Genomic DNA, 57671 nt, shown 5'->3' on the forward strand with positions numbered 1-57671 from the left:
CTTAAAAGTGCTTCGGGAATAAATTCTAAAACATCTTTAAGTGATATTTTGTGATCTTTAAAAACTGACATAAACAATTGATTATCAGCAATAAAGATACAAAAAATGAAATAATAAAACAAATTAAATGGCTGATAATCAATTAATTAAAATAATAATATTGAATATCTAAAAACAAAAAGTCGGAAGAAAAAATCTTCCGACCATGACTAGGAAATTTCCCCGCTTTTCTTATTATTTTTTACCAGTAAGCCACTGGGTCTGTAGTTTCAGTTCTTCCGGAGTAGGATTCGCCTTAAATGAAAGGGTTTCCATGGTCATTTTATCCAGAATAGCTTTTCCTTTCAGAGTCATTTTTTCTTTCTTACCGGCATTATCTCTTAAAATAGTTACCGTAACGTCTTGTCCATCTTTGATGGTTCTGGTATAGCCAATAAAATCCTGTACTTTTTTGATGTCTACTGTTCTGCCATCTAAAGCAAGTACCTGGTCAGTGATTTTGAATCCGATACTTTTTGCAAATGGAGACAACGCAGAATGATCGTCAAAAGTAAAAGCATTGGTCTTTTGATCAAAATCTGTTTCATTCGGGTTTTTGATAAACCAGAAAAGAGGCTGGCTTTCCTGCTTTTTGATATCTACACCTACCATGCTCAGATATTGTGCATAAGGGGTTGGCTGGTTTCCTGCAATATATTTGTTATAGAAATCTTTTACCTGAGGATATCCGGTTACTGTTACCAGTTCGTCAATCAGTTTATCATCTTTGAAAGGTTTGTTTTCACCAAATCTCTGTGACAGTTTTCTGATCATATCACGATATCCCATTTCACCGTTGGAAAGTTTTCTAAGTTCGATGTCTAAACACATTGCCAGAAGAGCTCCTTTCTCATACACATTTCTGTATTGATCTTTATACGGTTCTACCAATACATTTTTACTCATTACTGTGAATGGCATTGTATCATCATAGCTTTTGGAATTGGCAATTTTCTCACCCATTCTTTCAAGAAACTGATCTTTATTAATCAAACCTTCCTGGATCTGGAAAAGATTGGCAAAATATTCTGTTCCACCTTCGTACATCCATAAGTGCTGAGACATTTTAGGATCCGCATAATCGAAATAGTGAATCTCTTCTGAATGGGTCTTCAAAGGATTTACAGTATGGAAAAATTCGTGGGAAACCACATCTGTAATTGTATTATCAATAGCGTCTTTTGGCATTCCTTCCGGAAGAACTACACTGGTAGATTCGTGGTGTTCCAATGCTCCGAAACCTTTCACTTTAGGTCCGTCCCCACCAGAAAGATAAAGCATGATTGCATACTTTTTATTGGTATTCATATCACCCAAAAATTTCTTCTGAGCAACCACCATTTTTCCAGATTTTCTTTGAAATCTGCAGCTTTGTATTTTCCCGTCGGAGAATATACACCCAGTACAAGATCCATTCCCCCAGCATTGAAGGTGATATAATCCGGTTTTGTATACATCAACGGAGAATCTGTTACCTTAGCATAGTTGGCAAGAGTATAAGTGTCTGTAGACTCAGATTTGTCCTGATCTACCAAAGCTGTTGTTCCGTAGAAATCCGTTGGTTTCTGTACAATCAGCTGGTAAGGAACATCCTGCATGTTATCAATATATCCAATGAACCCGTGGGTATTAATCATATATACTTTTCCTTCCTCAATATCTGTTCCTGACGGAGAAAATACTGCTTTATGCTTTGAAGTATCCAATTCATCATCAAAACTGTCATTCACAAGATAAGAGATTTTGGAAAGACCTTGAGCATTCTTCAATGAATAGGTATTGTCATTTACTTTAGTGAAAGTAAGCTCCTTGCCTTTATTATCGTAAAATTTGATCCCTTCGATGAATCTTCCATAATCGTCTACAGAATAAGTACCAGGAACCGTTTTGGGGAAATGGAATTTAACATCTCCGGATTTCATTTTCGGAAATTCCATGGTAACGGCTACTTTATCATCTTTTACATTGATAAGATCAATGGTTGTTTTTATAGACTGAGCATTTGCTAAAAAAGAAGCAAAAATACCAAGACTAAGTACTGTTTTTCTCATTAGGTTTACTTTAATAGTTAAATAGTTGCTCTTTTTGTCATTTTGTTACGGAATAAGTATTAAACTTTTCTTAAAATTTTAAAGTAAAAAGTAAAAAGACAAATCTACGGGTCTGCAAATTTGCCTTTTTCTTTTATTTATTATTGTAATAATTGACGTAATAGTTGGGATTAAACTCTACCGGACTATTCTTTTTAAGCTTTACCGTCTGCCATTCTTCAGTAGGATTGATCGTTTGATCTCCATTAATGATGATAGGTAATTTCAGGTTTTTTACCACATCAGTATAACGGAATTTTAAACTATCCCCATTCTGATTGTATTCAAGAGTAGGGATCTTTATCGTTCTCAGATACTGATCAAAAACAGTTGAAAAATCGATCCCTGATTTTGATGAAATATAATTTTCAATCTGCTGGGTGGTAACAGTCTGATGATAAAAATCTTTATTCAAACCTCTTAAAATCTGTCGGAATTTTTCATCATTATTGATCACCTGTCTTATCGTATGAATCATGTTGGCTCCTTTCGGGTACATATCTCCACTTCCTTCATTTCTTACACCATACTGGCCAATAATAGGAACGTCATTGTCTATCAATTTCCTGATTCCCTGAACATAGATTTCAGACGATTTTTTGTCCATATATTTTTCCGTGAAAAGAGTTTCGGAATAGTTGGTGAAACTTTCATGGATCCACATATCAGCCTGATCTTTTGCCGTAATATTGTTGGCAAACCATTCATGGCCGCTTTCATGAATAATAATGAAATCCCATTTTAATCCAACTCCCGTTCCTGAAAGATCTCTTCCAAGGTAGCCGTTCTGATATTTGTTTCCATAGGCCACATTACTCTGATGTTCCATACCAAGGTGAGGAGATTCTACAAGTTTGTATGAATCTTCATAAAACGGATACGGACCAAACCAGTATTCAAATGCTGATAACATAGGCTTTACCTGCTCAAACTGTTTCTTTGCCTTGTCCAGATTATAATCGATTACCCAATAATCAAGGTCCAGTTTTCCTTTTTCACCCTCAAATATATCTTTAAAATTGACATATTTTCCTATACTTGGGATAATAGAGTAAGCGTTGATAGGATTTTTCACTTCCCATGTATAAGTTGTCTTATTACCCTCTGTCTTTTTGTTGGTAAGCCGTCCATTTCCTACTCCTACAAGATCTTTGGGTGTAGTAATATTCATGACAATACCATTGTCAGGTTCGTCGCTCCAGATATCTTTGGTAGGAAGCCATATGGAAGCTCCTATTCCTTCGTCAGCAGCAGTCATCCATGGATTTCCCTTTTCATCTTTGGTGAAAACCCAGCCTCCATCCCATGGGGCATTTTTAGCAATCGTAGGTTTTCCGGAATAGACAACATTGATGGTATATTTTTCTCCTTTTTTGAATTTTTTATTGGCTGTAATCCAAATAAAATCTCCATCCTGTTTGTAGTTTGCAATAGGAAAGCTGCCTTCCACTTTATCTGCTTTCATAGGCTGCTGAAGATCAATCTGGAAAACAGGATTGGTAACATCTTTTATAATCTCGAAGCTGATTGTATTATTTCCTTTAATACTTCTCTGTTCAAAGTCCGGTTCTACAGACAGATCATATTTTTTGACATCCCAAAAATTTCGGAATTCTGTATTAGAACCTTTTAAAGTATCCTGTTTGGTGAAAACCTTATCCTTTTCAAAGAACTGTCCGAAAACCAGCCCTGATGCAAATAAGATTGTATATGACAATTTTTTCATTTAAACTTATATTAAATCTTTTCAAAAGTATAAAATTAAATTAATAGCCACATGCTGGAAATCAAATTAAATACAGATTTTAAGAAGGCATAAAAAAAGCCCGGTCATTGCCGGGCTGTAAAAACGGGTTAGGTTTTATTTTTTGATGAATTTCAGATTTGAAGTTGTTCCTTTATCTTCAATTGAAATAATATATGCTCCTGTACTTAAGTTTGATACAGAGATTTTATTATCGTTAATCTGACCATTCATTACTTTCTGACCAGCCATATTCGTAATGATATACTGAGCTTTAGATGAAATCTGAGTTACATTCAATACATCACTTGCCGGGTTAGGGTAGATCTGAATTGAATTTTTGTCTTTCACTGTCTCGCTGGTAGAAAGCTGTTGCTGAATCAATACCGGATAATCTTCCACTTCACCATACTGCTGGTTGCTGCATCCGCTACTTGGCTGACTTTCATATCCTAATACCACTCTCATAATGACGTTTCCTCCGGTATAAGCGTCTGCCGGTACGGAGAATGTTCCGGAAACAGGTGATACGATACTAGCTGCGCTGGTGTAGATGACTTCAGAAGAAGAGAATACTCCGTCTTTGTTAAAATCTATCCATGCTGTTACTCCGTCATTATATTGAGAACCTGTCCATCCTTTGGTAATGCTTACATTGTTTCCTGTAGATCCGGACATAAGGGTAATCAGTTTTGAAGGATCTGTAGTATAGTCTGTGTAAGGAGTATTACTGCTGCTGTTTGAAACAGGGCTCATTCCGGCACCAGTTACTGTAACATTGGAAATATACTCGTCAGCAGCATTCGTTCCTGTGATTGAACACTTAGCAAATGGAGATGTTGTAAAATTCGTTGACGCTGAATAAGAACCAACTGAAGCACTACAAACATTAGCTACCTGTACTTCATATTGAGTAGCTTCGGTAAGCCCTGAAATGTTATAAGCATTTGTTGAAACAGGTACTGTAGTCCATGTTGCTGTTCCTACTTTTCTATACATTACAGAATACGTTGCTCCTACTAATGCGGTCCAGTTTACAGAAGCAGAAGTTCTTGTAATACCTGTTACTGTAATACCTGTAGGAGCAGACGTTGTACATGCACTTGCAGAAGCAGAAACAGTAGCATTTCCAACAGCGTAGAATACATTATCAATAGCACTTACTCTAATTTTTACACTGGCACCGGTTGCCAAAGAAGAGAAAGAAAACGGTTCAGATCCGTCATTCACTGTAGATGGACTAATAACAGTCCATGTAGTTCCGTTGTCTGTAGTATAATCTATTTTAACATTTTGAACATTATATGGAGCGTTATTTGTATTTACCACATCCCAGGTAACGGCTCCAGGTGTATTATTGTAAACCGTAGTTGAAGTTACTTTAAAAGGTCCTTCATTCCCTATATCCACTTTCATCAGACTGCTTTGGGTCTGCTGCTGTGCAACATCCGGATTGTTGTCTCTTACCGTTACCTTAAAATTCATTGTTCTTGGGATATTGGAAACCGTTTCCCAATCTGCAGCACTGGTAAGAGTACCATTAATAACATTTGAAAATTTAGGGAAATAACGGGTAGGAGAATTGGTAGGCATTAGAGATCTGAAATTCGCCCCATTATTTCTGGTTGCGCTTACAGGTCCAAAGGTAGAAGTAGCCAGATCATACTGTTCCCAGGTATAAGTCATTGGATCATTTTGTGTATCTGTTGCTGAAGCTGTTAACACAAAAGCTGTTCCTTTAGGGATCATTTTATTAACCAATGGCTGTATAGCAGGAGGTGTATTGGCTACATTCGTAATAATTCCACAGTCCTGAGCATTGACATATGCTCCTACTTCTTCAATATTTTTAGTATGAAAATAAGCATCAGAGTGCATCTGAACATTATAGTTGGTAATACCTGCGTATCCCATAATTGAAGATCCGGATCCCGGCTCCATGTGGGCTCCATGTAAAGCTATAGACATAGTGTGTGCTGCACCGAACTGGTGGCCAATCTCATGCGCAACAAAATCGATGTCATAATTATCTCCGAAAGGCTGATCCGGAGTAGAAGGTGAAGTGATTCCCGCTCCTTTAGAAGTAGCATCATTGTTGTTTGCAGGATTTCTACAGACGTTTCCTACATCTCCGGCACTTCCACCGCCACCTCTGTGGCCAAAGAAATGTCCTATATCATAAGCAGTATTACCTACACCGGCAGTATTGGTAAGCGTTTGCTGAAGCTGAAGATTCCATGCACCAGGAGCACTGTATGATCCATTTGGGTTGGTTATTACATTTGAATAAGGGTCCGTAGCGGGATCTGCAAATATAAGTTGGGGAAGATCCTGTACAATCATATGGATTCCAAAATCTTTTTCAAAAACACCATTCACACGGTTCATTGTAGCGTTAATACGGGCTGCAGCCGCTGGAACACCTCCTGCAAGTTGTGTATATTCACCGTTTACGGAGATGGCAATTCTATAGGTTCTGTATTTTTGTTCATTACTTTTATTAGCATTCCCTAAACCCTTTAAAACATTTTTTGTTTTAAGCAGTTTATTCATTTCTTTCTTTACCTTCTCAGGTTCAGAAGTTCTACATTCGAAAGGATCTTCATGAGATTTATTAGATTTGAAAAAGACTCCAAATACATCCTTTTCTTTATTGATCGGTTCTATGAATTCATATTTTCCTGTATCAGTATTGAATGTCATAGACTGAAAATCGTTTGGAGCTGTACTGAATCGGATTTGTTTATGTGGATTATCCAGCCCGATACCTGCATATGCTCCCAATTCATATCTGTCTGCCATAGACTTTTCTACTACTGGCGAACTGTATACTGAAAATCTTTCAATTCTTCCATCTGCTGTAGGAAGAGAAACGATTACAGCGTTTCCTCCTTTTCCTGCTTCAGGAGCATTCTTTAGTTGATCTCTTAATGCAGAAAGATCAAATTTGTAGGCATATTCTACTTTTACTTCTTTTCTTACTGGCGTAACTTTTTCTGAGACGGGTTCCCAGCGTTGTGCCTGCAAACCACTTAAACTTAGAGCCAATGCACAGACGAAAATAATTTTCTTTTTCATATTTTTTATTGATTGTTATTAAAGTTTTAAATATAGTGTATTTTTTTAATCTTTACTTATTGATACATTGTTAATTACTCCCAACTTTATAATTTTAGTTGAATTTTGTCGTTGTTTTTAATTATATTAAGAATAGATATAGTTAAGGTTAATTTTTTTAAATAAAAAAAGTGCCACTATTTAATTAAATAGTAGCACTTAAGCTTTTACTAGTAAAAAATACTTTTATTTCTGTACTGCCGGAAGATTTCCGTTATTTTTCTGTGCTTTTTTATAGGTATAACTACACATCATAATGCTGAATTCATAAAGAACAAGCAGTGGTAATGCTGCCATTATCATACTTAAAACATCAGCTGGAGTAATGATTGCAGCTACAACCATAATCAATACAATAGCATGACGACGGTAGGTTTTCATAAAGGTAGGAGTAAGAATTCCGATGCTGGTAAGGAAGTAGATCAAAATCGGGAAAAGGAAAATAACGCCCATACCCAAAACCACCTGTAAAAATAAAGTGGTATAATCACTTAAATCATAAAGCGGAACGATAATGTCTGAAATTTTAAAGATAACCCCAAAATTAACCGCAAACGGAAGGATTAAAAAATAACCACACAATACTCCGGTCATGAAAAGCATCCATACCGCATTGATAATATAAATTGAATTCTTTCTTTCTTTCGGATGCAAAGCAGGACCAATAAAGCGCCATAGTTCCCATACAATATAAGGAAACGCAGCTACCATCCCTCCAAAAATGGAAACAGCCATCATCACATTGAACTGCTGATACAATCTCTGTACACGAACAGGGAAGTCCTTTGGAAGATGAATACTGTCTTCTCCCAAAATCATTCTTGAAAAATGATTAACCACTCTGAATGTCGGGAAATCATTTCTGGTAGGTCCAAAAAAGATATGGTCCATAATCCAGTTGATATTAAAGCCCACTACAAAAGCCGCAATTATGATAGCAATAATCGAACGGATCAGGTGCCCTCTTAATTCTCCTATATGTCCAAGAAAGGACATGTCTTTACTATCACTCACAGAATAAAATTTTTACAGCGCAAATTTATAAAAAAAATGACAGAAGTACGAGTTTGCAGGGTATTAGTTAAATATTACTTTTAATCTGCAAATTATCTCCTTAATCTCTATCTTCCGGATTTCTATCTTTTAGTTGATTCCTTCGTCCAGAAGTTTATGCAGGTCTATAATCCCAAAGTATTTTCCGTTTTCCGTTACTACCAGCTGACCAATATTATTTTCTTTCAGGATTTTCATAGCTTCTTTGGCCAAAGCATCCTTCTCAATTGTTCTAGGATGGGCAGACATGATATCTTTAGCCAATACCTTACTGGTATCTTCACCTTTCATTAGCATTCTTCTCAGATCTCCGTCTGTAATGACACCGATGATCTGATTTTCATTGGTTACTACCGTAATTCCATGGCTTGAACCACTGATCGAGATAATAACATCTCTTATGGATGCATCTTCTATAACCTGAGGTTTTTGTGAAGAAAGAAACTGTTCTACTTTAGACGTCAGATTTTTTCCTAAGCTTCCTCCCGGATGAAATTTAGCAAAATCATTAGCTTTAAAATCGTTCAGTTCCATTAAAGCAATTGCTAAAGCATCTCCCAACGCCATTTGAATCGTAGTAGAGCTGGTAGGAGCCAGTTTATTCGGGCACGCTTCAACCTCCACATGAGTATCTAAAATAACTTCTGAAAACTCAGCCAGTTTACTGCTCTTATTTCCCGTCATTCCGATCAGTGCGGAAGAATAATCTTTCAGATAAGGAACCAGATTGGCAATTTCAGGAGAATTTCCGGAATTGGAAATACATAAAACCACATCCTGCTTCTGAATCACTCCAAGATCTCCATGGATAGCCTCTGAAGCATGCAGGAATTGTGAAGGAGTACCCGTTGAGTTTAAGGTGGCTACAATTTTATTACCTACATGAGCAGATTTCCCTATTCCTACTACAATGAGCTTTCCTTTTGCTGAGTGAATAATCTCTACTGCCTGTGCAAATTGGTCATCAAGTCTGTTTTTTAATTTTTCGAGTTCAGAAATCTCTATTTCTAAAGTGGTTTTTGCAATTGATATAATGTTGGTTCTATCCATTTTATGATGATAAGGTATACAAAAAAGTTCTTAAAAAACGTTATATTTTAAAAAGAATATTTAATATAAATTTTATTTTTTATAAATTCGTTCGCTTTTATTTTAAGCAGAATTTTTATAACTTTGGGTGAGATGCAAATTTAGCAATAGAAAATTAGATGAGCGCAAAAAAAGCCAATTTATCAGGAGAATTGAAAAAGTATTTTGGGTTTTCTACATTTAAGGGCCAGCAGGAACAAATTATAGACAACCTATTGAACGGGAAGGATATATTTGTTTTAATGCCTACAGGTGGTGGAAAATCATTATGTTATCAGCTTCCGGCACTTATTTCGGAAGGTACGGCAATAGTCGTTTCGCCCCTAATAGCGTTGATGAAAAATCAGGTGGATGCGGTGAACGGTCTTTCATCTGAGGATGGAGTAGCACACGTATTGAATTCATCATTAAACAAAACACAGACCAAACAGGTTTTTGATGATATCAAAAGCGGTAAAACCAAACTTCTGTATGTCGCTCCTGAATCATTAATTAAAGATGATTATCTGGAGTTTTTGAAAGAGGTGAAAATTTCTTTCTTTGCTATTGATGAGGCGCACTGTATTTCAGAATGGGGACATGATTTCAGACCGGAATACAGGAATCTGAAACAGATTATAGACAAAATCGCCAGTGTACCGGTGATTGCTTTGACAGCTACTGCTACTCCTAAGGTTCAGGATGATATCCAGAAAACTTTAGGAATGACGAATGCATTGGTATTCAAGGAAAGTTTCAACCGTCCTAACCTATACTATGAAGTATGTCCTAAAATCAATATAGATAAGGAAATCGTTAAATTTATCAATCAGCATAAAGGAAAATCAGGAATTGTATATTGCCTGAGCCGAAGAAAAGTTGAAGAATTTGCCCAGCTTCTGCAGGTTAACGGAATCAATGCACTTCCTTATCATGCCGGTCTTGACCAGAAAGTGAGAGTGGCAAACCAGGATAAATTCCTGATGGAAGAAGTAGATGTGATTGTGGCAACTATTGCCTTCGGGATGGGAATTGATAAACCTGATGTACGTTTTGTCATCCATTACGACTTTCCGAAATCACTGGAAAGTTATTATCAGGAGACCGGAAGAGCAGGGAGAGATGGAGGAGAAGGCCATTGTCTGGCATTCTACGATCCGAAAGATATTGAAAAACTGGAAAAATTCCTGGCACAAAAACCCGTTTCAGAAAGAGAAATCGGATTACAGCTTTTAAATGAAGTAGTAGGTTATGCTGAAACTTCAATGAGCAGAAGACAATATATCCTTTATTATTTTGGTGAAAGTTTCGATCCTGTAAACGGTGATGGGGCAAAAATGTGTGACAACTCATCCAATCCTCCAAAATTAAAGGATGCCACTGCAGACATGGAAAAGGCACTTGAACTGATCAGTGATACAGGAGAAAAATTCAAGTCCAAAGACCTGATCTCTGTCATTGTAGGAAAAGAAAATGCAGTGACAAAATCTTACAAGCTTGAACAAAGTTCTTATTTTGGCTTTGGAAAAGAAGAAAAAGATAATTACTGGAAAACAATTCTGAGACAGGCAACTGTTCAGAACTTTTTACAAAAAGATATTGAAACTTACGGTGTTTTAAAGATTACGGAAAAAGGAAGAAATGTCCTGAATGGTAAATCCAAAGACGTATTTTTAATTGCTGAAGACAGAGAATTTGATCTTACTCAGGCAAAAGCCGAAAGCGATCAGGTACAGCAGCAAGCTGGTGGAGGTTTGGACCAGAAGCTTTTTACCCTGTTGAAAGATCTGAGAAAGAAAGTAGCCAAAAAACATGGAATTCGCCCTATACGGTGTTTATGGATCCAAGTTTGGAGGATATGACAGTTCAATATCCGATCACAGTAGATGAAATTACCAAAATCTATGGAGTAGGCGAAGGAAAAGCCAAAAAATACGGTAAAGAATTCGCAGACTATATCAAAACATACGTAGAAGATAACAATATCGAACGTACTCAAGATATGGTGTTGAAGCAGGTGGCCAATAAATCAAGCCATAAAGTTTTCATTATTCAGAGCACTGATAAAAAGATTGATCTTGAAGATATTGCAAGAGCTAAAAACCTTTCTATGGACGAACTTCTGAAAGAAATGGAAAGGATTGTATATCAAGGTACAAAACTGAATATCGACTACTATATTGAAGATAATTTTGATGAAGACATTGTAGACGGATTCATGGAATTCATGAACGAATCTGAAAGCGACAGTATGAAAGTATTATTGGATGAATTTGGGGATGAACTGTCTGATGAAGAAGTAAGAATGCTGAGAATTAAATTCATTAGTGATGTAGCTAACTAACGAAATCAATATATTTTTAGAATATAAATTAAATAAAGTAAGCTTTTCTACTGAAAAGCTTACTTTATTTTTGTCTAATATCAAATCAATAGATCGTGTTGAAATAAAATCCAATTTTAAAGCATAGTTAATTTCTGTTAATAAGCATTAAAACGGCTATTTTCACATTCTCAATATTAGAAAGATAACCAAACTTTTTAGTAACTTTGATATGATGAAAAAAATATCTGTCATATTTATTCTGCCGGACCTGGAGACCGGAGGAGCAGAAAGGATTGTTACTACTATAGCGAATCACCTCTCAAGAGATCGGTTTGAGCCCAAGATTTTGCTGTTACGTAAACAAGGCGGATACCTGGATTTTCTGAAAAAAGATGTCGAAATCATCGATATCAATACCGAAAGAATAAGACATTCATTACGACCTATTTTAGGAGAAATCTACAGAAGAAAACCAGATATTGTTTTCTCAGGTTTTGGAGAGGTAAATGCTTATTTATCCCTATTCATAAAGCTTTTTCCAAGAACAAAATTCATCGCAAGGGAAACCAACGTTGTTACCGAACATGTAACCCGAAAAGAGATTAAATTTTTCTATAATTTTTACAATAACTATCAGAGAATCATTGCTCAAAGTGATGATATGATGAAAGATCTTGTCGATAATTTTAATATTAAAAAGAAAAAATTGTCAAGATCAACAACCCTGTAGACTTTGATTTTATTGAAGATAAAATGGCTTTATCTTTAAAGCCTGAATGTTTTAAATACAATTATAAAAATGTAGTGGCTATTGGTAATTTGTCTTCCAGAAAAGGATTTGATAACCTTTTGAAAGTTTTTTCACGATTGAAGAACGAAAATATCATTCTTCATATTCTAGGAGACGGGAAAGATAAAGACCTTTTACTTCAGACAAAAGAGCTTTTAGGATTAAAAAAAGTCATTTTTCATGGCAGACAGGAAAATCCCTACCAATATCTGAAATATGCAGATTTATTCGTGCTTTCTTCAAGATATGAAGGATTTCCCAATGTACTTTTGGAAGCAGGTGCCTGTGGAACTTATTCTCTGGCCAACAATTGCCCCGGTGGTATCAATGAAATCATCCAGCATAATGTAAATGGTGAAATTGCCAATATTGAAAACTATGATGGTTTTGCACAGCAAATTGTAACGGTTCTTCAAAGTAACTATAATAGAGATGCCATAAAAAACTCTATTAAATCTAGGTTTTCGAAGAATATTATTCTGGATAAATATGAAAAGGTTTTGCTGGATTTGATACAACCTTGATGACTCCATTTGCTTTATGGGGTGTTAATTTCTTACTTTTGGACTTATAAATTTTATCTGAAAACCAATTTTTTCATTCATGAATAAGATCCAGAAATTAGGATGTGCCTGTGAGAAGCCCACTTCAAGTTATACAGAATATAGAAGCTCAGCATTAGGAATAGATCATACCAACGGAAGATATGGAGAAGTAACGATTCAACAGTGTAAGCTGTGCCAGAGAATATGGATTCATTATTTTGTGGAATATGAAAGTTTTTCCAAATCAGGAAGATGGTACAAAGGAATTGTTTCAAAAAAAGACCGTCCAAATATAACACCGGAAAATGCAGTAGAGTTTTTGGAAAGCCTTGAATGGTATGTGTATGGTGGTTCTTTTTTTGAAAGTACAGGTGAATTCGGACAAGGAAAATTGAATGTGAGTTTGTAATATTGTATGCTGATATAAGAAATTAGTACAATTAAATATCAAATTTATGAAACCATTTATCATTGTTATTTTAATGCTGAATACTGTTGGAATGATGGCTCAGCAGAAGGCCATCTCCAGAAAAGAATTGTTAAAAACTGCTCTTAATCAGAAAGTGAAATCCACAGAGATTCAGGAAATAACAATGGCTGCAGGACAAGGTGCGCCAGAGCACCTGCATCCATGCCCCGTTTTGGGAATAATCAATTCCGGTGAAGCTGTTTTTCAAATAGAAGGAAAGGAGAAAGTGGTCCTTCATGAAGGTGATGCTTTTTACGAACCTAAAAATGTGAAAATTCTTCATTTTGATAATGCATCCACCGAAAAACCACTTGTATTTACTGCAATTTACCTGAAGAAGGGGAATGAGGAAAATATAAAGTTCATAAAATAACATTTTTCATAAAACTAAAGCATATAATTATCATTTTTAAAATTGATAAAACTCACTTTGGTGCTTGGTAATTTATATGTAAATTTGTGAGAATTAAGATAGATAATAATAAACAAATTCATACAATAACATGAGTCAATTCGATGTTACCGTAATAGGTTCTGGTCCCGGTGGTTATGTTGCTGCTATCCGTGCAGCACAATTAGGTTTCAAAACAGCAATTATTGAAAAATACTCAACTTTAGGCGGAACTTGTCTTAACGTTGGATGTATTCCGTCAAAAGCGCTTCTTGACAGCTCTGAACATTTCGAAAATGCAAAACACAATTTTGCAGGTCACGGAATCATCATCAATGAGCCGCAGGCAGATATCGCAAGAATGATCGAGCGTAAAAACGAAGTGATCAAACAAAATACAGACGGAATCAGCTACCTGATGAACAAAAACCAGATTACTGTTTTTGAAGGAGTAGGAAGCTTCGAATCTGCTACTCAGATTAAAGTTACAAAAAACGATGGTTCTTCTGAAACGATCGAATCTAAATACACAATCATTGCAACTGGTTCTAAACCATCTGCATTACCTTTCATCTCTTTAGATAAAGAAAGAGTGATTACTTCTACGGAAGCTTTAAACCTTAAAGAAATTCCTAAGCATTTAGTGGTAATCGGAGGTGGAGTTATTGGTCTTGAACTAGGTTCTGTATACCTAAGATTAGGAGCTCAGGTAACTGTTGTTGAATTTATGGATAAAATCATCCCTGGAATGGATGGAGCTTTAAGCAAAGAATTGACTAAAGTTCTTAAAAAACAAGGAATGAAGTTTATGCTTTCTACTGCAGTTTCTGCGGTTGAAAGAAACGGAGATACTGTAAAGATCACAGCTAAAGATAAAAAAGGAGAAGAAGTAGTAGTAGAAGGAGATTACTGTTTAGTTTCTGTAGGGAGAAAACCTTATACAGATGGTCTTGGTCTTGAAAAAGCAGGAGTAGAGCTTGATGAAAGAGGAAGAGTGAAAGTAAACGACCACCTACAGACTAATGTTGCTAATATCTATGCTATCGGTGATGTTATCAAAGGTGCGATGTTGGCTCACAAAGCTGAAGAAGAAGGAGTATTTGTTGCTGAAACTTTAGCTGGACAAAAGCCTCACATCAACTATAACCTTATCCCTGGAGTTGTTTATACATGGCCGGAAGTTGCTGGAGTGGGTAAAACTGAAGAGCAGTTAAAAGAAGAAGGAGTAGCTTACAAAGTAGGATCTTTCCCAATGAGAGCATTAGGTAGAAGCCGTGCGAGTGGTGATATAGATGGTCTTGTTAAGATTATTGCAGACGAAAAAACAGATGAAGTTTTAGGAATGCACATCATTGGAGCAAGAGCTGCTGACCTTATTGCTGAAGGGGTAATTGCTATGGAATTCCGTGCAAGTGCTGAAGACATTGCAAGAAGTTCTCACGCTCACCCAACCTATGCAGAAGCTATTAAAGAAGCTGCATTGGATGCTACAGCAAAAAGACCTATTCATATGTAATACCTGATTAAAAAAATTAATCATTTAAATATAAAAAGGAGAAATCAATTTGGTTTCTCCTTTTTTGGCATAAAAATGGAGATGATTTCTGAAAATTTCATACATGAAAAAGATTTTTATAAGTTGGATGCTTTTAGCAGGAATCAGCGCATTTGCGCAGGAAGCAGGTAAGGCAGGAGAATTATTGAAGAATGAGGCTTCAACTACAGAAATGAGAGCTTCTAAAAGCCCGGATGAAAGAAATAAAATTGTTGATCAGCCCAGATCTGGAAATACTACCATTCCGCAAAGAAACGGCAATGGATTAGGAAATAGAATCAAAACGCCAAACTATCAATGGGACAGAAACTACGGCTATGCAGAAGTCTTTCTGAGAATTCCTGAACAGGGCTTTTTTACTGTAGAAGTAGGTGATCAGATGATCGCAAACGGTTCCGGAAAATACAGGTTCTTTGACCTTTCCTCAGGAAGATTGCTCATTTCAATCTACGAGAATGGGTTTCTGATTTACAGAACAACACTCATGCTTCGTAATAACAACAGAACGGTATTGGATTTTTTTACCAACGAAGGTTTGTATCTTCTGGATTCTTACCCTTTACAAAATCAGTATGGATTTAATGACTGGAATGATATCTGGAACAACCCTTACGGAAATCAGTCCGGAGGGAGGAGCAATCAGGGAAATGCAATGGATACTCATTCTTTCCGCCACTTTTTTGATATGATGATGCAAAATGAAAGTTTTGATGACGGTAAAATTACCATGATTAATCAACAGATGCGTGTTTCAATGTTTACTGCTGCACAAATAAGAGATTTGGTGAAATCAATAAGTTTTGATAATAATAAATTGGCTTTAGCTAAATCTATGTATCGTACCTGTGTAGATAAAGAACATTACTTTATGGTGACTGATGCTTTTGATTTTGAAAGCAGCAAACGTGAACTGATGGAGTATATTTCGAAATTATAGTATTGAATAGAAACGGGCTGTTATCCTGAGCGAAGTCGAAGGAAGCCCGTTTATTTTTTTATTACAAATCTACTGGTTTCAGTCAAAACTTAAAATATATTATTGTTACTTCAAACTCTTATAAAATGTTCAAAAGAATTATACCCTTATTGACTAGGTTGGCATCTTCAAATTTCCGTACCTTTGTCAGCTAATTTTATCATCAATGCAACTCGGAAAAACTCAAACTTTAACAATTTCAGAAAAAATTAATTCAGGATGGATCGTTGTGGATGAATCCGGTGAGAAAGCTTTTCTGCCTAAAATATTTATGCAGGACGAAAAAGAAATAGGAGAGGAAGTTGATGTTTTTGTCTATCAGGATGATGATAAATTAAAAGCAACTACTGAAATTCCATTGGCTGAAGTAGGTGAGTTTGCAGTAATGAGCTGTGTACAAAGCCTTCCAAGTGGAGCTTTTATGGATTGGGGAATCATTAAAGATCTATTCATCCCTTACAAACAGCAGAAAACTAAAATTATTGAAGGAAAAAGATATCTGGTCTATATTTATGTGGATGAAGATATGGGATTGATTACAGGAACCACAAAGTTCAAGAGAAATCCTCAGTATACTGACCTTCCGTTTCAAAAAAGGGATAAAGTAGATTTGCTCATGATGAACGAAAGTGAACTGGGCTGGAATGTGATCATCAATAAGCAATACATAGGTTTAATCTATGTTTCTGATGTTTTCAAAAAACTATATCCGCTATCAGAAGAAAAAGGATACATCAAAGCAATACGTGAAGATGGGAAAATAGATATTTCTTTACAACCGGACGGCTTTGAAAATATTGATGAGTTCAAAAAGAAGATTCTGGATAAACTGGAAGAAAATTATGGACTTCTATATGTATCTGATAAGTCTTCTCCTGAAGAGATCAAGGATGAGCTGGGAATGAGCAAGAAGAACTTTAAAAAAGCAATCGGAGGACTTTATAAAGATAAGATTATTGATATTTTAGAGGATAAAATCAAATTATTATAAAATCAAAAACGGGCAGAAATTTCTGCCCGTTTTTTTGTTACTCTCTGTTCTTGATCAGAAGCCATCCGTTGTAGATTCTTCCATCAGAAACTTTTATGGTATACCAGTAATTTCCAGTAGAGATGGGTTGGGATTCATATCTGCCGTCCCATTGGAAAGGATTCTTTTTGATTATTTCTTTATAGATAACAGCGCCTCTTCTGTCGTATAAACTGACTTCGGTTCCCGGATAGTTTTCCAGACCTGCTATTTTCCATGTATCATTGATCCCATCACCGTTAGGACTGATTGCGTTAGGAATATTGAATATAGAAAAATTTTTCTTTCCGATGATACATCCGGCTTTTGTTCTCACATATACGGTATATTCTCCCATTTTTAAATGGGTGAATATATTAGAATCCTGCCATGTGAAATTATCTAAAGAAAATTCATAGTTTCCACTTTGTGAAAGAATAACTGTTGCTGTATTATTGGTAATATTCACAGAAACAATATGAGCCAGAACAGAATAACTAACCTGTGTAGAGCTTATACTTTCACATCCGAAAATATTGGTTACTTTCACGGTATAAGTTCCCGGAGTAGATACGGTAATGGTTTGAGTAGTTGCTCCCGTATTCCATTCATAAGATTTAAATCCAGGCCCTGCATCAAGAATGACTGATTTTCCTTCACAGAAATCAAGTTGACCAGAAAGTTGAACAATGGGTTTAGGATTTAATATAAGATTCAGCCTAACTACTTTAAAACATCCGTCAGGAGTTGCCACTTTTACATGAATAATAGTTGTTCCTACATTTATAGCATAAGCTGAAGGATTGGAAATAGGATTTCCTGCAGTATCAGTATAGGTAAAAATATAACCGGCAGGGTTGTTAATGATCATCGATTCATAAGAATGAAGATTGACAATCATTGAGTTTGCCGTTGTCGTATTACATTGCACTTGTGTCACATCTTTAGCGGGAACATTATCTGTGGATAGTGTTACTGTTATTGATAGTTTTTCAGACTCACAATTGTTTAAGGTCTGAGTCACAAAATATATTTGCCCGTTCACAAGAAGTGTTGTCATTGGAAGCACATTTCCTGCTGCATCATAGTACTTAAGTGAAGTTCCTGTTGCTACAATCTTTTCCAGCGTAGGGTTCGCAGAAGCACAGAAATCCTGATTTGTGTTTGCTGTTGGTTTAGGAGTGGTATTTACCGTTACCTGAACAGTTGTCTTATTACTCTCACAGCCATTAATAGTCTGAGATGCATAATAGGTCTGTCCATTGATAAGAGCAGTTGTTGTGGGTAAAATACTTCCTGTTGCATCATACCATTTGATATTCTGACCTGTGATCTGAAGGTCGGAAACTTTTGGATTATTGGTTGCACAGAAAGTTTGCTGGGTGTTGGCAGCTACCGGAAGAGCAGGAGATGATACAATTACATTCTGATTCTGTGTGATCGTATTTCCGTTCCCGTCATTATAAGTCCAATGGATGGTATATGTCCCAGGGATTGTATAAGATAAAGGATCTGTTGTTGTTGCAGTAATTATTCCTGCACAGTTATCTGTAGCTGTAGGAATTGTTGCAATTGTTGTATGGCAGTCTCCGGTAATATCTGCTAGAGCAGCAATATTCGGAACCGGGGCAATAGTATCACCCACAACCACGTTTACTGTAAAAGTACCATCGCAAGCTCCAGATCCTGAAATCTGACATGTATAGGTGCCCGCATGAGCAGTTGTTGCATTAGGAATAGTTGGGTTTTGTTGATTAGAGGTGAAGCCATTAGGTCCGGTCCAGCTGTATGTAGTTCCTCCGGTTGCATTCAATTGAAGAGTACCATTAGGACATACAGGAGAATTAGAAGTGACAACGGCAGATGAAGTACAGTCTTGAAACTTAGCGATGAAAATGTCGTTTCCACCTCCCGGAGATTGCTGAAATGTTCCTGGGGTAGCGATGCCGGATGTATTTCCACCTGACATTCCTGTAAGATAAATGGCACCATCATTATCTTTTGTAACTTCGCCTTGCTGTGTAGCACCGTTTCCTGTATAATAAGTACCCCATTCTTTTACATCATTTTGATTGTATTTAATTAAAAATGTAGAATTATACATTGCAGGCATACCCATATATGCTCCGGGAGTTGATATGTCAGGTTGCCCACTTGAATGTAGTCCAGTAAAAAAAACGTTTCCGGAAGTGTCGGGATATGCTAATAATTGGAAAGAGCCTGTAAAATTGAAATAATTTTTTGTAATAGCGTTAGTGGTTAAGTTCACCCTCCATATTCCGGGCTCTCCCGTGGGAAATGCAGGAGTAGAAAACCTCCCCGGAAGAATTAAAGTATTATTTACAATTCTTGCTTTCCATATTTGCTCTGAGCCTGCGTTTCCATAATAGCTTGATCTGAGAATGCTATTTCCTGTTTTTGAGACTTTGAGATATATTCCGTCTGATTCACCTCCTTTTAAAGGCTGAAAAGCATTAACCATAGGAATAGTTGAAGATTGGGTTGCTCCAATTATTTCAAGATTATCGTTCGAGGATAGAATTTGAAAAATAGAAGTAGAGCCATCGTTTCGCCCAAAATATGTTGCCCAGTCAACATTACCAGTTGTTGAATTTAAAGATGCTAAAATACCATCCGTATACCCAATAGGTGTAGACTTTGTAGGCTGCATTGCATTAACGGTAGGAAAATCAGAGCTAAAAGAATCGCCACCAATATATATATGATTTTGATTGTAAGAAACAGTATAAAGCTTATTTTGTCTGCTTGAAACAAATTCTTTTTGAAAAATGAAACTCCCGTTATTATTAAATTTTACTAAAACGATGTTTTCATTGTATGGCCCTCTTTGAACTGTTCCACCAGCATAAATATTAAAGCTCTCATCAAAATCGACATCAGCAAATACATCAGTCATTCCAAAACCATAATAAGTTCCCCAAAGTTTCTGTCCATTTTTGGTAAGCTTCATCAGAAATGCATCAAGTGCGCCGGAAACATTTTGTTGATAAGTACCGGAAGTGGCAAAATTAGTTGTGCTGTTGGTTGTTCCATATAAATAGCCAGTGCTTTCGGAGTCTGTTTTGATTCTTCCATAATCATCTCCAAATCCCCCGGCGTAGCTTCCCCATATTCTTGTGGGTACAGGGTCTATTACAATCGTTTTATCAGAACTATTGAATGGAGCATTGAAGCCAAAAGTCTGATCACCAAGATCTTTAAAAGAAACATCAATATCAGTTTTTATATTGCCTGTAATCCAGCTGTTAGGAATGTTTTCATAAATTTCTCCAAAACGTACATTCATGGTTAACTTTCCGTCTTTAATCAAAGCAGGAGCGCCATTAAATTTCATTTTAATATCTGAAACTTTTCCTCCTGGATTAATAATAAAATTATATTCGATAGGTTTTAAAGTATCATCGGGCTTGAAAAAGACCAGATCTACATGAGGATATATATTTTTATATCGGATTTTCTGGTAACGATAAACATTCGTAATACCTTTTGGATTCTCAGGCAAGTTATAATAATTATCATAATCCGGCGATTTTCCTTCGGATGAGATTGTTGCCTTTTTGTTAGAGTTGATAAGCTCGATATCTACTCTGTGAATCAGTTTCTCATAAATATATTCGTTGATATTATACTGATTGGGGCTTGAAAGTGAATGTTCTGTCGTTTTTGAAAAATCAGGGTTTACTGTTTTCTTGGTTTCATAAATATCATAAGAAAAACCATTAGATTTCAGCTGCACATTCAGACCGTTTGAAAGAAAAAGATATTTTAAATCTTTATTTTCTTTTCCGTCCTGATCTATAATCTGGCCTTTGTTTTCATAAAAATAATAGGAATTGGCATCAGAATTTTTTTTCTGTGAAAATAAAAGAGCTATACTCAAAATTGAGAACAGCGAAAGAATTTTCTTCATCAGTTATTAATTTTTGCGGCAAAGATATAAAAATAGCCTTCTCATTAAATAATAACTAATCACAAACTTAAGCTTAAAAACATGATGGATGTCATGACAATTCTGTTTAATTTTTTTGTTTAACAATTTTGTCAAAAATAAATTTTAGTATAAATTTGCACAAATTTGTTTAACAAAAATGTCAAATCAAGCAAAAAAAGACCAAACACAGGAATTGATCAAGGAGACAGCGAAGAATTTGTTCTTTGTGAAAGGAAAATTTGATGCTACTACGCAGGAGATTGCAGATGAAGCCGGAGTGAACAGAACCCTTATTAATTACTATTTCCGTTCAAGAGATAAGCTTATCCAGATCATCTTTGATGAAGCGCAAAGAGTAGAACAGGAGAAATCGAAGATCATTCAGAATTCTGATCTCCCTTTTAAAGAAAAGATCAGCAAATTCATAGAAAGCAGTCTTTCTACCAGTCTTCAGTATCCGTATCTGGAAACGTATATCGTATCACAGATCAATAAAGGGACCTGCCATCAGAGAGAAATTGAAGAAGATATCCTGAACGATATGTACAAGGATATTGAAAAAGAAATGGAATTGGGAAATATAGAAAAAATGGCACCCGTTCAGTTTATTCTGAATATGGTTGCATTATTGGTGTTCCCAAGTGCTATACGACCATTATTTATGGAAAATCTTTTAATTAATGATGAAGAATATGATAAGATTATTTCTGAACGAAAAGAGATTATTATCAATATGTTGTTCAAAAACTAAAAAAAACTAAAGTATTTCTTACAATGATTCGTCATTTAGAAATAAATAATGACTGAAAATTAAATAAAAAATAAACGAAGTATAAAATTATGAATAGAAAACGTATAACTGCTACAAAGCTAAAAATTGGGATAGCTTCAGCATTTATGATTTTCGGCTCTACATTGATGTCTGCCCAGCAGCAGGTTTCCCTGCAGGAAGCAATAAAACAGGCACTTCAAAATAAGGCAGAAGCTAAAAAAGCTGCTTTACAGATCAAAAAAGCCGAATATAAGATTGATGAAGCCAGAGCCGGTGCCCTTCCGCAGATCACTGCTACAGCCGGACTTACATATAATCCAATTATTCAGGAATCTTTACTGGAATTTGGAGGAGAGAAAATCAGAGCTCAGTTTGGGCAGCCTTGGGGTTCAACAGCTTCTGTACAACTTCAGCAGGCAATTTTTGATCAAAGAGTATTCACAGGACTTAAAGCTGCAAAATCAACAAGAGAGTTTTATGTACTGAATGCTGAGTTAACCAATGAACAGATCATTGAAAATGTAGCAACAGCTTATTATCAGGTGTTCGTACAGGAGGAAAATCTTAAAACGGTTACTGCCAGCTATGCCAACACTGAAAAAGTAAGAAATGTTATTAAAAGTTTGGTTGATAACGGTTTGGCAAAATCAATCGATTTAGACAGAACCAATGTTCAGCTTACCAATATTGGTTCCAATAAGCAGACTTTAATCAACTCTGTTGAACTTTCAAAAAATGCTCTTAAATTTTATATGGGAGTTCCTATCTCAACAGATATTGAACTTGAAGAAAAAGCGATTGAACCAAAGCCGGAGCTGATTGCAAGCAGCGTAAATCTTAATAATCGTACAGAAATTAAAGTTTTAAATAAAAACAGAGAACTTTTGGTTTTCAATAAAAAAGCCACCGAAGCTTATCTTTATCCATCGGTAAATCTTACGGCAAACTACGGATGGGGAGCCAACGGAGCAAAATTCCCGTTGACAAATGGTCTTAGTAACGGCGTTCTTTGGAGTGATTATTCAGCAATTGGTCTGAATGTAAATATTCCTATTTTCACAGGAGGTGCTACAAAAGCGAAGATCAATCAGGCCGAAATTGATATTCAGGATATCGATCAGGATATTCAGAAGACGCAGTTGAGCTTAGATCTTGATTATAAAAATGCAGTCACCAATATGGAAAATGCATTGATCAATATCGAAAGTATGAAAGATAATGTTGGATTGGCAGAAAGAGTACAGAAAAATACCCAGTCTAACTATCAGTATGGATTAGCAACACTTACAGAAGTACTGGATTCTGAAAATGCTTTAACACAGGCAAAACAGAATTATTCTAATGCATTGCTGGATTATAAACAGGCAGAGATCAAGCTGATAAAAGCTAAGGGTGAACTAAACACACTACAAAACTTATAATAAACTAAAATGAAAAAAACTTTAATATATATCATCGTAGCAGCTGTACTGGTAGGTTTAGCCGCATATAAGATTGCTGGTAACAAAGAAAAGCAGACGCAGGAAGTAAAAGAAGTTGCCAAACAGGTAGATAAAATCAATGTAAATATTGTAACGGTTACAAGAGAAAATATTGATACTGATTACTCCGCCAATGGAACTTTCATTCCTAAACAGGAAATGAACCAGTCTTCTGAAATCTCAGGACGTATCGTAAACGTTTTGGTAAAAGAAGGTTCAAGAGTAGGTGCAGGTCAGGTTTTAGCAACAATTAAAAGAGATGCTATTGAAGTAGATGTAACCCAGGCACAGAATAATCTTCAGAATGCCATTATGGATAACCAACGCTATGAAAACGCATACAAAACAGGTGGAGTTACAAAGCAGCAGCTTGATAACTCAAGATTGCAACTGAAAAATATGCAGGTAGCGGTGAAAGCACAAAGCGTAAAAGTAAATGATACAAGCATCCGTGCGGGAATCAGCGGTACCATCAACAAAAAAATGGTTGAGCCCGGAACTGTAGTTTCTCCAGGAACATCAATGTTTGAAATCGTTAATATCAACAGCCTGAAACTTTCTGTTTTAGTAGATGAAAGCCAGATCGGAAAAATCCAGTTAGGTCAGGAAGTTCCGATTAAAGTAAACGTTTTACCGGAAGACTCTTTCGTAGGTAGAATTACTTTCATTGCTCCTAAAAGTGATGCTTCTTTGAATTTCCCTGTAGAAATAGAAGTTCAGAACAGAGGAAACCTGAAAGCAGGTATGTATGCAACAGCTAAATTCAGTACAAACAATGGGGCAGAAACTCAGAATATGCTTACAGTTCCTGCAGAAGCATTTGTAAATGGAGTAAGCTCAGGACAGTTATTCGTTGTTCAGAATGGCGTTGCTAAATTGATTAAAGTAACCATCGGAAAAGTGTACGGAGATAAAGTTCAGGTTTTAAGTGGATTGAATGGAGGAGAGCAGGTAGTAACCAGCGGACAGATCAACCTGGATAATGGATCTAAAGTGAATATTATAAAGTAGCAGACCCATGAAGTTAGCAGAAATATCCATTAAAAGACCCTCGCTGGTAATTGTATTATTTACAATTCTGACGTTGGGGGGTATCCTGAGTTACACGCTCATGGGATACGAATTGATTCCGAAGTTTGAAACCAACATGGTAACCATTTCTACGGTGTATCCGGGAGCTTCCCCAGCAGAGGTGGAAACATCCGTGACCCGAAAGATTGAAGATGCCGTAGGTTCCCTGGAGAATGTAAAAAAAGTAGAATCTTCTTCATATGAGAGCCTGTCCGTAATCATGGTTCAGCTGAACGATGGGGCAGATGTAGACTATGCTTTGAATGACGCCCAAAGAAAAGTAAATGCAATCCTTGCAGACCTTCCGGATGATGTGAAAGCTCCCTCTCTGAACAAGTTCTCTTTAGATGATCTACCGATTATCACGATGAGTATTTCATCTGATAAACTAAACAGTAAGGATCTTTATGACTTATTAGATAAAAAGATTGAACCTATTTTCTCCCGTGTAAACGGTGTAGCTCAGGTAGACCTTGTGGGTGGACAGGAGAGAGAAATTCAGGTGAATCTTGATGAGAAAAAATTGCAGGGATACGGACTTTCAATTGGAGACGTACAACAGGCAATCCTTTCATCAAACCTTGATTTCCCTACAGGAAGTTTGAAAACGAGAACTACAAAATCTACGATCAGACTTTCAGGAAAATATAAATCTACCGAGGAAATGAACAACCTTGTAGTTTCCAATAAAAATGGAGCTCAGGTACGTTTATCTGATATTGCAACTGTTTTTGACTCTCAGAAAGATGTAGAAAAGGTAGCGAGATTCAATCAGTTTCCGACCATTTTGATGCAGGTTAAAAAACAATCTGATGCGAATGCGGTATCCGTATCGGAAAGTGTTCAGAAAACAATTAAAACAGTAGAAGAGGCGTATAAAGTTCAGGGAGTAAAAGTAAAAATCGTAAACGATACTACAGAATTTACCCTTGAATCAGCAAACCACGTTATTTTCGACTTATTCTTAGCGATTATCCTCGTGGCAATTGTGATGTTATTATTCCTTCACAGTATCAGAAACGCCTTTATCGTAATGGTTTCTATCCCGGCTTCATTGGTGGCAGCGTTCATCGGAATGAACCTGATGGGATATACTTTGAACCTAATGAGTTTACTGGGACTATCCCTTGTGGTAGGGATCCTGGTGGATGATGCGATTGTTGTACTTGAAAACATTTACCGTCACATGGAGATGGGTAAAAGTAAGATCAGAGCGGCGTATGACGGAGCTTCAGAGATCGGATTTACCGTTGCTGCGATTACATTGGTAATTGTAGTGGTATTCTTACCGATTGCGATGAGTTCAGGTCTTGTAGCGAATATCCTTGCTCAGTTCTGCGTCACGGTAGTTATTGCCACCTTGTTATCATTGTTAGCTTCATTTACCATTATTCCTTGGTTATCATCAAGATTCGGTAAACTGGAACATTTAACAGGTAAAAACTGGTTTGAGAAATTCATTCTTTGGTTTGAAGGATTAATTGACAAGTTTACACACTGGATCACTGATATCCTTGAATGGTGTCTGAAAACGACATTGAGAAGAATTTCAACAGTAGTGATTACATTTATTGTCCTAATCAGTTCATTCATGCTGGTAGCATTCGGATTCATTGGAGGTGAATTCTTCCCGCCAATTGACCGTGGTCAGTTCTTAGTACAAATGGAATTGTCAAAAGATGCAACCGTTGAAAAAACTAACCAATTAACGCTGGACGTTGAGAAGTTTTTAAGAAACGATAAAGATGTTGTAGACCTTATTACAACAGTTGGACAGCAGTCTACAGGTTTTGGTGGAGCTCAGGCAACTACTTACCAGTCTGAAGTTCAGGTAAACTTAACGGATAAATCTGAACGTGCTGAAAGTACCAATATTAAAGCTGCAAAAATAAAAAGACAGCTGGAAGAGAAATTCACAGGTGTTGAATTTAAAACGGCTCCAATCGGTATCATGGGTGCTGAAAATGCTCCAATTGAAATGGTAGTAACAGGACCTGATAACGAAACAGCAGTAAAAGAAGCAACCAGAATCTTAGAGCTATTGAAAAAAGTTCCTGGAGCGGTAGATGCTGAATTATCAACAGATACAGGTAGCCCGGAAGTTCAGGTAAGTATAGACAGAGATAAAATGTCTTCTTTAGGCTTAAATCTTTCAAGTGTAGGACAGACGATGCAGACTGCATTCAACGGAAACACAGACGGAAAATTCAGAGCCGGAGAATATGAATATGACATCAATATCCGTTTCGGAGATGTGAACAGACAATCTATTGATGATGTGAAAAACCTTATGTTTACAAACCCTCAGGGGCAGCAGGTTCGTCTGAGCCAGTTTGCTGATGTAAAAATGGGTTCAGGACCAAGCTTACTTGAACGTAGAGATAAATCTCCTTCGGTAAAAGTAAGAGCTAAAGCAGTAGGTAGACCAGTAGGGGACGTTGCTAATGAGTGGGCAGATCAATTCATGAAGAGCACTAAAAAACCTATAGGAGTAGAGTATATCTGGAGTGGAGATATGGAGAACCAGCAGGAAGGTTTCGGTACGTTAGGAATTGCATTATTGGCGGCTATCGTATTGGTATACCTGGTAATGGTTTCCCTATATGACAGTTTTGTATATCCGTTTGTGGTATTGTTCTCAATTCCATTGGCGATGATCGGGGTAATGGTAATTCTTGCCTTAACTGCTAACTCACTGAACATCTTCACCATGTTAGGGATGATCATGTTGATTGGTCTTGTAGCGAAGAATGCGATCCTTATCGTTGACTTTACGAATGCGAGAAAAGCAGCAGGAGCTAATACTCATGATGCCTTGGTACAGGCTAATCACGCACGTCTTCGTCCGATCCTGATGACAACCATTGCGATGATCTTCGGTATGTTACCGATCGCATTGGCAACAGGTGCCGGAGCTGAGATGAACAAAGGTCTTGCATGGGTAGTAATCGGTGGTTTGACATCATCACTATTCCTTACATTGATTATTGTACCGGTAGTATACTCTCTATTTGACTCTGTTCTACGCAGAATGGGTAAAGATACTAAAGTAGACTACGAAGCTGAAATGAAAGCAGATTACGTACACAGAGAGCTAAATGAGGACGGATTTACGCCTAAACATTTAGATAAATAAATTAAACCTTTAATTAACCGAAAGCGCCTCAGATTTTCTGAGGCGCTTTTTGTTGGTAAATAATATTCAAGATCTGGGTTATATAGGTTTTGGCTAAAGCCGTTGGATTATTTTTTGTTATTGTAAATGGGCTAAAGCCTATTTCTATGGATGATATTTGTTAAGAGAAAATAAGTTGTTTTTAAGTTGAAGTATTGCTTGTGTCATTCTGAACACAGACTGAAAGCCTGCGAACGTAGTTCATAAATGTAGTGAAGAATCTCATGGGTTTGATTACAACAGAGATTCTTCCTTCGTCAGAATGACAAACGTAAACGGTTAACTTTTGACTCATTCAATAGGAGCGGGCTTTAGCCCGCTAATCTATAACGTTCATTATCGGCTTTAGCCAAAACATACTATTCAGTTTTTGGTAACAAAAAAAGCTTCCAGTAAAACTGAAAGCTCTTCTATATTGTAATGGAAAAATTAATCTGCCATAGCCTCCCCAGACTTTCTGTAGATAAAGTTTCCATAAATGTGTCTTCTTGCAAAACGGCTTGGTGAATCAGCATTGATCATTTTGATATAAGTGTTTTTCGGAACTCCCATATACTCATACATATTTCCATTAAGGTGCTGAACCGTTAAAATTGATTTTTCAAGATAAAAATCCTGGATGTTAGATTGTGTAATGGTTTCAGTATATTCTTCTTTGTATTTTTCCTGTGTTTCAGGATTAATACTTACCAAAAAGTGGTATGCCTCAATCACAGACTTACTTTTTTCTTCAGCTTCCTGCTTTCCTGCTTCATCATTAATGAATTTGTCAGGATGGGTATCTTTCATCACATTTCTGTAAATGGTCTTTAATTCTTTTAAAGTAACATTTTTATCTACTCCAAGAAGTGTTCTGTGCTCACCAATTTTTTCATATCTCTAATCCTTATTTTCGGGGTGCAAAATTAAGAAATTAAATCCATAAAATCATAACTTATTCATTATTAATTTATTTGACATATTCGGAGGCGAAATAAAGTGAGTAAAATTAACTCTTACAGCTTGTTAAACTCCGAATACACATTTTTGGAAAAGCAATCAACAAAAAACAGTACCCAATCTGAGTACTGTCATTATATTTTTTAAATAATTGAATTTTTCAATCTTTTAATCAGCCTACGGCTCATCACAAGTTCTTTTCAGCTTAGTAAAAATCTTATCGAAGTCCTTATAAGACGTTCCTTCGTCATCACGTTTCTGCCTGAAGCTGCTGTTGGCACAGTTGTGAAAACCAAGACCAATCAAGTCTATCAGAGCATAGTCTTCTTTCTGCGGATCATTCATTTTAGCATCAAATCTTGCCATTACCCCTTTCGGATCAGCATTGTTTTTGCTTTTAAGCTCTGTATAATTTTTCCATGCAGCAAACATCTTTTCTCTGTCCGGAGACGATACTGCATCAATCTGTTCTCTGCAGGTATTGTAATATTTACTGTTTTTAAGCGTTGTAGGGTCAGAATAAGCGAGAATTTCTTCTTTATTCAGCTGGTATTCATTTTCAAAAGAATCTATTGTTTCTTCCTGGAGTTTTTTCCATCTTGGAAGATCAATTATTTTAAGGCTGTACAATTCCTTTTTCTTTTCTTCATACTGCTTTTCAAGCTCCTGTAAATAAGTTTCTCTGTTTTGACGGATTTCTTCAAGCTGGGAAAGTTTAAAAACAGGTCGGGTATCAAATACAACCCCATTGAACTGATACAAAAGTTTGTTTACCCCGTCTATTTCTTCTTTTTTATATTTGGCCGGGTCAAAATACCCTTATTGTCACAATTAAAAGTCTGATAGCTGTAAGGAGTCAGATTGTTTGCTTTTGCAGGAGTTTTTTGCCCCCAAATAGTAATGGATAAGGCCAAAGCAAGCCCGATCATCATTTTTTCATGTACATAACCTCTTGAAAGAATCCGAATTTTCTGAATTTCAGTGCAAAATTAAGGCTTTAAATTCGAAATGTAAAGAATTAAATAGATTTTCTCAATGGTTTTTGCAAATTTTATAAGGATTTTGTACTGTTGATTTTTAAATTCTGGAAATTCTGTGAAATTAAATCCAAGAAAACAGATGTAAAAAAGTTGATATAGAGTAACTTTTTGACTTAATAATAGTTGCTTACTTCAATAAGATTCTGATCCGGATCACGGAAATAAACCGATTTGATTTTTCCTACCGCTCCGGTTCTGTCTACAATCCCTTCAATAATTTCTATATTTTTCTGTTTTAGCTCTTCCATTACTTCATAAATATCTGTTTGTGCGATAAAACAAAGATCAGCAGAACCACAGGTGGGAGTCTCGGCCTTAGGCTCAAATTCATGGCCTTTCTGATGCAGATTGATCTTTTGATTTCCAAAAATCAGGGCTTTTCTGTTTTCCCCGAAAACGACCATTTCAAATCCCATGATATGGGTGTAGAATTCAATTGTTTTATCAATGTCTGCCACTGTTAATACAAGATGATCCAGATTTTTTATTTGCATAATTTACTTTTAATTTTAACCAAAATTAAGGTTATTGATAAGCTTTTATTACTATTGTTGATTGTTTTTTTAGATTTAAAATAATAGATTTACCAAATTAACACGAAACCATGATCTATTATTTTTTTCTTCTTTTCATTATCGCTCTTTTTGGAGGAGTTGCTTATCTGATAATGCGTTTTTTTGGTAAATGGACCCGAAATAATAAATACGAAGTGCTTTTTAACACCTTAATATTTATCGCATCATTTTTTCTGGTCTCATTTCTCAGTCTCTATATTTTCTTTTCTACCGTTGATTTTTCCCGTTAACAAAGAATCTTTTTTGAGGGTTAAATAGGCAATAAAAAGGTTGATCAAGAGGGCAGCCCAGACATTCAATCCATAAAAAAGCTGGTAATCATACTTCGCTTCATTGTAAAACAGATGCTTAACAATTCTGAAAGTAATGGCTGTATTCGTCACCGAATAGCTTAGAATCATATACATCCTATGCCTATTGATATTTCCTTTTTTGATAGAAAGCACAGCAGTAACAGTAAAATAAGCCCAGAGGAAATCCTGTATCAGAAATCCTGCAATTCCGATAAGCCCTCCATTGGAAAAGAGTCCCAGTACAAAACATGCCGGAACATTGATGAATAAAATATTATAAACATATATTTTCCCAATAATCTGATGAAGGTTTCTGTTTTCTGCCAAAAAACCACTTGAAAACTGAGTCAGACCAGCCAGAAGGCAAAGCGTTATGGAAAAGATGTGAATGTAGAAAAAAGCCATCCAATACGGATTATCTACAACCTGTTGTTTAAAGGTCAGAAATCTAATATTTTTTTCAAGAGAAGTATATTGGGAAATGGTTTTCAGCATTAGGATACTGAAAAGAAGAACTAAAAATAAAGCGGTGGCTTTAATGATCTTTATTCCCAAATACTTCATGAATTATTGCAAGTCTTATCAAGCTTCGCTGCTGTTGATATGAATAATTTCGGGATTCTGACCATCAGAATCTCTTTTAGACCTCCCATAAAGTCCTATTTCAAGATCATTTGGGGACTCATTGTCCAATTCCGAAGGATGTACATACGTATACATACCATATCCATGTCCGGAAACCAGCCATCCTTCAGTAAAGTTTAAATGAATTACACTGAAATCGCCGGCAGGACCTCCGGCAGAAACCGGCCCGAATTCTTTCATTAACTGTATTGCTTCCTCTTTTACATCTTTGATAGTACTGATGTCGTCAAAAATAATATAAGTACCGTTTTCAAAAAGAACCCAATCCTGAAATTTAGGATTAATGGCAAGCTTCACATGTTCAATCATCTTTTAATGGTTTAAAATAAGCGCCATAAGTTAATAGTTTTATTTAAATATGCAGTTTCAAAGTATCATTTATCAATGATAAACTGTTACATAATTCCTTTAATCCTCAGGTGTTGCAGCAGCATCATTGTTTTTGCGTCTTTGATTTCCCCTGTATCAATCATTTTCAGACTTTCTTCAAAAGTGAGTTCCAGAACTTCAATATTTTCTCCTTCTTCTTCCAATCCGCCGCCATCATTAATTTTCATCTCACTGGAATATTCTGCAATGAAGAAATAAAGAATTTCTGTTACAGATCCGGGCGACATATAGGCTTCAAATACCTTTTGAACACTCGAAATTTTATATCCTGTTTCCTCTTCTGTTTCCCTTTTTATGCAGTCTTCCGGATTGTCATTATCCAAAAGTCCGGCACAGGCTTCAATAAGCATACCTGTAGGGTTTCCGTTGATATAAGTCGGTAACCGGAATTGTCTGGTAAGAATAACGGTATTAGACGCTTTATTGTAAAGAAGAATAACAGCTCCGTTCCCACGGTCGTAGGCTTCTCTGCTTTGAGTTTCTGTAGTTCCGTTCTTTTTTAAAACAGAATAAGTGACTTTGTTTAAAGTATACCAGTTATCTGAAAGTATTTCTGTGTTTAATAAGGTTATGTCTGGGTTCTTCATTAGAATATTTTCTGTGTTATTATATGTGTATATTGATAATATTTTGAATTTAATGCTTTAATAGATCATTTAAAGCTTTTCCAGATCCGGAAATTTAAAATGGAAACCTGCATCCTGAAGTTTTTTTGATGAAGCTCTGGATCCTTCCAGAATAGCGGTTGCCAGTTCTCCGAATAAAAGTTTCAGGACAAATGCGGGAATATTAGGCATGAATAATGGTTTTTGAAGTACCTGAGCTATTTTTTTCGTTAGTTCTTTATTGGTGGCGTGTTGTGGAGATACAGCATTATAAGCTCCGTTTATTGCTGGGTTTTTTAAAGCAAATTCATAAATAGAGCAGATATCCTCAATATGAACCCACGGCATATATTGTTGGCCGCTTCCCAACGGAGAACCAATATAATATTGAATAGGAGGAATCATTTTCTTTAAAGCACCGTCTTTTTCAGAAAGAACAACGGCCGTCCGTATTTTGACAACCCTTTCTGCCAGATCCTGTTCCTTAAAATCATCAGCAGCTCTCTCCCATAAAACCACTACTTCACTTAGAAAATCATTACCTGGTGGATCATTTTCTGTATAAATCTTTTCTGAGGTTTCCGTGCCGTAGAAATTAATTCCTGAAGCTGAAATAAAAGACTTCAGCTTTATCTTGTTTTTTCTTAAAGTTGTTCGTAACAGCTCAGCGGAATCTACACGACTGGAGATCAGTTCTCTTTTTCTTTCGGGAGTCCAGCGTTTTTCTGAAATGTTTGCACCTGCAAGATGAATGATGTGGGAAATATTGTCAAAGGCGGTTTCATCGATAGTTCCTTTTTTAATATCCCATTCATACTCATGATTATGTACTTTTTTTCGGGTCAAAAACCTGATTTCATATTCAGTACCTATCTTTTTTGCCAGCTCTTTGGCAATCATACCGCTGGCACCGGTAATCAGAACAACTTCTTTCATAATAATAGATTTGTGGGGTGTGGGGTTATGCCTGATTTTTTACAATCAGTACAAAATCATCTTCCAGAAGTTTATAGCCATAATCATAAATAAATTTGTATTCAGAACCATTTTTATAAACTTTCAGATTGGTAAAATAATCGAAATCAAAACCTAAGCCATCCAGTTTGGATCTTGGAACTTTTGTTTTACCATCAGTATTAATTTCCATTAAGATGCGATAGTTTTTACGGAGTTTGTTGTTTACATTCCGCATCAGATTGTTTGAATCCTTATTCTGCTTATTGTTATAGGCGTTCCGGCAGGCATCGTTGCAGAATTTTTTATCTGTCCTTCCGATGATTTTTTCGCCACATTCCAGGCAATTCATGATTTTTATTTTAAGTGATGAGTGTGTCTTTTTTTCAACAGTTTTTTAAACATGCTGTGAGTAGGGTAGCTTCTGTTGGGAGTAATATTATTAAAGAATAGTGCCACAATCAGAAGAATAATGCACCCTGAAAGAACAGGGGAGAGAACGTACCAATAGCCCAATTCCGGAATTTTTCCTGTTGAGCTTACTGCAATCAGAGCTGTTGCTCCACCTGGCGGATGTAAGGTTTTTGTATACTGCATCAGTACAATGGAAAAGGCTACAGCCAAAGGAGCCGAAAGCCAGATAATATCCGGAATAAACTGATAAACAGTAACTCCAACTAATGCCGACAGAACATGTCCGCCGATAAGATTTCTGGGTTGTGCCAGTGGACTCTGGATTGCTCCATAAATAAGAACACTTGATGCCCCAAAAGAACCAATCAGGAAAATGTTTTCAGTTTCTGTCAGGGAATGAGATTGGATAAATGCAATGATCCCGATTCCAAAAAAGGCTCCCAAAAATGACCAGAAATGCTCCTTGTAATCAACAAGTGTTTCTTTATAAATTACATATTTTGAAACCCTGAATGTTCTTTTGATTGTCTTCTTCATTTACTCTTCTTTATTTTTTATAATTTGAATTAATTGGTCTATAAATGCACGGGTATACGTTCCGTTTTCATCATAATCCGGATCTAAAATAGTAATCTCTATTCCAAAACACAATGGATTTTCGAATAAAGGTTTCAGCATTTCCCTGAGATCATCATAATCAATTCCGTCTTCCATTCTGCTGTCTACGGCAGGCATAATCTCATCTTTCAGAATATCTACATCCAAATGAATGAAAAAACCATCCAAACGTTTATCATTAACCATTTTCATAAAGTCTTCAGCTGTTTTTCTGAAACCATTTTCTCTGAGGCGGTAAAGGTCAAAATAATGAATATAGGAATTGATAATTTGATCAACATATTCTTCGTCATCTGTTTCCGCATTTCCACAGCAGAATACATTTTCTTCAGATATATAAGGTCTTAACCCATGAATGTTAGTTAATTTTTCGTGTCCGGTTCCGGTAATGATGGCGAGATCTATTCCTGCTGCACCACCGGTTTCAGAAAGTTCTGGAGAAATAAAATCTGTATGACCATCCAGATAAAAAAGTCCAAAATTTCCCAGCTTTTTCAGAGCAATTGCATTTCCTATGAGAATGCTGCAATCACCTCCAAGAATAATATTGAATGTATCCTTTTCATAATTGTGAAGGATATAGTCAGCCTGTTTTTTAGCGTATTCAATAATCTTTTCTGCATTTCTGACGTTTGATTCCCTGTCAAAATCCATAGAATATGTTGGAGCGTCCAGTCTGAAAACGTTTTTAGGATGAATTCTACTATGAAAATCAAATTTTCTGAGCCAATCCGGAAGTTTTCGAACTCCGGGCTCTGTCTCATGTACTTTCTTTGTAAGCCCCAAATTGAGAGGAAACTCAAAAATATTGATATTCCTTTTCATAGATGAATTTTCACAAAGATACAGAATTATCCGTTTGCAAATGGATAGTGCTAAGTCTTGTAATCATTATATTTTGCTTTTTATTGTAATATTTATTTTAAAATGGTTATTGTTTGCTAACTATTTTGGAATATACTTCATTTGTAGTATTTTGTTTTATAATATGATATGTATATTACGAATAAAATGTGTTTTTATTTCACATAATTGTATTTTTGTATAAATTTGATAGTGTTATTTTCGGTTATTATTAAACATCAATCAAAAACTATTACTATGGAAAAACAAACCGTGAAACCGGAATTTACTTTCAAAATGTTTGAAGTATTAAGCCGGATGTGGCTTGTAGGCTGTGTAAAAACTGCTGCGGAACTTAATATTGCAGATCAGCTGGTATATGGGCCAAAAACAATTTCAGCATTGGCGGCAGAGACGCACTCTAACGAAAAAGAGCTATACAGAATAATGAGAGCTCTGAGTAGTGAAGGTATTTTTGAAGAACTGGAGAATAGAACATTTGCTTTGAATGATTTTGGAGCTGCCTTACAAACCAGTGTCCCCGGAACCGTAAAAGATTTCGTCATAGCCAATGTTGGAGAGCATTTTCCTAGTTTTGCAGATCTTATTTATTCTGTCCAGAAAGGCAAAGTTCCATTTGACCATGTGCATGGGATGAATCTCTGGGAATATTATAAGAAACATCCGGAACTAGGAGCGAACTTTGGACGGGGAATGACGGGATTGTCCGGAATGTCTTTACAAGGAATTGCTGCAAACTATGATTTTGCACCCTATAAAACCATAATAGACGTAGGCGGAGGTAATGGTGCTATGATGTACACCATGCTGAATTCATCCCCTGAAAGCTCAGGGATTATTTTTGATGAAGCCCATGTTACTGAAAAAACACTTCAGCTTATTCCGGAAAATTTAAAAGACCGCTGTACTGTTGCCACGGGAAGTTTCTTTGAGAAAGTACCCGAAGGAGCAGATCTCTATACCATGAAATGGATCATTCATGATTGGAATGATGATGAATGTGTACAGATCCTAAAAGTATGCCGTGATGCAATGCCCAAAGGAGCAAAACTCCTCATTATAGATTCCATAATTCCTGATGACAGCAGAAACAAGCCTCATATTTCCAAACTTTTCGATATTGCAATGATGGCCTGTATTACAGGAAAGGAAAGAACATTAAATGAATTTAAAGATCTTTTGGATAGAGCAGGACTGCAATTTAACAGAGTTGTTCAGATCGGGACAGAGGTTCAAAGTATTGTAGAATGTGTAAAAATATAAATTCCAATTTTAAGTTACATGATTAAGTGAAAGGTATTCAATAATATTCTTGAGAACCTTTTTTATTGCCTATATCCCAAAAAAGCGCTCCATTACGGAACGCTTTTATATTTTATAGTATCATACTGAGCGGAGCCGAAGCATCTCAGTTTATTTTTTCAATCTGTTGATTTCTTCTTTCAGCAAACCAATATATTCCTGCATTGTCTTAATGATTTCTATGCTTAATTCATTGTTGATATATCCCATGTTGTTGGAAGAGAAACCACTGTTACCAACGTTCGCTCCAGGGCTGTCATTAAAAACAGGGTTTTCAATAATAATTGTAGCTTCCTCTTCTTCATAAATTTCCTCTACAGGAACGTCTAAAAAAATTGCAAGCTTTTGCCATTCTGCCTGTGTTATAGATACGCCGCCACTTTCTTTTCTGCTATAATTAGAGACGTCAGTGGGGATCACTTCAGCCATTTGCTGCTGAGTGAATCCTTTCATCTTTCTTACTGTACGTAGTTTTTCTTTTTGCATATCTGACATTTTTACAAATTTGCAAAAAAAAAATTAAATTAAATAGAAAAAAATCCCCCTATAATGGATGTATTTTTCAATGTTTTTTAATAGTGAAAAATATTTTGATATTATATTTTTCTTTGTTGATTTTTTTAATCTTAAGATGAGAATTATCTGCTTTTAATTCTTATATAAATTATTTCTTGTTGTATTCTCATTATTTCATTATCCGACAACAAACGATTACAAACGATTTTAAATAGTTTATAACCGACTATGATTGGGTAACATGACAACCTTTGCAACAGAGATTTGAGAAAAACAGTGAACGTCTCTTATCTGAATTATTAATCTTTAAAATCTAAAAGTTATGTCACTAAGAAACAAAGTAACATTAATTGGTTACACAGGTAAAGAAGTTGAAATGGTAAATTTCGATAATGGAAATGTAAAAGCAAGTGTATCTCTGGCTACAAGCGATCATTATACGAACGCCAAAGGAGAAAAAGTAGAAGAAACGCAATGGCACAATCTTATTGCATTCGGGAAAACAGCCGAAATTTTTGAAAAGTATGTTCCGAAAGGAAAAGAAATCGCCATAGAAGGTAAGCTGACCTACAGATCATATGATGATAAAGATGGGGTAAAGCGGTACATCACGGAAATTCGTGTAGATGAGATCCTGTTATTGGGAGGAAAATAATGGTAAAAACACAAATGATGAGAGTAAAAATTTTTAAAATCAGATTACCTGAAGAATTTCTTTACAAAGACCAGAAAATGCTGGATGATTTTCTGGAAATCAATGAGATTCTGAAAGTAGAAACAGCTTTTGTAAGTGATGAACGGTATTGGTCTGTAATACTGTATTTTGAAGACTTAAAACTGACAAAAAATACAGTAAAAGAACCAAAAGCAGCTAAATATTCAGCAGAAAACGATTTTTTGAACGCAGATGAAGAAAAAATTCTGAATGTACTAAAGCTCTGGAGATCAGAAAAAGCCAGAGAAAATAATCTTCCTACTTATTTCATCGCAAGTAACAAAGAATTGATGTCTGTAGCCAAATACAAACCTGCTAAAAAAGAAGAATTGCTCGAGATTAAAGGATTCGGAAAGCATAAAATTGAAAATTATGGTGAGGAGATCCTTGAGATCCTTGAAAGTATCTGATTTTTGGAATAATTGATAATTCAACAGCAAAGCTGAAGAAACAATCTTCTTCAGCTTTTTTATACTATGTAAAATTCCTTTCAATTCCGTACTTTTGTACTTATCAAAATGACATACAACAAATGAAGCCAAGTTTAGCAAAAGGGACGAGAGATTTTACGGCACAGGAAGTTTCCAGAAGAAAATATATCATCAATATTTTACAGAATAATTTTGAATTATTCGGGTTTCAGCCATTGGAAACACCAAGCTTTGAAAATCTTTCTACGTTGACAGGAAAATACGGAGAAGAAGGAGATCGCTTGATCTTTAAGATTTTAAATTCGGGAGATTATACTTCAGATGTTAATCAGGAAGACTGGGATCATAAGAATCATCAGAAACTGACTTCTCAAATTTCAGAGAAGGCACTTCGTTATGACCTTACTGTACCTTTTGCAAGATTTGTAGCTATGAATCATGGGAAATTAACATTTCCATTTAAACGCTCACAGATTCAGCCGGTTTGGAGAGCAGACAGACCTCAGAAAGGAAGATACAGAGAGTTTTATCAGTGTGATGCCGATGTTGTAGGAAGTGAAAGCTTATTACAGGAAGTAGAACTGGTTCAGTTGTATCTGAAATCTTTTGCAGATCTTAAAGTTCCGGTAACCATTCATATGAACAACAGGAAGATCCTTTCCGGATTGGCAGAATATGCTGGTATCACGGATAAACTGATTGATTTCACTGTAGCATTGGATAAACTGGATAAGATTGGAAAAGATGGGGTTGTAAAAGAATTGCTGGAAAGAGAAATTGCTCAGGAATCTATCAATAAACTGGATTTCCTATTCAGCCAGTCAGATGATGCACTGGAAAATCTTCTTCAATTAAAAGAGAAATTCGTAGGAAATGAAATAGGTCTGAAAGGAGTAGAAGAACTGGAATACGTTCTTACACAATCTCTGAGCCTTGGCGTTGATATTCAAAACTTAGTATTCAATATTACCTTGGCAAGAGGACTGGATTATTATACAGGAGCTATCTTCGAAGTGAAAGCAGATGAAGTGGCAATGGGTTCCATTGGAGGAGGTGGTAGATATGATAACCTGACAGAAGTTTTTGGAGTGAAAAATATTCCGGGAATAGGAATTTCTTTCGGATTAGACAGAATTTATCTTGTTATGGAAGAATTGAACCTCTTCCCTGAAGAAGCTTCTTCTAAGATAGAATATCTGTTTGCTAATTCAGGAGGAGAAGAAATAACAGAAGCGTTGAAACTGATCATGCAGCTGAGAGCAAAAGGAATTTCTGCAGAATTGTATCCTGAAAATGCAAAAATCAACAAGCAGTTTACCTATGCAGAAAAGAAAGGAATAAAGAATGTAGTTTTTCTGGGTGAAGAAGAACTTAAAAATAACACAGTTACGTATAAAGATATTGAGGCTGGAGAAAAGAAAACAGTTTCTTTAGCAGAATTTTTAGGAGAATAATATTATACATATATTAAAAAACAAATCAACCACAAAAGTAATTTTGTGGTTGATTTGTTTGATGGATGCTAAGATTTGAATATTTTTGACCTCTACAATCGGTTCAGAATTTGTAATTTGGAGTCGATGTTATAAAAGCAGGGTAAAATGTACCTTGTATTCATAAAAACTTTTAAACATAAAAACCAGATGAATACTATTTGCGCATTGTGCGGTACACCGCTGACGACTACAGATATGTCCGTAGGTAAAAATAAATTGGCTGATGGAGGCTATCTGTGTGCAGGGTGTTTTACTAAAGCCATTTCGATTAATAGAGAGCTCATCAATACTCTTGACCAGTTTTATTTTGCAGAAATTACAGGAATGATGCTGAAAAGTAAGATTGATGCCAGCCAGAATTCGGGAGGATCTCAGTCTACGACCAACAACCACTACCAATATGATGCACCCACCAGACTGGATGAAATAAAAGATCAGATTGTTGCACTTAATGCAAGATTGAGCGTTTTGGCGAATGAAGAAGTAAATGAATTGGCAAATGTACTGGATAGAGATGAAAGACTTTTGGCGATTGCAGAAGGAATAGATCTTCAGAGCAATAGAGAAGGAATTATATTTTCAACCCAGAAAAGAGTAGCTTTTATTGATAAAAAATTTTTGGGCGGGGTAGTAAAAAATGAATTCTTTATTCATGATATTTCTTCCATTGATCATATTGAAAACCTTTTGTACTCTATCTTGAAAATCAATACTCATAGAGGTTCGGCACAGTTTAAATTACACAATAAAAATGACGGAAGAGCATTCTCAAATTTTCAAAACAAGGGAACGGCTTATAACGAAAACGGATTCATGCAAAATTCAAGTCCATTCCAGGCATTTACTCAAACAATTCCTGATTTGGTAGAGGAAAATGTATATTCTACTGATAAAGCTGATTCCGCTGCTATTTTTGAACAGTTGGAAAAATTAGGAAGGTTGAGAGAAAGCGGAATTTTGACAGATCAAGAGTTTGCAGAACAAAAGAAAAAGCTGCTAGATAAATTATAAAAGAAAAGAAATGAGCAATAATTGTGCATTATGCAATACAGAACTAACGTCCATGGATACACTTTTGGGAGCGAATAAGCTTTCAGACGACAATGTTTTATGCAATAAATGTTTAAATAAAGTAAGTGATATCAACGAAGAATTGCTGTACAATCTTAATAAATTCAGCATTAATGATATTAATAAAATGCTGAGTGAAGAAAAAAATGAAGTCGTTCAGGCAATGGTGGTTGCAGAAGAGAATCTTCCTGTAACAATAGATTCCGGCTCCCGCCAGATATCAAAAGAAGTTTATAAGAGAAGACATCAGAAAATAAAGAACGAACTGGAAATGCTGAATGCCAATCTTTCCATCTTTACTAAGGGAGAAATTAAAGAACTCCCTTATCTGATCTCGGAAGAAGAGCAAATCATAGCCATTACAGATGCCCAGTTTGTCAATACTTTGGCTGCAGGAATATTAGTGGCAACACCTGCAAGATTAATTTCTGTATCAAAAGCGATGTTTGGGGAGGCAAAAATCAATGATTATCCAAATGAAACCATCAAAGCTGTAAGTTTTGTAACAGATCCGAGATCTCCTATTATTAAAGTACATCTTGATGAAAGAGTAGTAGAATTTGAATGTTTCATGGATAAAGAGGATGCTGAGAAATTCTATGATAAGATAAAAGGAGTGTATAATAATCCTCAGGGGCAATCTTCAAAACAAATTGGGTCTGTAAATAAAAGTGTTTCAGTTTCCTCAGAAGAAATTTTTAATCAACTGGAAAAACTAGGGAAACTAAGAGAAAACGGAATCTTGACGGATACAGAATTTGCAGAACAAAAAAAGAAATTGCTAGAACAGCTGAAATAAAACTTTTAATACCGAATCATGAAGGATAAAGTATCAGTAGAAATCGTAGAAAAATGGCTTAAAGGATGGTGCTTATCAAGAGAAGTATCTTTTCCTGTTTCCTACAAATCCGGATTTCATGTGATGGTAGGAGATGAAAAGCAAAAAGAACGCTTTGTATTTCCTGAACTTAATGATGATTTGTTCCAGCTTGCCCATTCAATTGATGAACCTTGGGTTTACCTTAAAGTATCCACTTCTCCGGATGAATTCATCAATAAAATCCCTGAAAGATGGAAACTGCAGTTACAAGGATATATGATGACCTGTTTTCATCCGATGAATTTCCCGGAAACCAGTCTTGCAAAAGGATATCATTTAGAATTTACTGAGTACAATACTACTTTTGTAGTGAGGATTGTAGCAGAAAATGGTGAACAGGCTTCGATAGGCCGTGTTTCTCTTATAGATGATATAGCAGTGTATGATAGGATTATCACCGAAAAGAATCATCAAAGGAAAGGACTTGCTACTTTTTTATTGAAAGAACTGGAGAGAATAGCTTTGTCACAAGGAGTTACAAATAATCTTTTAGTGGCTACAGAAGAGGGAAAACTATTGTACGAAACCTTAGGTTGGAAGCTGTATTGCCTCCACTCTTCTATTGTAATCCCTTCAGAAGGGTAATATTTTTATTGAATTAAATTTTTATTGCTAATAAACAGTAATTTAGCCTATAAACTAATATTATGAGTGAAAAATCAAGACTTGACGAAATAAGAGATGAACTGAAAAAGCTGGATATAAGCCCTACCATATTTGCCAGAAAAGAAATTCACGAATTGCCGGACATTCTTTCACCAGACGAAAGAATTGTTTATCTGGTAGAAGGCAGAAACAAATTAAACAACCACCATATTATTTTAGTAGCCACAGAAAGAAGACTGATTTTTGTAGATAAAGAGTTCATGTACGGATTGAAAGTAGAAGATTTCTCCTACAGCAAAATAAGCTCCATACAATATGAAACAGAATTCTTATTGGCTTCCATAGATATTCAGGTTACAGATGACATTGTAGAGATTGATGGAGTAGGAAAGTATCATGCTGAACTATTTTGTGAAAAAGTAAGAGAGTTCATGTCACGTCCGGAAACACATTTTCAGAATAAATCTGAACCAAGTATCTTAGACCAACTCGAACAGTTGGGAAGATTAAAAGAAGCCGGAGTGTTAAGTGAAGAAGAATTCCTTGAGCAAAAGAAAAAATTAATGGAGAAGTTATGATAAAAGAAGTGATTTTTAGAGCGATAAACTGGAGATGGTATTTTACCTCTTTTATTGCATTGTTTATTGGAATTATCTGTTGGTTACTGATCCTTATTTTGCCAATTAGCAGCTTTGTATGGAATTTTTTCTCTGCTGTCCCTTTTTTGGTGATTGTTGTAAGTTTTATTCTAGGAATTTCCAGGATGTTCAAAAAAGATGAGTTTAAAAATGGCCTTTATCAGTGTATTTTAAGTTTTTGCATGTTTTTTATTATTGGAGGTTTCTTTGCTTTTTGCCCGCCTAAAAGCCCTTATAAACCTTATAATAATGATATCAAGAATCCAAAGAATGCAGCATTCTCAATGCCTTTAAAGCTGTTCTCAGATAATAAAGAATTGGTTGAGGTTACCCAACCAGATATCCTTATTTACGATTATTTGCAGCCAGGTTCTTATAAATATGATGTTTTCCTGAATAAGATAGAAAAAGGCAAAGTCTACTTAAAAGTCTATGATTTTAATAGCAACAGAATTCTTTCTGAAAAAGAAATCAAAAAACAATCGATGAGAGAAGTCTTTAACCCAAGCGATGAATTGAGAGAATTTTCAAGTGATGATAAAGATTTTACAGTAAAAGAAGGTGATTGGGGAGATTACTACGGAAGCAAAATTGAGGTTTGGTTTCAACCTGAAGATTCCAGTAGACCAGAAAGAAAATTAATAACAAAAAACTATATCATTCAAGGTAATTAGTATAATTTTAAACTTACACCATGGAAAATTATTTAGAAATTAATCAAAAATCGTGGAATGCCAAAGTAGAACCCCATCTGAAATCAGATTTCTACTTTGTAGATGAATTTTTAAAAGGAAGGACATCTCTGAACTCCATAGAGCTGGAACTTCTTGGAGATATAAAGGGGAAAACTATTCTGCATCTGCAGTGTCATTTTGGACAAGATTCTATTTCACTCTCAAGAATGGGGGCAAAGGTAACGGGAATAGACCTTTCGGACAAAGCCATTGATGCAGCCAGAGAACTTGCACAGAAATGTGGTACTGATACGGAATTCATCTGCTCGGACGTATATGATCTGCCGAATGTTCTGGATCAGAAGTTTGACATTGTTTATACAAGTTATGGTACAATAGGATGGCTTCCTGACCTTGAAAAGTGGGCCGGGGTTATCAATCATTTCTTAAAACAGGGAGGACAATTCATTATGGCAGAATTCCATCCTGTTGTTTGGATGTTTGATGACGACTTTACAAAAGTGACTTACAATTATTTCAATGAAGAACCAATTGTTGAAACTTACGAAGGAACGTATGCAGATCAGTCTGCGCCTATCGTACAGGAATATGTAATGTGGAATCACTCTGTGTCAGAAGTTCTCGATAATTTGATTAAAAAAGATTTGCAATTGAATACTTTCCGGGAATTTGACTGGTCACCATACCCATCCTTCAGACATGTAGAAGAATTCGAAACAGGAAAATGGAGAATTTCACAGTTTGGAAATAAGATCCCTCTTGTGTATGCATTAGCAGCACAGAAAAAGTAAATTAATTGCTCAATATCTGAACGATTAAAATTAAAATAAAAAGTCATCGTAGTGCTATTACGATGACTTTTTCCTATATATGAATGTTAAAAAAACTGTTCTTGTTAATTAGCTCAGAGAATCTTCAGCCTTTGTTTTGGCTTCGTCCACTTTATTCTGAACCTGGGAAGCAACATCATTGGCTTTGCTTTTAAGGTCATTTCCCCATTTGTTAAGATTATCCTTTGCAGTATTGATCTTATCTTTTACAGCTTGTTGATCTTCAGGGCTTGAGTTCTTATATTTCCAATAAGCCAATGCTCCTAAACCTAATAAAGCTAATAGTCCTTTTGCTTTGTTTCCCATGATTTCTATTTTTTTATGTATTAATATTAAAATTTGTTGTTATGAATAATGTAAAATACGTGCCAAAAAAATAAATAGACTTATAAAAAAATGTTAAATTTAAGAAAAGACTTGGAAATTTTCACCGTCAAAACTGGCAAAAACCATAGTGGGATAAGAATCCTGATGATAAACATTTCCAGCATTATCAATAGCGATGGCACCTGCAAATCCATCAATAGTTTTAAGTTCATCAAATGTTTTGCTAAAAGCTTCTTGAAGACTCATTCCGTCAGTAACTCTTGTTACAATTTTGGCAGCGGTGGCATTGCTGACAATATCTTCACCCACACCGGTACAGCTTACTGCACAAAAAGCATTGGCATAATTTCCGGCCACTGTGGCAGAATCTGAAATTCTTCCCGGAATCTCAAAACCTTTTCCTCCCGTAGAAGTCGCAACAGCCAGGTTTCCTTCATGATCAATCGCTACACAGCCTACTGTTCCTTTTCCTCCGTTAGCAAGTTTAGCCTCATATTCTTTTCTTCTTTGAGGAATTTCTGTAGAAAAATTTTCAAAACCATTTTCCGTCGCATAAATTTTGGCACCATTTCCTCCTAAAACTCTGTCATCCTCATTGATAAGGTCTTTGGCAACAAAAATGGGATTCTGTACATTTTGAATATTGATCACACCGCTTAGCTTCTGGGTGTTTCCATTCATAATGGCCGCACTCATACGGATCACACCATCACTTTGAATCTGGGAACCAATTCCTGCATTGTATAAGGGATCGTCTTCCAGCAATGAAACAGCATATGCAACAGTATCAAAAGCGGAACGTGTTGTAAGATAGTCAAAAGCTTTTTGGGCAATTTCTTTTAAAGAATCTTGCTTAGCAGTTTTTACTTCGTGGCTTTGGTCACTTTCTGAGAAAAAACCGCCGTGGATAATGATTTTCATAATAGATATGGGTTTCGTGTTCCGGAGTTCTGTATTTATGACTGCCAATAATACGAATCCCGGTTATTAATACAAAGAAAAGGATTTTATTTAAATGCTGTGTTAATGTGAGTTTACTGTCTTTTTAAAAACGAATCTCAGCGTTATCTCGAAACCCCGCATCTCACTACCTCGTAACCCGCATCCTGAACTACTTATCCTGTGGTATCGGATTAAATTGAGAATTTTCAATTGTTAATGTCTTTGTTGTAAGATCGTAATGATCATTCATCGACATAACATGTACGGTTAAATTATCAATAGAAATAGGTTCTCCAAGATTGATATTCGTTAAGTTGGTATCTTTAATGAATCTCCCATCTACAAGGATAACAAGTCCTGAACCTACAGCAGTCATCACATCATTATGAATAAAAAGACCTGTGTCTTCTCCCAGTCCTATTCCTAACGTTCTTGGGTTGTTTACGACTGCCTGAAAAAGTCGTCCGATTCTTCCTCTTTGTACAAAATGGGTGTCAATAATGACGTTATCGATCAAACCTAATCCCTGAGTGGTTTTGATTTCTCCTTTCAACAGAGCTTCAGAACTGCTTCCCTGATAGATCATGTTTTCAGAAGCGGCTGCAGCACCTGCGGAAGTTCCCGAATAGATAAAATCCTGTTCCTGATATTTTAATAAAACAGTATCATGAAATCTTGTTCCTCCAAGAATAGAAGTCAGTCTCAGCTGATCTCCTCCTGTAAACATCATGACATCGGCAGCATTGGCTCTTGCCACCATCGCATCAGAATTGGCTTCCTCACGGTTGTGGATATCAAGAACATTTACATTTTTAGCACCGAGAAATTCAAAGGCTTTTTTGTATTCAGAACCTACGATCTGAGGAATTTGAGAGGCTGTTGTGACAATTTCAATCACAGAGTTTTCCTTATTTTTTGATTCATTGATGATCTTTCTTAAGATCCCACGCTCAAAAAAATTAAGATTCTTTTCGATATTTTGATCATAATCGGTTTCAGCAAAACTTCCTTTGTTTACAGCTCCTCCAATAACTATTAATTTTCCAACAGGTTTCGTCATGGTACAAAATTAAAAAATAATTAACATTCTTTGGCGAAATTCGTGCCATCTTTAGTTGATTTTTAATGTTTTAGGAATGTTAATCAAAATTAATATTTTTTTAATAAATCTTTAATTGTGGTATGGTTTCGTTTAGGGTTTTACATTATCTTTGGCTATGAAAGGAGTTATTATTAAATGTTAAAATGCCAATAGACTATGAAAATCGAAAAGATTCAGGCACTTAGAGGTCCAAACATCTGGAGCATCAGAAGAAAGAAGCTGATACAGATGAGGTTAGACTTAGAAGAAATGGAGGATTATCCTACCAATAAAATAGAAGGTTTCCGTGAGAGAATTGAAAAATTAATTCCTTCATTGATTACGCACCGTTGTTCAGAAGGGGTAGAAGGAGGCTTTTTCCATAGGGTGGAAACAGGAACCTGGATGGGACATGTCATTGAGCATATTGCTTTGGAAATACAAACTCTGGCAGGAATGGATGTGGGGTTTGGAAGAACCCGCGAAACAAAGACTCCGGGAGTGTATAATGTGGTATTTAATTATATCGAAGAAAATGCCGGTATTTACGCTGCAGAAGAATCTGTAAAAATTGCAGAAGCTCTTATAGAAGCGAAAGATTACGATCTTAATGCGTGTATTCACCGCCTAAAAGAAATAAGAGAACGTGTACGTTTGGGACCTTCTACCGGAAGTATTGTAGAAGAAGCAGCTTCAAGAAGAATCCCATGGATCAGACTGGGAACCAATTCCCTGGTACAGCTGGGGTATGGAGTGAATCAGCAAAGATTTCAGGCTACCATTACAGGAAAGACAAGTTCCATTGCCGTGGATATTGCCTGTAATAAAGAGTTGACTAAAAGAATGCTTCATGATGCCGCTATTCCGGTTCCAATAGGAGATTTGGTGGTTGACGAGGAAGGATTAAATGCTGTGATCAGAAAAATTGGCTATCCGATTGTTTTAAAACCTTTGGATGGAAATCACGGAAAAGGTTCTTCCATCAATGTCAATGAATGGGAAGCTGCCAAAATAGGTCTGGAGCATGCCCAAAAATATTCAAGGAAAGTAATTGTTGAGAAATATATTACGGGGTATGACTTCCGTATACTGGTGATCAATAATAAAATGGTGGCTGCAGCAAGAAGAGTTCCGGCCCATGTTGTGGGCGATGGTGAACTGAATCTTCAGCAGCTTATTGAAAAAGAGAATAAAGACCCAAGAAGAGGGTATGGCCATGAAAATGTCCTTACCGAAATTGAGGTAGATAAAGATACGCTGGAGTTGCTTGATAAGCTTCAATATACCCTGGAAACGATTCCTCAACGCGGAGAAGTGGTCTATCTGAAATCAACAGCTAATCTTTCAACCGGAGGAACTTCCATTGATGTGACAGATATGGTGCATCCGGAAAATATCACAATGGCTGAAAGAATTTCCAAAATTATCGGATTGGATGTTTGCGGTATTGACGTGATGGCGGAGAACCTTACTCAACCTTTAAAGGAGAGTGGTGGAGCTATTATTGAAGTAAATGCTGCACCGGGATTCAGAATGCATCTTGCTCCAAGCGAAGGATTACCAAGAAACGTAGCTGCTCCTGTAGTTGATATGCTTTATCCGCAAGGTAAACCTTTTACCATTCCGATTATTGCGGTAACTGGTACTAATGGTAAAACAACCACTACAAGACTTATATCACATATTGTAAAAAGTAACGGGTATAGAGTAGGATTCACCACTTCGGACGGGATTTATATTCAAAATACCATGTTGTCAAAAGGAGATACTACAGGGCCGCTTTCAGCAGAATTTATTCTGAAAGACCCTACAGTAGAATTTGCTGTTCTGGAAACAGCCAGAGGAGGAATTTTACGTTCCGGACTTGGTTTTTCACAATGCGATATCGGAGTTTTGACCAATATTGAAGAGGATCATTTAGGAATGAATGATATCCACACCCTGAAAGATCTTACCAAAGTAAAACGTGTTGTTCTGGACAGTGTGAAAAAGAGCGGATGGAGTATCCTGAATGCTGATAACGTATATTCCATGAAGATTGTAAATGATCTTGATTCTAATGTGGCGATTTTCAGTATGGATGAAAATAATCCTCATATTGTAAAATTTGCGAAAGAAGGAAAAATCACCTGCGTATATGAAGAAGGTTTTGTGACCATTAAAAAAGGAGACTGGAAGATCAGAATAGGAAAGGCCAAAGATTTCCCGATTACGATGGAAGGAAAGGCCAGATTTATGATTGAAAACGTGCTGGCTGCAAGTTTGGCGAGCTACCTATATGGATTCGGGATTGAAGATATTTCCAATTCTTTGAGAACTTTTATTCCAAGTGCTCAGCTTACTCCGGGAAGACTGAATGTTTTTAAATTCAAAAACTTTAAAGTTCTGATCGACTTTGCCCATAATCCTTCAGGCTATGAAGCCATTGAAGATTATCTTAAGAATGTAGAATCTACTAAGAAAATCGGTATTATTTCCGGTGTTGGAGATAGAAGAGACAATGATATCAGAGAATGTGGAAAGATTGCAGGCCGAATGTTTGATCATATCATTATTCGTAACGAAAAACACCTTCGCGGAAGAACTGAAGAAGAGATCAATGGATTGATAATTGAAGGAATGCAGGCCGCAGGAAAAGATGTAAGCTACGAAATTATTCCTAAAGAAATAGAAGCCTTGAAACATGCTATGGGAATGGCCGAAGAAGGAACATTTATCACAGCTTTAAGTGATGTTATTTCCAATGCTATTGACCTGGTACAGGAATATCAGGCAAGAGAATTACTGGAAGACGATAAAAACGGATAGACTAGTTTTTATAAAACTTATTTTAATTGCAATACGGAACAAAAAACGTATTGCAATTTTTTTATCTGTCGTGCTGTAGTAGATTGAAGTTTGTTTGATTAAAAACAGATCAGTTATCTGCGATGATAATTGTATAAACAATTAAAAGTTAATTATTACGGTTTCCCGTAAGGTTATACCTACAACCTCCCCGTATATTTACAGTGTTTGTATAAACTAAAGTACAAGTCAAGTTTTTTTAATGTCCTCCTGTTTGGGAGGATTTTTTAGTATGAGCTGGAGATCCTTACTCAATGGATGTATTCAATAGTTATTTTTTAACCTTCTTTGTTTACGGAAACCCGTAACGATTATTTTTTTTTATGTTAAATCTCTAATTGGAGAATAGTTTTATATTTGATTTCTAAACTAAAATCAAAACCATGAAAAATTTAAAGAAAATCTCCAAGGAGAAATTAAGAAGTATCAACGGAAAAGGAGGATGTCCTCCAGGTTGGCATGATTGCCCATTGCCATGGAATGATAAGGTATGCATTCCGCATGATAATGAAATGGCATGTCCTGATTTATAAAAAACAATCCCTCGCTAAGAAGGATTTTTTGTTACTGTATTTCAGAGTTAACATTTAGTATTAAACATTTCTATCTAGGCTTTTTGAACTTCTCCGTAGGTGATATTATTTTCTGGCCAGTTTTTAATACAAAAGATAGGTTCATGAAAGATTGTAAGAATAAAAAAATAAAACCTCCGAAATTTCGGAGGTTTGTTTCTATAAGTTTTCCCAGGTTTTCTTTATACTCTGCATTTTTTTAAGATAAAAATACAAAGGAATAAGTTCTAATCTTAGAGTAAAGCTGATTGTTGGATTGATAAACGGGATAATAGCCATCATTACAAGGCAAATAGCAATTCCTATAATGGCATCAATGATTGCTGCCTGTGGTGCCCAATCTTGTTCAAACCAAAGTCCGTAGGCTACAATCCCTTTACATAAAAACAAGGCACAGATCAAAAGTCCTGTTATTGAATAGGGATGATTGGCATCCATCCCATATAAAGATAAAGAGACATGAGTCATCAGTGAGCCTGCCATCAAAAAATAGCAGCTAGTGCACCTGCAATTAAAAAGATCCATAAGAAAACTTTAATCCAGGTGGGTAATAAATTTCTTCTTCGTGTTAAAGTGTGGTTTTCAAATTCTGCAAAAGCGGTTGGCTTTTCTTCCATGGAGTATTAGTTTTATCAGTTTTTTTATCCGAAAAAAGCATTCGAACTACCAATCCAGATGGCATCTTTTTTATTGAAATCTACATTTACCATGGCGGCTTTTGTCATTCTTCCAAGATTTTCCAATAGGATAGGACGTTCGTCATTTTCCCGCCAAATATACAACAAACGGATCTCTGCTTTTGAAAAATCTCCGTTGATATCTTCAAAAATAGGTTCATAGTAGACTTTTCGCTGCAAAATATAGTTTTCTTTATCCTGAATAGCTTCTGTAATTTCTCTTGTAGGATTTAAGTTAACGCCACTTCCTGCGAATGAAAATAAAGGTTTCAATACAAAATCATCCAGATTTTCATGTTCCGGGAATTCATGCAGAAAATAACTCTTTGGAACAAACTCATGCTTCAGTAAAGGCAAAAGGAACTTTGAGATTTTAAAGAACCAATTCGGGTGAGTGATCCATTTGACATCCACTTCCTCACGGAAATTAAATTCTGTGACAAGATCAGGAATATTGTCCAGCTCATCAAATATAATTCGGTTGTAGACTCTTTTGATTTCTGTCAGCTTCCCATTGTTTTCATAATAGAGTTTCTTGCCTTCCTTTTTTACTTTGGTAAGACAAACTGTTTTTATTCCAAGCAATTTCTCTGTCAAGGCAAAATCAATAGCTGTTTTCTGTTTTTCCGGGAATATTTCAAGCAGAATTACATTTTCAGGGTTTTCATCACCTACAATTAACTCTTTTAAATAGTTTTTAAAGGTTTCATGAGGCATTGGATTTTTAATTTCTGAAAGAAAAGGATACACTTCACAGAATGTTTCTTCATATACTTTCTGAAAAGCATACAAAGAAGGGAATGCCTGAAGCTCTATCAGCTGAGGTTCTATTGCTCCGTTTTCGCTTTTGCAGACTCCAAAATCTATGGTGAAAAAATGAGGCTGATGGGTGTCATTGGGAACTCTGCAGTCATCAGGGATCGCTTTTTGAAGTAATTCTTCCGGCATGGCCTTAATCTGGCTGATAATACTTTCGCTGGCATCTATAAGCTTACTTTCGAATTCTTTAGTAAGAAAAATAGGGCTTTCTGAAACCCTGAAAGTAGGAGCTATTCCTCCTTTTTGCAGCAATATATCTTTTAATTGATTGTATTTTTCATCCGAAAACTCCTGATTGTACTGTTTTCTGTATTTTGGGATCATATTTTTTTCTTTTGTGATGTTAAAAAAATCGAGCATTTCTGCCCGATTGTTATAGGTAGCTGAAAGCTGGGAGAGGGAAGTTTTCAAGTCTGAAAATTTATAGTATTAATAGCTTTAACCGCTATAACTTCCAGCATCCTTCTTCCAGCCTCCAGCCTTTTAAGCCAAAGTCTCAGCCTCTTTCAAAATGTTTTTTTTGCAAACTGAAGGAATCTCGGCAGGATTTGATTTCTTGTGAGGATAATTTTGTCTTCATCATCTATTCTATCCATTGTTTCAAGATATTTTTCCATTCCGAAGTTTTCAATCATGGCTTCTCTGTTTTTTTCATCTTTCAGATTTTCAATCAGAGATTCAGGGTTGGCTTCAGGGTGAAACTGGGTTCCAAATATCTCCTCCGAAAAACGTACCGCCATTATTGCTCTTTCCAGATTGATATGAGGACGGAATTTTTCAATGGCCATAACAGTCATTCCAAGTTCTTCAAAACGCTCATGATCCGGCTCAATAAACTGGTAAGCTCTGGAATCTACTGCATAAAAAGGATCCTGAAGATTTTTGAATAAAAACTCTTCTCTTCCTTCATCTGTTTTATGAACAGGCATTACGCCGAAAGAATAAGATTTTCTTTTGCAGATATTTCCCAGGTTCCAGTGGATACTTGCCAGCTGAAATGAATGACAAATCAGGAAAAGGTATTTTTTATCTTCACTGTATTTATTATGCTCAAAAACAGAATCTAAAAAATCAGCAAATTTGTCTTCCCAGGCAAGACCTTCACGATGTGGGTTCCCCGGACCACCGGAAGAGATAAAGATATCAAAATCTCCAATCTCCGGCATTTCATCTTTAAATCTCACATCAAATGTCTTGATGACAACATTTTCTTCAGAGTTCTGCTGAAAAGCTTCGGAAATCTCTTTGATGTTTCTAAAACCTTGATTTACATGATTGTTGTTCATGTCCAGTAGAGCAATTCGAATATCTTTCATTACATCATATTTTTTGCAAAGTTATCAAAAATATTATGAAGCGGTTTCACCATGTGTTATGCCATACTCCGTTTCAGAGATCATATAATCAACGACTTTCGTCAGATCACTTGTTTCCTTGAAGATCTGAAGCTGTCTGTCTGCTCCGGTTCCGTTTTCAAGAATCTTCCAGGCGTACTCCACTTCGTTGCGGCAACCTAAATCGTCTACCACATCATCAATAAATTCCAGAAGTTCTTTTAATAAATGAGGATAAGGTACAGATTCTTCTTTTCCAAAATCAATCAGATGGGCTTCGATACCACTTTTAGAGGCACGCCATTTATTTTCATTCAACAACAGTCTTCTGTAGCTTCTGAAGCTTAGATTCTGCTGGTGAAGTTTATAGATTTTAGCAACGAGACTCTGCATGATGGCAGCAAGACATACAGTTTCGTCAATTCTCAATGGCATATCACAGATTCTGAATTCAATCGTAGGGTAGAACGGGTGAACACGCAGATCCCACCATATTTTCTTTGCATTGTCGATGGTTCCTGTTTTTACCAGAAGATCTACATAGCTGTCAAATTCTGCCAGAGAGTTAAAATAACTCGGAATACCGGTTCTTGGGAATTTTACGAAAATTTCCTGTCTGTACGATTTGAAACCTGTATATCTTCCAATCCAGAATGGTGAATTGGTAGAAAGGGCATACACGTGAGGAAGGAAATAGCGCATGACATTCTGAATTCTTACCCCTTCTTCACGATTGGGAATTCCAATATGAACATGCAGTCCGAAAATAAGGTTTTCACGGGCTACATCTCCCATATCATCCACAATCTTGATGTATCTTTCTCCCTGAGTGATGCTGTTGTCTGACCAGTGTGAAAAAGGGTGAGTACCTCCTCCGGAAACACGAAGTCCCTGCTCATGGGCGATATTGATAAGATGACGTCTTAAATTCGTTAATTCTGCTCTTGCTTCCTGAATATTCTGGCAGATGCCCGTTTCCATTTCAATCATGGATTCGTGCATTTCGTGCTTTAAATTTTCACTTAAAACAGCTTTACCACCTTCAATGATCTTTGAAACGTGAGAAACAAGATCTCTGCTTTCAACATCAATGATCTGATATTCTTCTTCAATTCCAATAGTAAACTGATGATGCATTTATTTTTGTGTTTTTTAATTTTTTTTCAATGTTATTTTATGGAATCTTTCACAAAGGTTCCCCAGGCAATGTTAGGTTTCCCCGGAACATATTCTTTAGCTTTTTCTATAGCCAGTTTAGCAGCATGCTCTATAATCCATGCAAAGTTTTCTTCTCCTACAGAATTTCTGTCGGCATCCGGAGCCGGATTACAGAAGTCGATGGCATAAGGAATTCCATCTCTTACGGCAAATTCTACTGTATTGAAATCATAGCCTAAAGCCTCATTCATTTTAATGGTATAATCATGAATGGTTTTCAGCAATTTTTCAAGCTCTTTTCCCTGGGTCTGGTGAGTAGTGGCATATCTCAAATGGGGAGCGTTTCTTGGCTCATAAGGCATAATATGAACATATTTTCTGCCCAGGCAGTACACTCTGTAGTAGTCTTCAAAGACAATTTCTTCCTGTACCATCATGACCAGCTGTTCCGTTTCGCCTAGTTTGTTCCAAAGATCATCCGGGTTTTCTACTCTGTACACACTTTTCCAGCCGCCACCATCGTGAGGTTTCATATATGCGGGAAATCCTACATAATTGAAAATATATTCCCAGTCATGCGGAAATTTGAGGTTTCTGAATGAAGTTTCTGAAGTATTCTCCGGTCTTTCGTGTGACGGAAGAAGAACAGTCTTAGGAAGCGGAATTCCCAGTTTAGACATCAGGGCATTGTTGAAAAATTTCTCGTCCGCACTCCACCAAAAAGGATTGTTGATCACATAAGTACCGTTAAGTGCTGCATTTTTCAGATAAGCTCTGTAAAAGGGAACGTCCTGTGAAATTCTGTCGATGATCACTGCATAGCCATAATCTGCGCCTTGTTCCAGTTTATCTATATTTACGGGTTCAGCCACGATTTCTCCACCTCCCAATTCATTTACTTTGTCTATAAATGCCCAGGGAAACGTGTCTTCCATACCGAAAAGAATTCCTACTTTTTTTGTCATAATTTTTGTTTTTAAGATGGATGATATTTTTTCTATTTGTTTTTTTATTGTTTAATTTAAGAGAAGAATGTGCCTATAAAGGTAGGGAAGACCATTCTCCATAAAGGCCAGTCGTGGCCTATCCATTTTCTTTCGTCATACCAGAAGTCTATGCCTTTTAATCTTAAGATTTCTGCCATTTCTACATTTTTTTCTTTACAGATGTCCTGGTCAGAAGTGCTCAGTACAATGTGCATGTGTTTGTATTTCCAGGCTTCATCATTTCTTACAAATTCTCTTGGACAGTTGAAGTAAACCAGATCATCAGAATAGCCATCCATGAAATTTCTTATGCTGAAAGCCCCGGAAAGGCAAAACAGATGGGAAACCACATCAGGAAACCTGAAGGCGAAATTGGCAGCATGATATCCTCCGAAACTTGCTCCGGCTACAGCTACACGATGGGTTTTATGAAGTTTTTGAATGTAAGGCACAAATTCCTTAATCAGAAACTGTACATACCGTTCGTAGTTTCTAATTCTTTGTTGAGGAGAAATTTTATCATCATAAAAACTCCAGCTGTCGATGGTCTGTACATTGTAAAGCTTTACTTTTCCCTGCTCTATAAACCAGTTGATGCTTCCGTTGAGATGAAAATCATGGTTTTGGGTGTATTGTCCCTGGGAAGTCGGAAACATGATGATAGGGTGACCATAATGTCCGGTCACTTCTACCTTGAGACTTGTTCCCAATATATTTGAATAATAATCTGTATGTTCTATATGAGGCATTTTTTTTGTGTTTAATTTTACTATTGCATTGATTTAATTTGATAAATTCAATTCCTCCAGACGGATTAATGAACTGATAATATGCTGTGCTATTTTCAAAAATTTATTTTCTCTAAATTACGTTTTAGGATAGATTTTTCTGACAGATTGTATATTATGAATTCAATAATATTTTGAATATCAGTGTCTAGGAGCTGAGTTTGCTGCTTTTGGGAGGTAAAATATTCAGCATATCTGCGTGAATCATTTCTGCTGCAGCATCCAGCCTGTCCTGTACAATAGAAGCATCACCGGATTTATAAACAATCCCGACGTGATAATCTATGGGAAGAAATTTTACCACTTCTTCACATTCAAAATTGCTGTAGTTCGGTTCTTTATCTTTAATCAGGGCAACGATCAACCCGGAATAGTATCCAGTAGGGGGTGAAACACTGTAATCATTCCCTTTCAGCAGGGCATCTTCAATCTTAGCCCATTCTCTCCAGATATTAATGCCGCTTGAAGCTTCTACCAGATCAGGAATATGAGCGCCGCCAACCCTTGAAGAAGTTTCCAGGAAATACCATTTTCCGTCTTCTTTTCCCCGGATAAACTCTGTATGGGTAGCGCCATTAATCAGTCCGAAATTGGAAAGTACGCTGGCATTGATTTCTTCTAATGCCTTAAATTCTTCAGAATATCTCCCTAAAGTTTTGGATCTGAATACTCCGCCTTCATGGGAAACCTGCATAGGAGGAGCAAGGTATTTCGAAGCGGAAGTGAAAACAATTTTTTTATTGAAAGTAAGGCTGTCTACATGGTAAACATCACCTGGCTTAAAGCTTTCCAGCAAAAAAAGATGACGTTCTTCTCCCAATGTTTCTAAGGCCTCATAAAGCTGTTCTTTGGAAGTTATTTTTTTGATTCCTGATGCGGAAGCTTCAGAACGGGGTTTCAGTACCCATGGTGCAGGCACACGGTCTGTAAATTCATTTACCTCATCATCATTGAATACGGCTGTAAATTCAGGAACACTGATCCCGGAATCTTTGGCTTTTTGGCGCATGGCCAGTTTGTCTCTGAAATATCGGTGGGTAGTCTGTCCCATTCCCGGAATACGGAATGTTTCTCTGATTAACGCTGCTTTTTCTACGTCATAATCATCCAAAGCCACTACAGCATCCACTTTTCTGGTTTTCATCAGGTGGGAAAATCCCTGAATCAGATGTTCCAGATTCCATACAGACGGCTTAAGTTCAGGCATATAAAAGGTTTCTTCAATGGCATGCCAGGGCCAATCCTTTTCTTTGAGGTTTTCCGAAGTTACAAGGATGATTTTATTGCCGAGTTTCTTCATTTCGTCCATAAAATCGTAGCCTTTGTAATAGCACGAAATACACACAATCGTTTTCTTCTCCATATAATGTTTTTTAAGATTTAGTGAATTTTCAAAAATAAAAGCATTTATTTATTATTTTATTAATAGTAAAAAATGAAATATTGTGTGTTTTTGAAAATCCACTAATCAAGTATACAGAGTTTTTTTGGAAAAAACTAATTTTTAGTGATAATTTTCAATTAAATTCACGAGCAGTTGAACCCCATAACCTGTTGCTGCTTTTTCCCTGGCATAGCCTACATTCCCAAAGGCTACTCCCGCAATATCCAAATGTGCCCATTTAGGGTGGCTTTCAATGAATTGCTCTAAGAATTTTGCCGCAATAATACAGTCTCCAATCGGTTTTAAAGAGATGTTTTTCATATCTGCCACATCGGATTGAATATCGTCTTTCCAGACCTCCCATAAAGGAAGATTCCAAACTCTCTGATTGGTCAGATCTCCGGTTTTTATCAGATTATTTTTCAATTCTTCATTATTAGAGAACATAGCGGCACAGGTATCCCCAAACATTCGTACTGAACTTCCTGTTAAGGTAGCCAGATCAATCAGGAAATCTGTTTTGTAGTTTTTCGAAAGATAAGACAGCCCGTCTGCAAGAATCAATCGACCTTCCGCGTCAGTATCAAGCACTTCGATGGTTTTTCCGTTATAGGCT

General features: G+C 36.1%; 52 protein-coding genes and 2 pseudogenes (1 of these 54 running past the window's edge). 23 read left to right on the plus strand and 31 right to left on the minus strand.

All coding sequences use genetic code 11. From position 1 onward, the window contains the following. Positions 1 to 234: 234 nt before the first annotated feature. From BOQ62_RS23260 to BOQ62_RS12400, 6 genes are all read right to left on the minus strand, one after another. The gene (locus tag BOQ62_RS23260) at positions 235 to 1380 is read right to left on the minus strand and encodes a PDZ domain-containing protein (RefSeq protein WP_228414044.1); all 1146 of its coding nucleotides are present in this window, start codon (positions 1378 to 1380) and stop codon (positions 235 to 237) included. Then, positions 1344 to 2090 (minus strand): hypothetical protein, encoded by a 747-nt coding sequence (locus BOQ62_RS23265; RefSeq protein WP_228414046.1) that lies wholly within the window; start codon positions 2088 to 2090, stop codon positions 1344 to 1346. Before BOQ62_RS23265 ends, BOQ62_RS23260 begins: the two co-directional genes overlap by 37 nt. A 133-nt stretch (positions 2091 to 2223) precedes the next feature. Beyond that, positions 2224 to 3855 (minus strand): M1 family metallopeptidase, encoded by a 1632-nt coding sequence (locus BOQ62_RS12385; protein ID WP_129039895.1) that lies wholly within the window; start codon positions 3853 to 3855, stop codon positions 2224 to 2226. Positions 3856 to 3990: 135 nt separating this feature from the next. Further along, on the minus strand, positions 3991 to 6951 hold the full coding sequence (locus BOQ62_RS12390; protein ID WP_129039897.1) for a reprolysin-like metallopeptidase: 2961 nt from the start codon (positions 6949 to 6951) through the stop codon (positions 3991 to 3993). 225 nt (positions 6952 to 7176) lie between these two features. Beyond that, positions 7177 to 8004 carry a twin-arginine translocase subunit TatC gene (tatC, locus tag BOQ62_RS12395; RefSeq protein WP_129039899.1) on the minus strand — a complete coding sequence of 276 codons (828 nt, stop codon included), beginning with the start codon at positions 8002 to 8004 and terminating at the stop codon, positions 7177 to 7179. A 129-nt stretch (positions 8005 to 8133) separates the two neighbouring features. Beyond that, entirely contained in the window at positions 8134 to 9093 is a 960-nt protein-coding gene (locus BOQ62_RS12400; protein ID WP_129039901.1) for an SIS domain-containing protein, read from the minus strand. 158 nt (positions 9094 to 9251) lie between these two features. Here BOQ62_RS12400 and recQ point away from each other — a divergent pair. The 7 genes and pseudogenes from recQ (at position 9252) to BOQ62_RS12435 (ending at position 17154) form a co-directional block, all read left to right on the plus strand. Next, a pseudogene (gene recQ, locus BOQ62_RS12405) lies at positions 9252 to 11455 on the plus strand (DNA helicase RecQ). Between the two features lie 214 nt (positions 11456 to 11669). After that, positions 11670 to 12751, plus strand: a pseudogene (locus BOQ62_RS12410) (glycosyltransferase). Positions 12752 to 12830: 79 nt separating this feature from the next. Then, entirely contained in the window at positions 12831 to 13181 is a 351-nt protein-coding gene (locus tag BOQ62_RS12415) for a hypothetical protein (RefSeq protein ID WP_129039903.1), read from the plus strand. Positions 13182 to 13227: 46 nt separating this feature from the next. Next, positions 13228 to 13614, plus strand: coding sequence for a cupin domain-containing protein (locus BOQ62_RS12420; RefSeq protein ID WP_129039906.1), 387 nt, complete (start codon positions 13228 to 13230; stop codon positions 13612 to 13614). A gap of 130 nt (positions 13615 to 13744) precedes the next feature. Continuing rightward, positions 13745 to 15148, plus strand: coding sequence for a dihydrolipoyl dehydrogenase (lpdA, locus tag BOQ62_RS12425; RefSeq protein WP_105701327.1), 1404 nt, complete (start codon positions 13745 to 13747; stop codon positions 15146 to 15148). A 103-nt stretch (positions 15149 to 15251) separates the two neighbouring features. Continuing rightward, on the plus strand, positions 15252 to 16124 hold the full coding sequence (locus BOQ62_RS12430; RefSeq protein WP_129039908.1) for a DUF4476 domain-containing protein: 873 nt from the start codon (positions 15252 to 15254) through the stop codon (positions 16122 to 16124). 205 nt (positions 16125 to 16329) lie between these two features. After that, a complete protein-coding gene (locus tag BOQ62_RS12435) occupies positions 16330 to 17154 on the plus strand; it encodes a S1 RNA-binding domain-containing protein (protein ID WP_129039910.1) in 825 nt (274 codons plus the stop codon). A gap of 37 nt (positions 17155 to 17191) precedes the next feature. On the opposite strand, the gene BOQ62_RS12440 is transcribed toward BOQ62_RS12435, so the two are convergent. Then, positions 17192 to 21103, minus strand: a complete 3912-nt coding sequence (locus BOQ62_RS12440; RefSeq protein ID WP_129039912.1) for a T9SS type B sorting domain-containing protein — start codon at positions 21101 to 21103, stop codon at positions 17192 to 17194. A gap of 178 nt (positions 21104 to 21281) precedes the next feature. Here BOQ62_RS12440 and BOQ62_RS12445 point away from each other — a divergent pair, with 178 nt between their 5' ends. The 4 genes from BOQ62_RS12445 (at position 21282) to BOQ62_RS12460 (ending at position 27584) form a co-directional block, all read left to right on the plus strand. Continuing rightward, entirely contained in the window at positions 21282 to 21875 is a 594-nt protein-coding gene (locus BOQ62_RS12445) for a TetR/AcrR family transcriptional regulator (RefSeq protein ID WP_129039914.1), read from the plus strand. A gap of 89 nt (positions 21876 to 21964) precedes the next feature. Beyond that, positions 21965 to 23317 carry a TolC family protein gene (locus BOQ62_RS12450; protein ID WP_129039916.1) on the plus strand — a complete coding sequence of 451 codons (1353 nt, stop codon included), beginning with the start codon at positions 21965 to 21967 and terminating at the stop codon, positions 23315 to 23317. Between the two features lie 9 nt (positions 23318 to 23326). Next, positions 23327 to 24388 carry an efflux RND transporter periplasmic adaptor subunit gene (locus BOQ62_RS12455; RefSeq protein WP_129039918.1) on the plus strand — a complete coding sequence of 354 codons (1062 nt, stop codon included), beginning with the start codon at positions 23327 to 23329 and terminating at the stop codon, positions 24386 to 24388. A gap of 7 nt (positions 24389 to 24395) precedes the next feature. Then, a complete protein-coding gene (locus tag BOQ62_RS12460; protein ID WP_129039920.1) occupies positions 24396 to 27584 on the plus strand; it encodes an efflux RND transporter permease subunit in 3189 nt (1062 codons plus the stop codon). Positions 27585 to 27765: 181 nt separating this feature from the next. On the opposite strand, the gene BOQ62_RS22510 is transcribed toward BOQ62_RS12460, so the two are convergent. The 11 genes from BOQ62_RS22510 to BOQ62_RS12510 all read right to left on the minus strand — a co-directional run bounded on the left by BOQ62_RS22510 (position 27766) and on the right by BOQ62_RS12510 (position 34921). Further along, positions 27766 to 27918 carry a hypothetical protein gene (locus BOQ62_RS22510; RefSeq protein WP_164976742.1) on the minus strand — a complete coding sequence of 51 codons (153 nt, stop codon included), beginning with the start codon at positions 27916 to 27918 and terminating at the stop codon, positions 27766 to 27768. A 134-nt stretch (positions 27919 to 28052) separates the two neighbouring features. Next, the gene (locus BOQ62_RS12465) at positions 28053 to 28490 is read right to left on the minus strand and encodes a KTSC domain-containing protein (RefSeq protein WP_129039922.1); all 438 of its coding nucleotides are present in this window, start codon (positions 28488 to 28490) and stop codon (positions 28053 to 28055) included. Between the two features lie 249 nt (positions 28491 to 28739). After that, complete coding sequence (locus BOQ62_RS12470) at positions 28740 to 29324, minus strand: hypothetical protein (protein ID WP_228414048.1); 585 nt, start codon at positions 29322 to 29324, stop codon at positions 28740 to 28742. 391 nt (positions 29325 to 29715) lie between these two features. Further along, positions 29716 to 30096 (minus strand): VOC family protein, encoded by a 381-nt coding sequence (locus BOQ62_RS12475; protein ID WP_129039924.1) that lies wholly within the window; start codon positions 30094 to 30096, stop codon positions 29716 to 29718. A gap of 260 nt (positions 30097 to 30356) precedes the next feature. Further along, on the minus strand, positions 30357 to 31034 hold the full coding sequence (locus BOQ62_RS12480) for a DUF2306 domain-containing protein (protein WP_129039926.1): 678 nt from the start codon (positions 31032 to 31034) through the stop codon (positions 30357 to 30359). An 18-nt stretch (positions 31035 to 31052) separates the two neighbouring features. Next, a complete protein-coding gene (locus BOQ62_RS12485; RefSeq protein WP_129039928.1) occupies positions 31053 to 31424 on the minus strand; it encodes a hypothetical protein in 372 nt (123 codons plus the stop codon). 86 nt (positions 31425 to 31510) lie between these two features. Continuing rightward, entirely contained in the window at positions 31511 to 32092 is a 582-nt protein-coding gene (nudK, locus tag BOQ62_RS12490) for a GDP-mannose pyrophosphatase NudK (protein WP_129039930.1), read from the minus strand. Positions 32093 to 32161: 69 nt separating this feature from the next. Continuing rightward, positions 32162 to 33046, minus strand: coding sequence for a TIGR01777 family oxidoreductase (locus BOQ62_RS12495; RefSeq protein WP_228414050.1), 885 nt, complete (start codon positions 33044 to 33046; stop codon positions 32162 to 32164). Between the two features lie 25 nt (positions 33047 to 33071). Beyond that, a complete protein-coding gene (locus BOQ62_RS12500) occupies positions 33072 to 33416 on the minus strand; it encodes a hypothetical protein (protein ID WP_129039932.1) in 345 nt (114 codons plus the stop codon). A gap of 5 nt (positions 33417 to 33421) precedes the next feature. Next, complete coding sequence (locus BOQ62_RS12505; protein WP_129039934.1) at positions 33422 to 34015, minus strand: HPP family protein; 594 nt, start codon at positions 34013 to 34015, stop codon at positions 33422 to 33424. After that, positions 34016 to 34921, minus strand: coding sequence for an arginase family protein (locus tag BOQ62_RS12510; RefSeq protein WP_129039936.1), 906 nt, complete (start codon positions 34919 to 34921; stop codon positions 34016 to 34018). It lies immediately after the preceding gene. Between the two features lie 276 nt (positions 34922 to 35197). On the opposite strand from BOQ62_RS12510, the gene BOQ62_RS12515 reads away from it, so the two are divergent. Next, positions 35198 to 36223, plus strand: a complete 1026-nt coding sequence (locus tag BOQ62_RS12515; RefSeq protein WP_129039938.1) for a methyltransferase — start codon at positions 35198 to 35200, stop codon at positions 36221 to 36223. A 150-nt stretch (positions 36224 to 36373) separates the two neighbouring features. Here BOQ62_RS12515 and BOQ62_RS12520 read toward each other — a convergent pair whose 3' ends face one another. Further along, entirely contained in the window at positions 36374 to 36748 is a 375-nt protein-coding gene (locus BOQ62_RS12520) for a helix-turn-helix domain-containing protein (protein ID WP_129039940.1), read from the minus strand. A gap of 352 nt (positions 36749 to 37100) precedes the next feature. On the opposite strand from BOQ62_RS12520, the gene BOQ62_RS12525 reads away from it, so the two are divergent. From BOQ62_RS12525 to BOQ62_RS12565, 9 genes are all read left to right on the plus strand, one after another. Beyond that, positions 37101 to 37433 carry a single-stranded DNA-binding protein gene (locus BOQ62_RS12525; RefSeq protein WP_076351611.1) on the plus strand — a complete coding sequence of 111 codons (333 nt, stop codon included), beginning with the start codon at positions 37101 to 37103 and terminating at the stop codon, positions 37431 to 37433. 14 nt (positions 37434 to 37447) lie between these two features. Beyond that, a complete protein-coding gene (locus BOQ62_RS12530; protein ID WP_228414052.1) occupies positions 37448 to 37903 on the plus strand; it encodes an HRDC domain-containing protein in 456 nt (151 codons plus the stop codon). Between the two features lie 122 nt (positions 37904 to 38025). Then, positions 38026 to 39378, plus strand: a complete 1353-nt coding sequence (gene hisS, locus BOQ62_RS12535; RefSeq protein ID WP_129039942.1) for a histidine--tRNA ligase — start codon at positions 38026 to 38028, stop codon at positions 39376 to 39378. Positions 39379 to 39567: 189 nt separating this feature from the next. Further along, positions 39568 to 40431: an SHOCT domain-containing protein gene (locus tag BOQ62_RS12540; RefSeq protein ID WP_164976743.1), complete on the plus strand. Its 864-nt coding sequence runs from the start codon at positions 39568 to 39570 to the stop codon at positions 40429 to 40431. Positions 40432 to 40441: 10 nt separating this feature from the next. Then, positions 40442 to 41290 (plus strand): PH domain-containing protein, encoded by an 849-nt coding sequence (locus BOQ62_RS12545; RefSeq protein WP_129039946.1) that lies wholly within the window; start codon positions 40442 to 40444, stop codon positions 41288 to 41290. Between the two features lie 18 nt (positions 41291 to 41308). After that, complete coding sequence (locus tag BOQ62_RS12550) at positions 41309 to 41956, plus strand: GNAT family N-acetyltransferase (RefSeq protein ID WP_129039948.1); 648 nt, start codon at positions 41309 to 41311, stop codon at positions 41954 to 41956. Between the two features lie 62 nt (positions 41957 to 42018). Further along, positions 42019 to 42555, plus strand: coding sequence for a PH domain-containing protein (locus tag BOQ62_RS12555; RefSeq protein ID WP_129039950.1), 537 nt, complete (start codon positions 42019 to 42021; stop codon positions 42553 to 42555). Positions 42556 to 42797: 242 nt separating this feature from the next. Continuing rightward, a complete protein-coding gene (locus BOQ62_RS12560) occupies positions 42798 to 43289 on the plus strand; it encodes a hypothetical protein (protein WP_129039952.1) in 492 nt (163 codons plus the stop codon). A gap of 20 nt (positions 43290 to 43309) precedes the next feature. Beyond that, positions 43310 to 44101, plus strand: a complete 792-nt coding sequence (locus tag BOQ62_RS12565; RefSeq protein WP_129039954.1) for a class I SAM-dependent methyltransferase — start codon at positions 43310 to 43312, stop codon at positions 44099 to 44101. A gap of 108 nt (positions 44102 to 44209) precedes the next feature. Here the strand turns inward: BOQ62_RS12565 and BOQ62_RS12570 are convergent, their stop codons facing one another. The 3 genes from BOQ62_RS12570 to BOQ62_RS12580 form a co-directional block, all read right to left on the minus strand. Next, entirely contained in the window at positions 44210 to 44446 is a 237-nt protein-coding gene (locus BOQ62_RS12570; RefSeq protein WP_105682092.1) for a YtxH domain-containing protein, read from the minus strand. A 99-nt stretch (positions 44447 to 44545) separates the two neighbouring features. Then, positions 44546 to 45388: an isoaspartyl peptidase/L-asparaginase gene (locus tag BOQ62_RS12575; protein WP_129039955.1), complete on the minus strand. Its 843-nt coding sequence runs from the start codon at positions 45386 to 45388 to the stop codon at positions 44546 to 44548. Between the two features lie 190 nt (positions 45389 to 45578). After that, entirely contained in the window at positions 45579 to 46469 is an 891-nt protein-coding gene (locus tag BOQ62_RS12580; protein WP_129039957.1) for a cyanophycinase, read from the minus strand. A 198-nt stretch (positions 46470 to 46667) separates the two neighbouring features. On the opposite strand from BOQ62_RS12580, the gene cphA reads away from it, so the two are divergent. Both cphA and BOQ62_RS22515 read left to right on the plus strand, forming a co-directional pair. Continuing rightward, positions 46668 to 49298: a cyanophycin synthetase gene (gene cphA, locus BOQ62_RS12585; RefSeq protein WP_129039959.1), complete on the plus strand. Its 2631-nt coding sequence runs from the start codon at positions 46668 to 46670 to the stop codon at positions 49296 to 49298. A 422-nt stretch (positions 49299 to 49720) separates the two neighbouring features. Then, positions 49721 to 49870, plus strand: a complete 150-nt coding sequence (locus tag BOQ62_RS22515; RefSeq protein ID WP_164976744.1) for a bacteriocin-like protein — start codon at positions 49721 to 49723, stop codon at positions 49868 to 49870. Positions 49871 to 50068: 198 nt separating this feature from the next. On the opposite strand, the gene BOQ62_RS12590 is transcribed toward BOQ62_RS22515, so the two are convergent. From BOQ62_RS12590 to BOQ62_RS12625, 9 genes are all read right to left on the minus strand, one after another. Then, a complete protein-coding gene (locus BOQ62_RS12590; RefSeq protein WP_228414054.1) occupies positions 50069 to 50395 on the minus strand; it encodes a hypothetical protein in 327 nt (108 codons plus the stop codon). Then, positions 50392 to 50526 (minus strand): hypothetical protein, encoded by a 135-nt coding sequence (locus BOQ62_RS23880; protein WP_262708334.1) that lies wholly within the window; start codon positions 50524 to 50526, stop codon positions 50392 to 50394. Before BOQ62_RS23880 ends, BOQ62_RS12590 begins: the two co-directional genes overlap by 4 nt. Positions 50527 to 50550: 24 nt before the next feature. Next, positions 50551 to 51729 carry a hypothetical protein gene (locus BOQ62_RS12595; protein ID WP_129039961.1) on the minus strand — a complete coding sequence of 393 codons (1179 nt, stop codon included), beginning with the start codon at positions 51727 to 51729 and terminating at the stop codon, positions 50551 to 50553. A gap of 182 nt (positions 51730 to 51911) precedes the next feature. Beyond that, complete coding sequence (locus tag BOQ62_RS12600; protein WP_129039963.1) at positions 51912 to 52721, minus strand: type 1 glutamine amidotransferase; 810 nt, start codon at positions 52719 to 52721, stop codon at positions 51912 to 51914. A 33-nt stretch (positions 52722 to 52754) separates the two neighbouring features. Then, positions 52755 to 53876 (minus strand): carboxylate-amine ligase, encoded by a 1122-nt coding sequence (locus BOQ62_RS12605; protein ID WP_129039965.1) that lies wholly within the window; start codon positions 53874 to 53876, stop codon positions 52755 to 52757. 32 nt (positions 53877 to 53908) lie between these two features. Beyond that, positions 53909 to 54862: a RimK family alpha-L-glutamate ligase gene (locus BOQ62_RS12610; RefSeq protein WP_129039967.1), complete on the minus strand. Its 954-nt coding sequence runs from the start codon at positions 54860 to 54862 to the stop codon at positions 53909 to 53911. A 56-nt stretch (positions 54863 to 54918) separates the two neighbouring features. Then, positions 54919 to 55632, minus strand: coding sequence for an alpha/beta hydrolase-fold protein (locus tag BOQ62_RS12615; protein WP_129039969.1), 714 nt, complete (start codon positions 55630 to 55632; stop codon positions 54919 to 54921). A 187-nt stretch (positions 55633 to 55819) separates the two neighbouring features. Continuing rightward, positions 55820 to 57034, minus strand: a complete 1215-nt coding sequence (locus BOQ62_RS12620; protein ID WP_129039971.1) for an acetyl-CoA carboxylase biotin carboxylase subunit family protein — start codon at positions 57032 to 57034, stop codon at positions 55820 to 55822. A gap of 141 nt (positions 57035 to 57175) precedes the next feature. Next, on the minus strand, positions 57176 to 57671 hold the 3' end of the coding sequence (locus BOQ62_RS12625) for a M17 family metallopeptidase (RefSeq protein ID WP_228414056.1). 632 nt of this gene lie beyond the right edge of the window; only the last 496 of its 1128 coding nucleotides appear in the window; its start codon lies beyond the right edge, outside the window; its stop codon occupies positions 57176 to 57178.

It is taken from the genome of Chryseobacterium sp. CH21, from assembly GCF_004119445.1.
In the GTDB taxonomy this organism is placed as follows: domain Bacteria; phylum Bacteroidota; class Bacteroidia; order Flavobacteriales; family Weeksellaceae; genus Chryseobacterium.

Bases quoted from the DNA above. Each gene is read 5' to 3' on its own strand.
- BOQ62_RS12515 (WP_129039938.1), top strand. From the start codon at position 35,198: ATGGAAAAACAAACCGTGAAACCGGAATTTACTTTCAAAATGTTTGAA.
- BOQ62_RS12575 (WP_129039955.1), bottom strand. From the start codon at position 45,388: ATGAAAATCATTATCCACGGCGGTTTTTTCTCAGAAAGTGACCAAAGC.
- BOQ62_RS12565 (WP_129039954.1), top strand. From the start codon at position 43,310: ATGGAAAATTATTTAGAAATTAATCAAAAATCGTGGAATGCCAAAGTA.
- BOQ62_RS12495 (WP_228414050.1), bottom strand. From the start codon at position 33,046: ATGAAAGAAGTTGTTCTGATTACCGGTGCCAGCGGTATGATTGCCAAA.
- BOQ62_RS12440 (WP_129039912.1), bottom strand. From the start codon at position 21,103: ATGAAGAAAATTCTTTCGCTGTTCTCAATTTTGAGTATAGCTCTTTTA.
- BOQ62_RS12435 (WP_129039910.1), top strand. From the start codon at position 16,330: ATGCAACTCGGAAAAACTCAAACTTTAACAATTTCAGAAAAAATTAAT.
- BOQ62_RS12475 (WP_129039924.1), bottom strand. From the start codon at position 30,096: ATGCAAATAAAAAATCTGGATCATCTTGTATTAACAGTGGCAGACATT.
- BOQ62_RS12415 (WP_129039903.1), top strand. From the start codon at position 12,831: ATGAATAAGATCCAGAAATTAGGATGTGCCTGTGAGAAGCCCACTTCA.
- BOQ62_RS12400 (WP_129039901.1), bottom strand. From the start codon at position 9,093: ATGGATAGAACCAACATTATATCAATTGCAAAAACCACTTTAGAAATA.
- BOQ62_RS12450 (WP_129039916.1), top strand. From the start codon at position 21,965: ATGAATAGAAAACGTATAACTGCTACAAAGCTAAAAATTGGGATAGCT.
- BOQ62_RS12570 (WP_105682092.1), bottom strand. From the start codon at position 44,446: ATGGGAAACAAAGCAAAAGGACTATTAGCTTTATTAGGTTTAGGAGCA.
- BOQ62_RS12480 (WP_129039926.1), bottom strand. From the start codon at position 31,034: ATGAAGTATTTGGGAATAAAGATCATTAAAGCCACCGCTTTATTTTTA.
- BOQ62_RS12460 (WP_129039920.1), top strand. From the start codon at position 24,396: ATGAAGTTAGCAGAAATATCCATTAAAAGACCCTCGCTGGTAATTGTA.
- cphA (WP_129039959.1), top strand. From the start codon at position 46,668: ATGAAAATCGAAAAGATTCAGGCACTTAGAGGTCCAAACATCTGGAGC.
- BOQ62_RS12525 (WP_076351611.1), top strand. From the start codon at position 37,101: ATGTCACTAAGAAACAAAGTAACATTAATTGGTTACACAGGTAAAGAA.
- BOQ62_RS12505 (WP_129039934.1), bottom strand. From the start codon at position 34,015: ATGAAGAAGACAATCAAAAGAACATTCAGGGTTTCAAAATATGTAATT.
- BOQ62_RS12430 (WP_129039908.1), top strand. From the start codon at position 15,252: ATGAAAAAGATTTTTATAAGTTGGATGCTTTTAGCAGGAATCAGCGCA.
- BOQ62_RS12580 (WP_129039957.1), bottom strand. From the start codon at position 46,469: ATGACGAAACCTGTTGGAAAATTAATAGTTATTGGAGGAGCTGTAAAC.
- BOQ62_RS12605 (WP_129039965.1), bottom strand. From the start codon at position 53,876: ATGCATCATCAGTTTACTATTGGAATTGAAGAAGAATATCAGATCATT.
- BOQ62_RS12445 (WP_129039914.1), top strand. From the start codon at position 21,282: ATGTCAAATCAAGCAAAAAAAGACCAAACACAGGAATTGATCAAGGAG.
- BOQ62_RS23265 (WP_228414046.1), bottom strand. From the start codon at position 2,090: ATGAGAAAAACAGTACTTAGTCTTGGTATTTTTGCTTCTTTTTTAGCA.
- BOQ62_RS22515 (WP_164976744.1), top strand. From the start codon at position 49,721: ATGAAAAATTTAAAGAAAATCTCCAAGGAGAAATTAAGAAGTATCAAC.
- BOQ62_RS23260 (WP_228414044.1), bottom strand. From the start codon at position 1,380: ATGGTGGTTGCTCAGAAGAAATTTTTGGGTGATATGAATACCAATAAA.
- lpdA (WP_105701327.1), top strand. From the start codon at position 13,745: ATGAGTCAATTCGATGTTACCGTAATAGGTTCTGGTCCCGGTGGTTAT.
- nudK (WP_129039930.1), bottom strand. From the start codon at position 32,092: ATGAAGAACCCAGACATAACCTTATTAAACACAGAAATACTTTCAGAT.
- hisS (WP_129039942.1), top strand. From the start codon at position 38,026: ATGAAGCCAAGTTTAGCAAAAGGGACGAGAGATTTTACGGCACAGGAA.
- BOQ62_RS12560 (WP_129039952.1), top strand. From the start codon at position 42,798: ATGTTTTTTATTATTGGAGGTTTCTTTGCTTTTTGCCCGCCTAAAAGC.
- BOQ62_RS12540 (WP_164976743.1), top strand. From the start codon at position 39,568: ATGAATACTATTTGCGCATTGTGCGGTACACCGCTGACGACTACAGAT.
- BOQ62_RS12485 (WP_129039928.1), bottom strand. From the start codon at position 31,424: ATGATTGAACATGTGAAGCTTGCCATTAATCCTAAATTTCAGGATTGG.
- BOQ62_RS12510 (WP_129039936.1), bottom strand. From the start codon at position 34,921: ATGAAAAGGAATATCAATATTTTTGAGTTTCCTCTCAATTTGGGGCTT.
- BOQ62_RS12610 (WP_129039967.1), bottom strand. From the start codon at position 54,862: ATGACAAAAAAAGTAGGAATTCTTTTCGGTATGGAAGACACGTTTCCC.
- BOQ62_RS12390 (WP_129039897.1), bottom strand. From the start codon at position 6,951: ATGAAAAAGAAAATTATTTTCGTCTGTGCATTGGCTCTAAGTTTAAGT.
- BOQ62_RS12550 (WP_129039948.1), top strand. From the start codon at position 41,309: ATGAAGGATAAAGTATCAGTAGAAATCGTAGAAAAATGGCTTAAAGGA.
- BOQ62_RS12455 (WP_129039918.1), top strand. From the start codon at position 23,327: ATGAAAAAAACTTTAATATATATCATCGTAGCAGCTGTACTGGTAGGT.
- BOQ62_RS12385 (WP_129039895.1), bottom strand. From the start codon at position 3,855: ATGAAAAAATTGTCATATACAATCTTATTTGCATCAGGGCTGGTTTTC.
- BOQ62_RS12545 (WP_129039946.1), top strand. From the start codon at position 40,442: ATGAGCAATAATTGTGCATTATGCAATACAGAACTAACGTCCATGGAT.
- BOQ62_RS12530 (WP_228414052.1), top strand. From the start codon at position 37,448: ATGATGAGAGTAAAAATTTTTAAAATCAGATTACCTGAAGAATTTCTT.
- BOQ62_RS12520 (WP_129039940.1), bottom strand. From the start codon at position 36,748: ATGCAAAAAGAAAAACTACGTACAGTAAGAAAGATGAAAGGATTCACT.
- BOQ62_RS12600 (WP_129039963.1), bottom strand. From the start codon at position 52,721: ATGAAAGATATTCGAATTGCTCTACTGGACATGAACAACAATCATGTA.
- BOQ62_RS12555 (WP_129039950.1), top strand. From the start codon at position 42,019: ATGAGTGAAAAATCAAGACTTGACGAAATAAGAGATGAACTGAAAAAG.
- BOQ62_RS12620 (WP_129039971.1), bottom strand. From the start codon at position 57,034: ATGGAGAAGAAAACGATTGTGTGTATTTCGTGCTATTACAAAGGCTAC.
- BOQ62_RS12615 (WP_129039969.1), bottom strand. From the start codon at position 55,632: ATGCCTCATATAGAACATACAGATTATTATTCAAATATATTGGGAACA.
- BOQ62_RS23880 (WP_262708334.1), bottom strand. From the start codon at position 50,526: ATGGAAGAAAAGCCAACCGCTTTTGCAGAATTTGAAAACCACACTTTA.
- BOQ62_RS12500 (WP_129039932.1), bottom strand. From the start codon at position 33,416: ATGAATTGCCTGGAATGTGGCGAAAAAATCATCGGAAGGACAGATAAA.
- BOQ62_RS12595 (WP_129039961.1), bottom strand. From the start codon at position 51,729: ATGATCCCAAAATACAGAAAACAGTACAATCAGGAGTTTTCGGATGAA.
- BOQ62_RS12420 (WP_129039906.1), top strand. From the start codon at position 13,228: ATGAAACCATTTATCATTGTTATTTTAATGCTGAATACTGTTGGAATG.
- BOQ62_RS22510 (WP_164976742.1), bottom strand. From the start codon at position 27,918: ATGAGTCAAAAGTTAACCGTTTACGTTTGTCATTCTGACGAAGGAAGA.